Consider the following 57,369-nt stretch of genomic DNA (forward strand, 5'->3'; position numbering starts at 1 on the left):
GCTGTGAGACCAATCGGATTATGCCGACTCTAACGCAGCAATCGCCGCCGCCAGAGCCCGTTCAGAGCCAATGGTCGGCATAATCCCGAGGTCGGCATAGTAGACGTTATGCCGACGTCGGCATAATCTCTACTCGATCACGACCAACCAAGCCGCGATCAGCGCGTTGTTCCGCGTCGTGAACCGATACGTCGGCAATCTGGCGCCGATGCCCGGGGTTTTTCCCGATTACAAGGCACCGATCGCGCGCAACGGGGCCGAGGGCCGCGAACTCACCACTGCGCGGTGGGGCATGCCATCGTCATCGAAGGCGTTGATGGACGCCACCAAGAAAAGAGCCGAAAAGCAGCAGGCCAAGGGCAAGCCAGTCGACTTCAAGGAATTGCTCAGAATGGAGCCGGATGGCGGGACGACCAATATCCGGAATGTCAAAAGCAAACACTGGACGAGATGGCTGGGACCCGAAAACCGATGTGTGGTGCCGTTCAACTCCTTCAGCGAGTTCAACAAGGCAGAGGGCGGCGATATCTGGTTCGCGCTTGATGAGAGCCGTCCCCTCGCCTGCTTCGCCGGCATCTGGACCAACTGGACGTCTGTCCGGAAGGTCAAGGAGGGCGAGACCACCAACGACCTCTACGCGTTCCTCACGACCGAGCCAAACGCCGAGGTCCACGCCATCCACCCCAAGGCGATGCCTGTGATCCTGACGACGCCGGAAGAAGTCGATACCTGGATGACAGCCCCTCTGGACGAGGCGCTGAAGCTGCAGCGGCCGCTTGCCGACGGAACGCTCCGGATCGTCGCCCGCGGCGTCAAGGAAGACACGGCCGGGCTACCGACGTGACCATCGAGGACGATGACCACCAGGCAGCTTCCCCGGCCGCCAGCGTAAGATCATCCACATCGACATGGACGCCTTCTATGCGTCCGTCGAGCAGCGGGACAATCCGGATCTCCGCGGGAAGCCGGTCGCCGTCGGATGATCCCGCGAGCACGGCGTTGATGTTGCGCGCCTCGCGCGGTCAGTTCAGCAAAGAGTCTCGCTCGGGGCCACGCCGATCCAAATCTAGGCGTTTCAGTCTTCTTCGCTTCCATCCTCCCTGTAGAGCTCTAGATTGTTTCTCCATTCAGCACCCGACGCCCCCTGCGATAGATTGAAGGACTTCTTTATATTCGCGATGTCCTTGAGAATGATCTTCCGTCCCGCCTGCGTGTCGAGGCCCTTGAGGGCCCATTCGGCCTTCCAGAACTCTTCGGGAATCTTAGCGATGTAGCCTTTCGTCACCTCTTCGATGAACGTGGAATTGCTGATGTCGATCTGCTCGGAGGTGTTCACCACCCGCTGTTCGATCGAGTTGGCGATGTGCTCCGTGATCGCCTGTATCGTCGGTTTCTTGAACAAATTCTTGAACTGATCAATGCTGGCGAGGGTTATCCCGTATTGCTTTTTGATGGTTGTCCAGATCGTGAACATTATGTCCACGACGGTGTCGTCATCTTGATCCGGATAGTCCCTAAAGGTCTTTTCGAGCACCTTCACGGAATTTTCGATCGCCTGTGGCGCCACGATCCTCAGAGCATCCTTGGAGCGATTGTTGACCCAGTCCACGCATTTGTAGAACGGACTATCCTTGTTCTCGTTGAAGACGTCGATCGTAGAAGCGAATTGACCTACCCTGATCGAGGCGGTCGTGAGGCGCGATTTGAGATCGGCTTCGATCGCATCGAAATTCGCGATGCAAGCCTTAATGTTGTCGGTGGGGACCTTGTTGGCCTTATTGTTGATTGTGATGAACTGGAAGGCTCTTTCGAGCGCCGGCGCGCTCACGAACAGGGAGACCGGCACGTCGACGTCGAAGTCGAGTTCGGACATGCCCTTGAGGCGGTGCTGCCCGTCGATGGTGTACGAGCTTTCCAGCACGCCCTTTCCGAAGCTGATGCGGACAAGACCCTTGTCGTCTAGATGCTCCAGACAGTATGCCTTTTGATCTTCCTTGAGGTCGGCCAGCGATTGCACCGACTGGACCTCGGGATCGAAAGCGATAATGACGCTGCTCGGAATCACGTTTTCGTCTTTAGCCGTGAAGAACTTGCGGATTTGTTTCCACCGCGCCTGCGTCAATTCGCGCTGAATCCCGCCCCGATCTATCTCGATGCTGTCGGCATGCGTCCACTGGACGATCTCTTTGGCCGGCCCGACAAGACACACGAATTGCAGAGGCGTCTTGGGAGTCTGGCGTACGAGAAAGCCCCGATATTGAAACATAGATCAATTCCTTGCTGGAAGTGGAACGCCGATCTCTATTCCGTCGATCCCGATGCGTTCCGCGCACGGCTCGCACGCTACGTAGCAATTCCGGAAGTGGTAGTAGTCGTCTTCCTCGCGACGGGTCAGCACGATCTTATCGGGCGCGATCAAGTAGAAGTACCTGTCGCAATGGAAGCACTTTCCATCCTGCTTCATGAGAAGCGCGAAGACGATGTGGGGTCCGAGCTTCTGAGAAACTTTCTCCTTGTTGTCGCTCACCACGCAGAAGTGTTCATGGTAGACGTCGACGAAGGATAGTCGATCCTCCTTGATCTTGTTGCAACGGTTGCAGGCGACGGTGATGTTACTGCGATGACTCGAACCGCCGAACGCCTGGGCGATCAGATGCTCGATCTCGAGGGCGTTTTCGGCCGCATCGTCCCGCGTGAGCGAGGTACCGCAGAAGCGGCAATTGTGCGAATGCGTCCTCGCCATTTTAAGGATGCGCGTCCGATTGCCTTTGCTGACCTTGCCCTTTTTCTTGGCGACGAATTCCGAGACTCGTCGACCCAATCTGAATATCCGTTCGAAAAGCCCTGCGTCGACGTCGAGAAGATTCTCCAATTGGCGCCTGTACTCGTCCTCGAACTCACCGACGGCTTCGTTCCGTTTTGCCAAGAAGACGCCGAGTCTAATGATCCGACCGACGATATGATGCGTCGTGCGTAACCTAACGTCGCGCTCGACCTCCGCATCCTTCAGGATGGACGTCTCTACGCTCACGTTATCATAGATCAGACCGATCAGCAGCCCGACGTCCGCGACCTGGTCGGCCGCTGCCTCGTCTTGCACCGGATACCGTCGATCGAGGGTGGGATAGAACTTCCGCCGGATGGCGGTCCATTCTTCGCTCATGCGGCGAGCTCTACTGAATTTCCGGACGACAAGATTGGCCGTTTGGTCTGCGACGTCAATTGGTCCTCCATCTCCAGCGAGGGCGCAAATTGAGTAAGACTCGATCCGGCTGCCGCCCCTGGAGCGCGACGTGCGGAATTGACCGTCCGTTCGTTCCGCTCGAACGGACGGCCCGGACTGGACGACCTCGTTGCTGTCGAGAGTCCCGAAACCTTGTTCTGGCGCGGGGCGCTAAACGTCATCGTCGTCACCGGCGGCTTCGGCCGTTGCGAGTTGCTCCCGCGTTCCCGCCGGATTCGGACAGAAATGTCTGAAGTCGCAGGCGATGCAGGTCTCGGGCTCGTTGCAATTCGGCGGCCAAGTGTTCCGGATGCTTCCCCTGATCTCCTCGTCCCGGACGCGCCCCTCGATTTCGGCGACGATTCGGTCGAACTGCGTTGTGGCGTTGTCGATGCTCTGTTGGGTGACGGGGATGATCCTAATAGCGCGCCTGTAACGGAAGGCGGCGCTCAGGCGGGGGGCAGGCCCTCCCGTCCACGTATTCAATGCATAGTAGTCAGGATCGCCGCGTGTCGGAGCGACATCCGTCTTTCCATTCTGGATCGCCGCCTTCATCTTTCGGATGTCGTCCGAGCCGGGCGCAAGCTCGTTGACGTAGATGAGTATCCCGGCAGCGACCGGATAGCCCAACTGCTGCCGTTGGCGCAGCCAGGCGTAAGTCTGGACCTGCCATTCGCCGAGTTGCCAATAGTCTTTGTCCGTTTCAGGCCTGTGGGACCCTTTGTAGTCGACAATGACTTCGAACGTCCCCTGCAGATCGGGACACGCCGCCCTTACGGCTTCCCGGATGATGTTTCCTGCGCCGACATTCGCCAATTCAACGTTCGTCAGCACGTCGATGACGCCGTGGAGTGCGTATCGCTCGGATCTGAGCATCGTCCCCTCTACTGGGCGAGGAAGCGGGCGCGTGCCGATCACCTTCTGCTCGGCATCGGCGATCAGCGGGAACAGGTGCGGCCCCAGCATATTGACCGCTGCTTCGGCGCGGCGATAGGCGGAGACGCGCGCGCGGCGGCTTCGCGCCCGCTTGCCTTCGTAGGCCAATGCCTGCTCGATCGGCCAACCGATCACGCGAAGATCGTTCGCAGCCAGTCCGGCTGGCGGCGGCGCGGGCGCACCAGCCTCCGGAATCGGAGTAGACGGCCAGGGAAAGGGATAGCGGCCCGGGTCCGCCCGCCACATCCCGAACGCACCTTCCAGGACGCCGTGGATGAACTCGCCGTACCACATCTGGACCGGGCGGGACGGTGGCAGCGCACTGCCGTTGTAGTAGCGATACTGCATGGCACAGCGCCGGTAGGAGAGAAGGTCTCCGGTCAGGCTGTACTCCGGCACGACGCGGTCCGGCGGCTTGATTGGAAGCTCCATGCTCGCCTCAAATCAACGTGAGAGGAATGTTGTTCGCCATTGGCGGTGCGTTACCGCGCACGGGCCGACGCCACGCCCAGTCGCCGTCACGCGGCCAGAAAGTAGCGACGTTCTTGATCGTCGTATTGTAGCGGAGGCACGGCAGACATCCCACCAGCAGAAGAACGCTTTGCGGCCTGCTGTATGCCACATAGTACAGGCGTATCAGATCTTCGAAGCTGCGCTGGATGGCGGTCCTCGCCGTGCGCAGGCCGCCGATCGGGGTGCAGCGCGCCAGATCGTCTTCCATCTCCGTGACCGAGGAGGGAGAATCCGGAAACCTGCGGAAGCGCTGGGTGCGGTGATTGGTCTTGAAGTCGGACGCGACGTCGACGATGACCAGCGGATATTCGAGTCCTTTCGCCTGATGGATCGTCATGATGTTCAGGCGATCCCGCGGAACGCTTGCCATGATGTCTTCGTCCACCTCCACCAGATCGTCGGCGATCGGAACGAGGATGTCGCGGATGGTGGACTCGATGCTGCGCGTCCGATGAGGCTCAGCGATCAAGACGAGCGAACGGTAGGGGGAGAACGTGGCGGCCTGGGCCGCGGCCCGAGAGACGGCTTCCAGATAGACCTGATGCTCGGGATCGTCCTGAAACGAGGGCATCCAAGGCAGGAAGCTGTAGAGAATGTCGAGCACCGGCCATTCCGTGGCTTCACGCGTGCCGGTCGAAAACCGCTCTTGCCAACGCTGCATCACGCGACGCAGGCTGTCGCCGCCCTGGATCGCGGCGCGCGGATTCGTGGCGAAGAACGCCCGTGCGGCGTTGCGCCAGCTGAGCATCACGCCCTTCGCGGAATTCGTGATCAGCATCGCGCCGACGATTCGGCCGTTGGGGTTCGCTTGATCGGACGGGTCGATCGCTTCGAGGGAGAGGCCGAGCATTCGCTGGACTTCGTCAATGTCTTTCAACGCCCGCCCGCGCGGGTTGAAACAGAACATCCCGCGGCTCTCCAGTTCACCGCGAAGGCGGAACGGTAACCGCTCCGATGCCGGATTTCCCATGAACGCGCGCCGATACTCGTTCACGGTGTGGGCGATGAAGACCGCGTCTCCCAGGTCGCCCCCGTTCGGCGCGGCCCTGATCGCCTCGGCCAACTGCGCGTCCGCGGGCCGACCGCCGCCGCGGAAGATCGCCTGCAAAAGATCGGCCAGGTCCGTGGCGAGCGTAGCCGCGTCGTCGCGGAACATGCCCAGGACCGGCACATTCTCTGACGGCCTGTTGGCGACGATACGGGGCTTGGGCGGCTGAATCCTGGCGCCGGCAAAATCCGGATCGTTCTGGACGAAGCTGTTGAAGAAGGCGACGATCTCGGGCGTCGAGCGGTAGTTCTGGATCAGATAGAGCATGCGAGGCGTAGTATTCGGAATGGCCTGCCCGGCGCGTGTGCAGAAGTCCCTGAACAGCTCGATAGTCGCTCCCCGGAAGCGATACAACGACTGATCGTCGTCGCCGACGACCGTAAGGGAGGAGCCTGATCGGGCCGCAAGCTCGAGATAGATCCGCTCCTGCAGGGGATTCGTGTCCTGGTATTCGTCCACCAGCATGGCCCGGAGACTGCCGACGAGGCCAGGCGGGTTGGCGCCCCGGATCCGTTCGAGGAAGACGCGTTCGAGCGTCGGGAAGTCCATCTGATTGGTCGACTGCAGGTATTCGCGGTATTTCCGGAATATCTCGGCGACGGCGCGCCGGGCATTCAGGTCCGGCCCTCGCGCCACGTAACCGCGCGCGTCCACCTCGTCCTGCACGAAGCGATCGACGAGCGTCCTGACGACGCGCGTCATGTCCCCGATCGTGTTCGGCGGGTCGCCCGAACTAGAGTATTTCCCGAGATAATCCTGAAACTCGGACTGCATGGTCCGGAACGCCTCGTAGACCTCACCGCGCCGTGCGAGAATCTGATTGGCGACGAAGGCTTCGACGACGACGGGTGGCCGCTCCGCCGGCCCTCGCGCCTCCGACAACGCCTCCTCGCAGATGCTGTCGAGCGTGCCCGTCACGAACCTGTTGATATCGACCTCGCGCAGGAAGTCCCGCAGGCCGGTATCGGCGCGGGGATCCCCGGCCGCGGCTTCAAGGAGCGGGATACCCCACTCGATCAGGCGGGTGCGGATCTCCTTCGCGGCCTTCCTCGTGAAGGTCGTGATCATGATGTTCTCGGGAGCGATCCTGTCGACCACGACGTGGCGAAGGGCCCGCAGCACCAGCACGGTGGTCTTTCCCGAACCGGGACCAGCCACGATCAGCAGCGGAGACGTCCCGTCGTCCACTATGCAGGCTCGCTGCTCCTGGTTCGGGCGCCGCCGCTCTCCCAGAACACGCGCGATCAGTTCGACGAAATCCCCGACTTCCAAGTGCAATTTCCCCCGATTCTTGGAACCGAGAATATAGCCGAATCAATCCGAAGTTGTCCTTGTCCGTCAGGTATTTATGCGCTCGGAAAACTGCAGGAGAACTCGAAAAATTGCGGGGGGAAACTGCAAACGGAAAATTGCCGATGGACGCGCGTACCACAATTAGCTAAGCAAGGCATCGACAGCAAACCCAAGGATTCGTGGGACTTACGTTCCTGCGGGCGACCGCAGTAAGGAGTGGGCATTGGGCGCGAAGGGGGCGACAGTTTCGAAGAGGTCCGCCGCGAAATCCCCGCGGAAACCCACACTGGTGGTCACTACGTGTTCGGCCGGCAAGCGCTGTCGTCGGCCATTGTCGGCCGAAACGCTCCGTCGCGGGAAGCTTTCCGACACCGCAGCGGCGTGGATTGCGAAATTGCGGCGCGAGACGGCTCTGATGCCAGCTTCTTCGCTCTACAAGGGGCGGGCGTTCCGTATAGCCGTCGAGGCGTCGACCGCGGGCTGCGCCGACTTGGCCATACTTTCCGCCGGCCTGGGTTACGTCGCGGGCGGAACGCCGATACCGGGGTACGACCTCACGATAAGGCCGACCGGACCGGGTTCGATCGTGTCCAAGATCACCGACGGCGTCGATGCGGCCCGGTGGTGGAGCGCCGTGAAGAAGGGACCGTTCTCTTCGGACCCTCTCCGGGACGCTCGAGGACGCGCCAGTATTCTGGTGTGTCTTTCGAGGGGTTACGCCGACATGGTCGAACGCGATCTCATCGCTATCTCGCGCATCGACGGACTCGAACTCAGGATCTTCGGACTATCGCTCGCGGGGCACCTCGACGAAGCGCTGCGACCATTCGTATTGCCCTACGACAAGCGGCTCGATCTGCTTGGCCGGCCCGGCACCCGCGTCGATTTTCCGCAGCGCGCTCTGCTCGATTACGTCACTCATATCGTGCCAGCGAGCGCCGGAACCCTGGAGGCAGACAGGCAGGCGGTCGCAGACAGGCTGGCTCCCGTCGTGACGCAGCGCCCGTCGCGGAAGCAGCGCCGGCTTCCGGACGACGAGATCCGGGCGCTCGTCGCCGATCTCATTCCGAAGCTTGGCGGCGCGTCGACGCGCGTACTCCGTCATCTGAGAGACGTCGCGCAAGTGTCCTGCGAGCAATCGCGCTTCGCCAAGATATTCAACGACGTAAAACGGGGGGTCACATGAGACCCGTTCCATCGGTCAACGTCCATGCCGTGAAGATGCGTCAGAGCGACAAGGAGCTATTCTCCTTCTTCATTCGCGGAGCGCATATCCTAGAGTTGGCTGATATCGCCCGCCTCAAGCATTCCGCCGGTTCTGAGATCGAAGGATTCCAGCGTCCGGAAATCAAGGCGCACGTAAAGGCGATCGCGGACTATCTGTCCGGCGGCGACGTTCTATTTCCGAATGCCATCATCCTCGCCATCGCGGCCGATGCGAAGTTCTTGCAGAAGCGGGGCACCAAGAACGCATCCGTTGACAGTGCGAGCGAGGTAGGGGTCCTCTCTATTCCGGTTCGCGCCGGACGGAAATCGGCCTGGATCGTCGATGGTCAGCAGCGGGCGCTCGCCTTGGCGGGATCCGGCGTTCCCGACCTGTACGTGCCCGTCGTCGCCTTTGTCTCCAGCGACATCACGGTCCATCGCGAGCAGTTCATTCTCGTAAACAAAGCTCGTCCGCTCGACAAGCGCCTGATCGACGAACTCCTGCCGACCGTCGGCACCGTGCTTCCCCGCGACTTGTCCACCCGTCGCCTTCCGAGCCTCCTTTGTGCGGCGCTCGCGGACACCCCCGGTTCGCCCTTCCATCAACTGGTGAAGAGGCCGTCGCACGCATACCACTCGGCCGTCGTCAACGACTCGACGCTTATCAATCTCATAAGAAGGAGCTTGCAGGATCCACGCGGAGCTCTCGCCGCGCATGTCGACACGGACGGCACGGCCGACACCGATTCGATGTATAGGCTGCTCGTTTCATTCTGGGCCGCGGTGAAGGACGTCTTCCCCCAGGCTTGGGCGTTGCCGCCCGATCGGAGCCGCCTGATGCACTCCGTCGGATTGACGGCCATGGGAATCCTCATGGATCAGGTCATGACGCGACCCGGAAACTTCGGTGGAGATTACGTCGCCGCCAAGTCCATCCTGACGCGCATCGCACCCTACTGCAGGTGGACGGAAGGGCGATGGGAAGCGTTGGACCGGGATTGGAACGACCTTCAATCGACGAACAAGGATCAACGTCTACTCTCGAACTACCTCATCCAACTCGAGCGCGACGTCTCCAGGGCTTCTGCCGCATGAAGTTCCTGTATTCCGATAGTCTCGATTTCGTGGATCCCGGGTTCGACTTCGTCGCCGACCGTGGGGCCAAACGTCGTCGCGCGCACGCCGACGACGACTTTCCTCACGAACATCTCGATCAGCCACCCTACGACGGCCTGCTGGTGTCTCGCGCGATCGTGGGCGGTGCCACCGTCACGGGCAAGTATTCGGAGGCACAGGCGATGCGCTTCCGAAGGGAGGGAGCACGGGAATTTCTCCGTTATCCGCTCTCGAAATATCCCGGAAGCATGGTTATGGGGGACAACGGCGCATTCACCTATCGAGACCGGAAGGATCCGCCCTACACGATCGACGATACCCTCGAATTCTATGAGGACGGCGGCTTCACGCACGGCTGCTCGATCGATCATCTCGTGTTCGATTTTCTCGAGGATGGTGCCAAGCCTTCGGGCGAGGCGAAGAGGCGCGTTGACATCACGATAGAGAATGCGCGCGGCTTCCTGCCGGCATCCAAGGCGCTCGGCAGGAAGTTCACTCCGGTTGGCGTCATCCAAGGTTGGTCGGCGCGAAGCATGGCCGACTGCGCGACCGCGCTCGCCGGGATGGGATACGCTTATCTCGCCGTCGGCGGCATGGTGCCGTTGCGCATCGAACAGATCGAGAAGGCGCTGGCGACGATCCGGGAATCGCTGCCGAAAAGAGTCAAACTGCACCTTCTCGGCTTCGGAAAGACCGAGCATCTCGGAGCGATCAGGAAATACGGCGTCGCGAGTTTCGACACGACCTCGCCATTGCTGCGCGCCTTCAAGGACGGCAAGCGCAACTACTACTCAATGGGGAAGGGCGGTGAACTTTCCTACTACACCGCGGTTCGAATTCCGCAGGCTATCGACAACGACAAGCTCCTCAGAAATGCCCGCAGAGGCCGTCTGGACCAGGAAAACCTTCTCCGGCTCGAAAGCCGAGCGCTCGAGAGCGTCCGCAAGTTCGCATCGAGAAGGATGAAGGTCGAGCCAGCGGTGGACGCCGTCATCGAATACGGCCGATATGCCCTTTGGGACGAGCGCGCGACGGACGCCCGCAACGAGGCGAGGCTCACCGAATTGCGAACGGCGTATCTGAAGACCTTGGGCGACCGGCCCTGGGAAAGTTGCCGATGTCGCGTGTGCCGCGACGCCGGAGTGGAAGCGCTGATTTTCCGTTCGTCCAACCGAAATAAACGACGTGGTATCCACAACCTGCATGTCTTCTACGCGCACCTGACGGCGGACAGCCAACGAGTTGAAAAAGAACGATGACGAAAGTACGATTTGAGCCGACAATTTCTCCGCGCCAAGGCAAAGGCCCCAGGGTAATCTGCTTTTCCGCGACTCCGCAGGAGATAATGCAGATCGCCCGCATCGAGCGGATTGGCCGCGACGCGAAGGGCCGACTCAGCGGTTTCCAGCGACCGCAGATCGCTGCCCACATCCGGGAGATCAGCGACTATCTCGGGCAGGATGATGCAATGCTGCCAAACGCGATCGTCCTCGCTTTCGCCAAAGGAGCTTTGGCCACCCGCGACGGCGGCTTCGTGGTCGACATCTCCGACGGTCCACCAGGTTGGGTAGTCGACGGCCAACAGCGCCTGTGCGCGGCGCTAAGTCTGCCGGAACGGAAGTTCGAGTTTCTCATCTCGTCGTTCCTCTGCGACGACATGGCCGAACTCAACCGTCAGTTCATCCTGGTCAACAACACCCGACCGATCGCGAAACCGCTGATCTATGAACTGCTGCCTGGATTGGACGGTCTGCCCCACCGTCTATCCGATCGCTCCGGAGCCGCCTTGCTGACCGAACGTCTCAACTACGATCCGGATTCGTCGCTTCGAGGTCAGATCAACCAGCAGACCCATCCCGAAGGCATCATCAAGGACACGCTACTGCAGAGAGTCCTGATGAACTCTCTTCAGCAAGGCGCACTTCGCAACTTTGAAAGCAACGGAGATTTGATGTCGCAAGGCGTGGAACTCGTCAGCAACTTCTTCGGGGCCGTGCAACACGCATTTGCGAAGGACTGGAAGGATCACACGCCGAAGACGTCGCGTCTGGTGCATGGCGTCGGGCTGATCTCCCTAGGTTATGTATTGGACGAACTCGCCATCAACAAGAAGGCGAAGTCGCAACGACAGTTCGAAAACGGACTGAAGTGTCTGGTCGGCAAGACGCACTGGTCCAGCGGCGAGTGGAATTTCGGTGCCGAAAAACGCCCTTGGCACGCACTTCAGAACACCAAGGCCGATTATCGCTTAGTGTCGCACCATCTCGTGCGGCTCATCCGACGCGCCAATTGAGGACGATCTGGATATGGCCTCGTACGCGGTAAAGGAAATCTTCCTGACGTTGCAGGGCGAGGGAATGCAGGCCGGACGTCCCGCGATATTCTGCCGTTTCGCCGGCTGCAATCTCTGGTCGGGGCGCGAGCAGGACAGGCACCAAGCGGTCTGTCGCTTCTGCGATACAGATTTCGCGGGCACGGACGGCACCAAGGGTGGGCGGTACCGCGATGCGCGAAGCCTTGCCGACGCGATCTCGTCCGAATGGGCGGGCGGCGAGACAAACCGTCTATGCGTATTGACGGGCGGAGAACCGCTACTGCAAGTCGACGACGATCTCGTACGTGCACTCCACGATCTCGGCTTCCGCATCGCGATCGAGACGAACGGCACCTTGGCCGCACCGGCAGGCATCGATTGGATCTGCGTCAGCCCCAAGTCGATCGCCGAACTGGCGATCACGCGCGGCCACGAACTCAAACTCGTCTATCCGCAGCCGGAAGCCCCGCCGGAGAGGTTCGATTGTTTGGACTTCGACCATTTCCTGCTTCAGCCAATGGACGGTGCCGACGTGGTCGACCACACGCGGCAAGCCGTTGCCTATTGCCTTGCTCATCCGCAATGGCGCCTCAGCGTCCAGACCCACAAACATCTCGGCATCAGATGAAGATATCCCAGGCATTCAGGTTCGAGGCCGCGCACCGGCTTCCAAACGTCCCACAGACCCATCGCTGCCATCGGATGCATGGTCATTCCTACCGCATCGAGGTCGTTTTGAACGGGCCGGTCGATCCGCATACCGGATTCGTGGTCGACTTCTTCGACATCGAGGAAGCGTTCGGTGCGCTCCTCAAGTCGCTCGATCACCATTGCCTTAACGAAGTCCCGGGACTGGAAAATCCCACGGCGGAAAACATCGCCATCTGGATCTGGGACAGAACGAAACCCCGCTTGGCGCAACTCTCCAGCGTGAGAGTCTACGAAACGACCGATTGTTGGGCGGAATACGACGGACCCGATCGCTGACTTCGACACCCGTAATGGAGATCGAGATGAGCCAATCCGCAATCGTCCTCTTCTCAGGGGGCCAGGATTCCACGACCTGCCTCGCATGGGCGCTGTCGCACTACGATCACGTTGAGACGATTGGATTTGGGTACGGCCAGCGCCACGCGATCGAGATGGATTGCCGCGAGGCGGTCCGGTCCGGCGTCGCGGGCATCGACGGACGCTGGGAGGCGGGGCTCGGGCGCGATCACGTCATCGACCTGACAGTCCTCGGTCAGGTGAGCACCAGCGCCTTGACCGCGGATCTGCCGCTTTCGAAGAGACCCGACGGCCTCCCAGCCACGTTCGTCCCAGGCCGCAATCTGGTCTTCCTGACCTTCGCGTCGATCGTTGCGCATCAGCGCGGCATCAAACACGTGGTGACGGGCGTCTGCGAGACCGATTTCTCGGGTTATCCCGATTGCAGGGACGATACGGTGAAGGCGCTCCAGGTCGCCATCAACTTAGGAATGGAGGCGCGTCTGGTGCTCGAGACGCCGCTCATGTGGATCGACAAGGCAGCGACGTGGAAGCTTGCGGAGGCGCTGGGAGGTCGGGCATTCGTCGATCTGATCGTCGATGCCACTCACACCTGCTACCTGGGGGATCGAAGCAAGCGCCACGAATGGGGCTTCGGCTGCGATAAATGCGACGCCTGCGGGTTGCGGCGTGACGGATGGCGACGATATATGAGCGAGGCAGTTGAGCCGTACAGCAGGTGATTCGACATGTTCGGCAAGGGCAAACGTCCCAGCGACACTGGCTTCGGAGAACTCCTGGTCAAGCTCGACGGGTGGTCGATTCCGACGGACGCGCTCGATCGCGTGCACGATGGTGCGAAAGCCAGTCTCGCCGAGGTGAAGGCGCTAACCGAATACGAGGACGGCAAGGCTTCGCGCCTTCTGACGATCGCAGCGTTCTTGAGCGCCGCGGTCGCCGCCGTCTTCACCAGGTTCGCGACCGACTATCCTTGGCCGGGGTTTGGCGCGTTCGACACGGATCGTCTTTCGGCACTGACCATAACGACCTATGCCGCGTTCTTCGCCTACGTCCTACTGGTAACCATTTCCGTGTTGATCATCCTCAGCGCGGTCAAGCCGCGATTCAACATACCTAAGTCTTGGACATCCGGGTCGAAGGCCGATCGGCCGACGTCGATGCTCTTCTATAAAGGTATCCTGGACGTCACCGCTCCGACCTGGGGAGAAGCGTTCATCGGTCTCGGCACCAACAAGGGAGACGATCTGAAGGCATACTACGCTAAGTGCTATATCGCAGAATCCTACCTCATCGCGGAAAAAGTGGCGGACAAGCTCCGCCTGCTAAGTCCGGGTGTCGCCGCGCTGCAGGCCGCGATGTGGGTGCTTGTGGTCTTCTTCACCCTGACCGGCGCCAACGTAGTCCTGGTGAAAACTTCGAACGCCACCGCTGCGGCCCGTGTGTCGGCGCCCGTCACCTCACCCGCCGCACCCGTGGTGAACCCACCGGCCACCAAATCGAAAGGATGAGCGTTGAAGGCCCATCTCTTCACGGACGCCGACAATACGCTCTGGGACACGGATACCGTGTTCGCAGCGGCTCAATTGGAGATGCTGCGCGAAGTCGAAAAACTCACTGGCCGCACTGCGCCGGAAGACGAAGACCAGGGGTTGGCTTTCCTGCGCACCATCGATCAGAGAATTGCGACAGAGCACCCGGATCACCTGAGGTATCCGCCCGCATTGCTTGCGCAGGGACTGGCACTGGTGCTTGAGGGAGAGAGGGTCGAAGGTGCAGTCGCGCGAGTCACCGCACCAAACCTCGCGCCCACGAACGCGTTCGAACCCGCTCAGTCGCGGTTTTTGGACGCCATACGTCGGCTTCCGCCTCTGCGGAAAGGCGTTCGCGAAGGTCTCCTCGCCGTAACGCGGGCGCGGATTCCGGTCATGATCGTGACTGAGGAACGAGCCGAGCGTTGCCGAAAGTTCGCGACCGAACATCAGCTCGACGGTCTGATCGACGAGATCATTTCGGTCCGGAAGACGCATGAGGCCTACGCCAATCTCAAGCGGAAGGCCGGTCCCGGACGATGCTTCATGGTCGGCGACCAGATGGACCGCGATATCGTGGTGGCGGTCGCCGCGGGCTTCTCGACATTCTATTTTCCCGGCGGGTTTGCTCCGTACTGGGCTTCAGAACTCGATTCGAGCGAAACGACCCGGATTGACCGTTTCGATGCGATCGTGCCAGAAATCTTGGCCGCGGCGCGGATCAGGCACTCGACTTGACCGTCGTGACGGGTGACGGCCACAATTTTCCGACGCCGAGCATCGTTATGATCTGCGCAACCTTCTGACACCAAGTAGTGGTCGGCGCCGCTTAGGAAGCCACCATGGTTGCGCCACCGCCCGCGCTCTTCACTGGTGGCACCTTGAAAGTCACATTCATGGAACCGTCCGGGCTTACGTAAGTGCCCGAAGCAAGTATCGCGCGCTCGGTAGGGGTAAGCGGCCCCAATACGGGCCGGCGAGTCACAATTTCAACAATGCGGACAGCTTGGGCCTCATCGCTAAGGCCAGCCTCAGGCGGGATGCACTCGCTCATCGCCTGCCCGTCGACCACTCGGCAAATGGCAATGTGATCGTCGGGGCAGTTGACAACGCCGCCTGGCGGGTTGGGGCAATTACAGCTCGTCATGCTAGAAGGTCCTCCGCGCGCAATATGAATTTGTCGTCTCTCTCTTCGATGGCGAACGGGCGCAAGCTGTTCCCGACGGCAATACCGCGGAGCATCTGCAAGCCCTCAGCCGCATTCTGAAACGTCATCCGGGTCTCGCCCACCTTGGCGGTCAACTCCCCACGCGTCCACCCCTCGAACTCCACGGGCTTGCCGCCAATCTTGCTGATGGCGTTCGCGACGTGCCTGAAACTGGCGGACTTCGGCGTGGCAATCGAAGCAAGGCCCTGCGCCTGCTTCAGCTTGTTCTCCTCCGCCTGCAGGGCGGCCAGATATCCGTCCAGAGCGCCTTTCAGCTTCGTGCTGACCGTCCTTGCCGAACTGATGACGACGTAAAGCGACGTGTGGTCCTCGCGGTCCAGCAACTCCAGCCGCTGGTTGAGATCGTTGAGACACTCCAGCAATCGGGCAGACTCGGTCGATGCATTCGGCAACTCGGCGTGAATTTCGACTGGCAGTGCGCCAAACAGCGTCTTGATCTCGATCTTCGAGCCGAACCCCGCTCCCACCATCAGCGCGTGGATCTCGTTGATCTGCACCGCCTTCAGGAGATAGGCGTGTTTCTTCTTCGGCGGAGCTTGGGCCGCGCCGGGCTGTTCGGCTTGGGCGGCCTCGACGTCGACATGCAGGATCGTCACCTTCTCCTTCCAGAGCGGCATCCAATACGGGTTCGTCTCGGCGCCGACGAACCGAAGCCCGCTCAACAGCATGAGCGGATCGCGCGCCAGTTCCCACGCCGGGATCGCAAAATTTTGCTGCAGAAACCAACCGGCATAATGAACGCCGACAACGAGGCCGGTCGACAATTGGACAACCGGAGCTCCAGAGGTTCCACTAACACACGAGGCGTCATGCGGAAGCGCCGGGACATCGATGCCGGCGGTTTTTGCCGTCATGGGCCCGTCCACAATACAGCCGGGCATCAGGAGCTTCTTTCCGAAATTATTGCCAAACACCGCGGCGAGGGACTCCGGATCACTACGCGGATCCTTCGCGGGATAGCCGATCAGCGCAATCTTCTCCTTTACGCCTGGCATCCTTGCCGAAAAGGACAGGATATTGTCCTCGGCGACGGGGCGTTCCATTTCCAGCAGGGCAAAGTCGAAATAGGGATGGATAAGTCTTACTTTGACGCCAACTGCCGGATCTCCGTGCGCGCCGTCGGACGCGAAGTTCAACCAATAGGACGTTTCCTTCTTCTGCAGCATCAGCTGCGCAATGTGGCCCGTCACCGCTGCGAGCCTTGGCGCGACGGCAAACGCGGTTCCGATGAACTCCAGGTCCTTGTCTGAGCTTTCCAGCCGGGCTGTGGCTCGCACAGCACGCGCCAAAACGTCCGCGGCCCCAGCGAGCGGCTCGGACCAAATCGGGTTGTCGAGGCCCGGCTTGATCATCTCACCCTCGATCGGAAACGCGGGACGCAGGCTCGCCAGAACGATGGTCTCGAGCTCGGAGATTGCCCCAGGCCCGGCTTCGGCGGCACGGGGCGGAGGTAGGATGATCGCCATAGCTTATTGTGCCCCTCGCCTCATTTCTTCCTGGCCTTCTCGATTTCCGCCCAGCACTCCGCGTGGTTCTGCTTCAGATCGTCGATGATGAGATCGATGCGCGTCCCCGTATTGACCCAGGATGTCTTCTTTCCCTGATACTCGAATGTGCCCAGGCTGGGATCGCTCGACTTGTGAAGCGCTAGCACTTCCCAGCCATCATTGCACACGGCCGACCCCGACGACCCGCCGTCCGTGTCGGTAAAGTAGGCGAGATCGCGATCGTTCAAGAGCACGGCGAGGTTGTTGCGCATCGCCATCTGTTTTACGCCGCCGTTGGGATGCTGAATGATATTGACCGCCAGACGGCCGTTTTCAGGAAGCGCCAGCGGCCCGGCCCACAACGGCAGAGGTCGGCGCTTGGAATCTTCCTTCAACTCGAGGATCGCGTAGTCGAGCTTCTCGTCGACCGCACCAAGTGAGCCGACCGCGGCGACCGATCCGTCCAGCCCCTCGGCATCATAGTCGAACAGGACGGTCGCCCGTCGCGCCTGCAGGTCAATATCCTTCGCTTCGGGCTTTGGTGCCCCCTTGGCTCGCGCGCGGATGACGTGACAGTTGGTGATCACGTGCCGCGAGCTGATCAGCCAGCCGGTCCCGAACGCCTCCATAGGCTTGCCCGACAAATACATCTTCGGCTCGCCGTCCTCATGCAGCGGGACCTTCAGGCGCGCCGTCCCCTGTCCGACATGCATGGCACCGCTGAGAAAGCCGAAGCCAACCATGTCGCTCGTGAACAGGATGCGTTCGGGGATCGCTTCCTTTAACGTTTGTACCGGATCCGAGAGCGTCCGCCTTGCTGCGACCTGATCGGCGAGATCGCGAAAATAGGCCTTCCTAGCCGGCTGAAGCACCATAAATTCCGCGTTTCGCAACCATCGTTCGAACGGAATCTCCTCATCGAGGGGATCGGTGACGTTCAACTCGGTCAAATCCTTGAACAGTTGCTCGCTGGGGGCCCCGGCTTCGTCGAGCTCGGCGATGAATGCCAGGCTCAAGCCGGCCAGCAGATCGTCTCGTCGACCGGAAAGACCAAACTTGATGACCGACCCATGAATCTCGTAAATCTTGTCCATTGTGAAATAGGGCATCTCGATCTTCCGCGCTTGCGTGTTGACGGCAAGATCAGATCACCATCCGAATGGATCCGATCCAGCCTCCTCTTCTCGGCAGATCCCGGATTACGTGAATCTGATCTGATCGAATGACAGCAGGGGTTTGTGAGCTTCGCCTTCGCCGACGGTCTCCTCCGTATTGGCCAGTGGATCCAAAGCAGCCAGGGATCCGAAGCTGATCCCGCTACGCGCCTCGATCGATCGAATGGGCACTTGCGTTGCGACATTCAACTGAGGCGACACGAACTGCCCAAAGACAAACTCCTCCTCCGGCGGCAGATTCTGCTGCTGGCTCATCTCGTAACCGGTCGCGCATAGCCTGCCGGTTTGATCATGAATGAAGGCAATGACCTTCCAAAAGGCCACGGGAATGCGAACGCCGTCCCTTTCGGGATCGTCGGACGCGAAGTACGGGCCGGTAAAGACAGAAATCTTCATCGCGTCTTCGCGCGCGTGCTGCAGGGCGAAATCCTCAAGCGCCAGCCATATCGGAGCGTTGAAGGCCTGCATCTGCGGCGTCGCGTTCGTCACATGCATCGAATCGCTGTTGCCACGGCTGGCGGTGGCCGGCGTGCCCCATGCCGGGTCTTCACGCCGGGTCATGTGGCCACGACTGAATTTGGGCGGATCTCCGTAGCACTCATTCTTAATCTGTTGCGGCTTCGGAATGCGCGGGTCAAATTTCCAACTGCCTCGTCCGGTTCGCCTGGACTGATTTCCGTCGATGTTGCAGGCACTGACAATGCACATGCGCCGGCTCTTGCTCATCAACACGGAGAAATGCTCGTAGCGCAGCTCGGTCTCGGTCTTTCCGTCAAACTCAAATCGCAGAACATCTGCGGCATTCCGGACCACGGCCGGAAGCGCGACGTCGAACTCGCCATCGCCGAGGAAATCCGGTTCATAACCAGCTCGGTCGCGGAAGTCTTCGGCAGTCGCCTCGAACTCGTCGGCCTCGTCATCAGACGCATCCGGCACGCTTGATGGCGCAAAGCTCGGCCTTGGCTGCGCCGACCGCGTGTGGTCAAGCTCGATCGAAACCTTGACGGTGAGCGGAATGCTCAAGGTCGTCGAAAATGGCCGCAGCGGCACGGCGTTTGCCGGGCTGAGCTTGGACGTCGCCGTCACCCCGCTTTCGGGAGTCGCGGGGCGCCGCCGCCTCGCCGCGCGGCCGGACAGCACATCCTCGAGCAGCTGCTTCACCACGTCCGCCCGCACCGCATAGTTCGAACTCAGAAAGGCGCCGCCGAAATGAAGTCCGAGTGCCTCGCCCTCCTGTTCATTGGCGATCACGACGGAACCGGAATTTCCTCCGAGTGTCGTACAATTGTGCCAAATCCGGTTGGTCTCGACACGCGTGACCGCGCCAGGTGCCAGCCGCTTCTTGTTATAGACGTCGCCGTAGATCCGCTGCATCAACTCGGGTTCGGGAATCCGGCTATCAAAGGCCGGATAGCCGATCGTGGAGACATTAGCGCTCGGAGCGATATGCGATGCGAGCACGATCGGCTTTGCGAGCTTCGAATTCCCCGAGACCAACGCGACTTCGAAAAACGCAACGTCCGGGCCGGACGTATCCGCGATATGAAGAGGCCTCACGAGGTTGAAGATCAGCTCATTGTTGCTGTCGACTTCCTCCAGAAAATCCACCGCCCCGGCCATGGGACCGCCCAGCCCCATTCTGAACGAAAACCCCTCCCCACGCCGTAGCGCGAACTTCAATGCCACATGACGATTTGTCACGATGACACCGTCTCTGACCAGCCACCCCGTACCAACCCAGCTCATTTCGCCGCGGATCAGGTTGATCCGGCCCACCGCAGGGATCGCGGCGTCAAGCAAGGGCTTGGCCGCGCGCAAGCGCTCGAACCACGTCTCGCGCTCGGCCGGATCGCGAATGTCCAGGTCCGTCGTGTTGTTCTTGATTGCCAGGACCGGTCGATCTTGACGCATCGCTATGCTTTCCGCCTCGACCGCGAGCCTGACCTCTTCCTCCGGCAGCTCTAGAGCAAGCTCCTGCTCCGGCATCTTGTCCATGCTTTCCGCAGCGAGCTTGGGATCGTTCTCCCGTATCGACTGGTTAAAGCGGCGTAGACGTTCAAGTAACTGCTTGGTGTCGGTCCTTTTGAAGTCAGTCATAGTCCCGCTTCCAATGATTAAAGCATCGACAACCGCGCCTTGCGTTTATTTTATCGATCATCTATCTTAGCTAGAATATTGTCCAGCGTTCGGAATGCTCCATATTCATTTCATGCGGTCTGAGCTCATTTGTCGAAGCGAGGCTGTTCAAGTGTCTGGGGATCAGGCTCGCAAGAGTTGCCGTGCCGATTCGAGATTGCAGAAAAGTCCGACGTGGCGCTCCCTAGCGGAACGTGGCGCTCCCTAGCGGAACGGTGATAACTCCCAAAAAACAATGGGTTTGCCAGTTTACTTGCCGCCAAATCCGCCATTGAACCACAATGGATATTTCCACGATTGGGAACTCTCCGGATTGGTCTGTGGCCAAGAGAAACTGAAACTGCAGTGGATCTGCGCGCTCAAGGTCATGGGTCTTCATGTATCTGGCGGCAGCATCGTCCCGTTTTTTTGAGCCTTGAGCGAGATGGGAAACAGTCCGGACGCATCAACCCCGGAGACGCCGATTGAACACCCGGCTCGACTGAGGAATCCACGGTAAAGTTGCATCAATCAAGCGGGATTGAGGGGCACAGATGAGGAAGCAGGAAGCCGACGGGCCGTTGCGCGTGAGCGTTATTGCCGGCACGCGCGTGGTGCTAATGGCGATCGACATCGCCCCCGCGGATCGTGACGGCCTCAGGGGGTTTGCGTTTCAGGTCTCAAGCGGGGGACAGACCCATTGGCTGACCGGCACCAAGTATTTCGAGATTCTCGTTCCAAATCCCGTGCAGGGAGCCAAATACTCGACGCTTCAACATCCGATCCAGAGCTTTCTCTGGTCCGACTACGAAGCCAAGCCCGATACCGAATACGAATATACGATCATGGCGATGTACGGCGAGCCCGGGGCGCTCGATCCAAGACACAAAGTCACCGTCCAGGTTACAACCGAAAAAGAAAACGACGGCAAGCACGGCATCTGGTTCAATCGCGGCGTGGTTGCAAGCCGCGCCTACTCGGTCCAATTCCAAAACCGCGAACTGACCGAGGAAATGTATAACCAGGTCGACGACAAAAACCGGGTGACCGAAGAAACGTCGCAATGGCTCTCGCGGGGACTTGAGGAAGCCTGCGTCGATTATATCAACGGCGTCCCGCGCGGAGAGATGCTTCGCGTCGTCGCTTACGAGTTCACATACCTACCTTTGCTGAACGCGCTCAAGGCGGCCATCGGCCGCGGCGTAGACGCTAAAATTATCTACCACAAGACCAGCGCGAATGACGGCGCGATCGACGAAGTCGATCTTCCGCGCTCAAATTTGATCGAACGGACACGGCCGCAAACGCCGCATAACAAGTTCATGGTTTGGCTGGATAAAAACGAGCGTCCAAAAGCGGTCTGGACGGGGTCAGTAAACTTCACCCCCTCCGGCTTTCTCGGGCAGACCAATGTCGGGCACGTCGTCACCGACGGCAGCAGCGACGCCTCTGCGATTCCGAACAAATATTTTGAATACTGGAAGGACTTGTCGGAGAATCCGGCCGGAATACCGGCGCGTGAAGCCGCGATACGCCTCACGCCAAATCCGCCGAATGTCGTGCCGGAGGAGCCCGTGACGGCATTCTTCTCTCCGCGTATCGCCGACAATCTTCTCGACTGGTACGGGAAGCGGATCGAGGACGCGCGGACCTCATCGATGTTCACCGCGGCCTTTACCGTCGATCCCATCCTTCTTCGCTCGCTTGGCAAACAGCAGGATTCCATGCGTTTCGTGCTGCTCGAAAAGCCCGCGACAGCGGACGCGCGCAAGGCCGAGCGGGACAGCCGCGGCCGTCTCATCATGTCGAACGGATCGGTGCTCGGGAAGGTCACGAAGACTTCATTTAAAAAAGAGAAGGGCGCGGGCGGAACGAAACTCGTTCCCATTCCGAATTTCCCGCTCGAAAAATGGTTCGTCGACGAGGAATTGGCGCGCAAGGACGGCAAAGGGTTCGTATTCTTCGTTCACACGAAATTCCTCCTGATCGATCCGCTGTCGGATGACCCGCTCGTATGCACGGGCTCGGCCAATTTTTCAGGCGCTTCACTCACAGCGAACGACGAGAACATGCTCTTCATACGGGGCGACACCCGCGTCGCCGATATCTACATGACGGAGTTCGACCGCATCTTCCGTCACTTCTTTTTCCGGATGACAGCCAACCGCGCGGCGATGAATCATGAGGATGAGGAGGAAGCGAAGAGAAAAGCGGCCATCCTGGACACCGGCGCGCTGTGGATTGCGCCTTTCTTTCAGGATGAAAATTTCAAGTGCATCCGCAGGCTCATTTTTTTTCGCGGACCGCAATCTGACCTGGGCGCCCCAGGCGGCGCGCGACCCCGATGTATTCGACAATGAAGAGCAGCGCGCCAAGGACAAGCGCGCCGCGGCAAAGGCGCGCAGGGACGCCAAGAAGGCGGCGGAGGTAGAAGGCGTCCCCAAGAAGAAAAAAACGGTCGCTAAAGCGGTGGAGAAAAAAGCCGTGAAGAAAAAATCGAAGAAGGCTGTGAAGAAGAAGACCGTAAAAAAGAAGAAGGCGGTCAAAAAGAAGAAAGCCGTAAAAAAGAAGAAAACCGCCAACAAGAAAGCGGCCAGCAAGAAGCGAGGGTGACGGCGAAAGCAAAGGGTAGACCCTGTACGCAGGATTGACGGAGTCCACCAACGGAAAGTGGTCTCTTCTCAGCATTAATGGCAACCACCGTCTGTGTTTCTGCGTGAGCCGCCGCCAGTCGAGAACAACGCGCTGATGACCTTTGCCAGAATGAACAGGACCTGCGCTTTGCTTCTCGGCCTTGTCGCGGCCGGGTGGATGCTGCCTGCTTTCAGCGACAGCGGAGACGCCTGGCCGGTCAAACACAAGCTGCTCGGAAAGGACGGCGGCAAGGCCAAGGATGTCAGCGGCATCGCCTGCGCGGCCGCGCAGGGGTTTCCGCGTTCTTGCCTTGTCATCGATGATAACGTGCAGGACGCGCAATTCGTCACCGTTACCGACGGAGAACTCGTTGCGGGCAGCACGGTCAATCTGATTGGCGACAAATTCGAGGGCGAGGCGCTTGAGCTTGACGGCGAAGGCGTTGCCTTTGCCGGCGGCCGCTATTACGTGATGGGCTCGCACGGGCATCCGCGGGACAAGAAGGGCAAGCTAAGCGCTGAAGAAATCAAGGCGCGTATCTCCGCAAGCAGCCAGATCGTCCGCTTCCGCGCCACGGGCGAAGACGGCACTGCTTCGGAGATCGAGCGCACGCCGAGGCTGAGAGATATCATCACGGCGGAGCCTCTGCTTGCTCCTTTCATGGACCAGCGGCTAGAAAACAATGGTCTGACGATCGAAGGCGTCGCGATCAAGGATGATCTCGTGCTGCTGGCCGGATTTCGCGGCCCGGTTCTGGACGGCAACCGCGCCGTCGTTCTGTCGGTCCGTATCGATACCCTGTTCGGCGGATCAGGAACGACCCACCAGGTTTTCCGGCTGCCTTTGGGAGACGGCCGCGGCGTGCGCGACCTCGCGGCGTTTGAGAGTGGCATTCTTATTCTCGCGGGGCCTGTCGAGAACGGACCCGGGGCGTACGCGGTCTACGCCTGGGACGGAGAAAGCGAGAATGTCCGGATGCTCGCCGAACTGTCTTCCTTCGATCCCGAGCGGAAGCCCGAGGGTCTCCTGCCGCTGGACCGAACCCCATCCGGACTGCGCGTCCTGATCCTCTTCGACAGTGAAAAGGAGGGCGCGCCGACGCCGGTTGAGATCGAGGCCCCGTAATGCCGCCGCTTCACAGTGAAACTTTTCGGATGTCACGCCCCGGAGGAGCCATGAAAACGATCTGGTTACCAATCCTGGCGCTCGCGCTGCCCTGCGAACAGGCCTTCGCCTGGGGCCAGGAGGGTCATTCCATCGTCGCCGAGCTTGCGGAGCATCGGCTCGACCCGCCGAGCCTTGAAAAAATCCGGTTATTGCTCAAGTCGGAGATTCCGGGAGCAACGCAGGATACAAGCGTATCGCTGGGGTCAATCGCCAGCTGGGCCGACGACTACCGGGCGGAGCATGATGAGACCCGCAACTGGCATTTCGTCAACATTCCACTGGAACGGGGCACCTACGATCCGCAGGTCGACTGCAAGCCGGACCCTAGAAACGGCGAATGCATCATCAGCGCGATCGAGCGGAACCGGGTTCTTCTCGCCGATTGCGCGAAAACGCCGACCGAGCGCGCACAGGCGCTCAAATTCCTCGTTCATCTCATCGGCGACATTCACCAGCCGCTGCACGATACCGATCACAACGACCATGGCGGAAACGATGTCGTCGTGACGTTTTTCGGCAAGAGCGTGAAGTTGCATGCGATCTGGGATACCGACATCATCATGCACACGGTCTTCGCCTGGGGCGCGTATGTCACCCGGCTTGAAACGACGTGGTTTCCCGGACGCGACGTGACGGGCCTCGACGCCGGGTCCCCGGTCGACTGGGCGCTTGAGGCGCACCAGTTTGCGCGGGAAACCGCTTACCGGATTCCTGACGGCGGCGCGCTGGAGATGAATTACTACACTGCAGCGCTGCCGGTTGTGGACCGTCAGCTTGCGGTCGCCAGCATGCGGCTCGCGAAGTATTTGAAGGATACGCTTAAACCGACAACCACTTGTCCCTGATTTTTGGACCCGGCATGCATGGGAGGCCCGGAATGAAGCGTTGCAGCATGATCGCAGTCGCGGCTCTGACCGCATATGCGACCGCCACCACCGCTCGCGCCGAAACCTCCACCGAATGCACACCAAACGCGCTCTGCTACTGCGTTCAGAATGACCTCAAGGGCGTGATCGCTATCCGCGTCGACGAAATCCGCACCCGCATCTCCGCGCAGCGTCAGCAGGGGAAAGCCATCGGATATCTCAGCATTCCGATTTCAACCATTCAAGGCAGCTATCTTCCCGTCAACGTCAAGATAGCGGCGCAGACGAAAGAGCGGGTTGAGGAGCGTTTCGGTCCCCGGTCCCTGTGGCTCCTGAACACCGCCGCGAAGGAGTTTTCGCTGCCCGGGACCGCGAAAGGCGAGGACTACATGCTGATGTGGACGCGCGTCCTCGAAGGCAGTGACGGCTTCGGCCGCGATTTCGATTTCATATACTTCGCGGGACCTTCCGATTTCGCGCAGTATTTTTCCTTTGACGGCCGGACCGATCTGGAAAAATTGGAACGCTTTTACGATGGTCTCGCCAAGACCGACAGCAAGCTTGCTGAAATCAAGAAAACGGACTTCCGAAACTATTACGGGCTGCGCGCGTCCGTAGCTTTCAGCTTCGGATCTCACGACGAATGGAACATTGTGCGGACGATCAATGCCAAGCGGACGGCGAAGAAAGACGGCGAGGATGCCTTTGGCATCGCAAAGCAGATCGCCGTCATGTTCAACGGCACGAGCGTGGCCCCCGGCCTGTTCGATGCGCCCAGCGCAACAGGCAACGAAGGACAGTGCCCTTTACCGAAGAAATGAAGCCTCCCCGGTCAGATCAGATCCGGATCGGAAATTAGAGAGAGAGGCAAGGCCTGGCCGGGAACGTCTTCCTCTGACGGTGGTCATTTCCTCAGGAGCCTTTCGGAAAGACTTTGAATGGCTCCCACTGAATTTCCGCAACTGCCGCAATTTGCGGGTATGTTGACCCGTCTCGGCGCTCACCAAGACCATGCATGGGAGCCCCTCCCATGGAAGGGCGTCTTCAACAAAGTATTACTATTCGATCGTTGTACCGGCCTAACGCTGGAAGGCGCGTATTCCGTGTAATGAGAACAGAAATCCTCTAGAAAAAGAGTATTAAATTTCTCCATCTGGCTGGTTCGTCATGGCATCGCCTTGGACGCCGTATGCATGCATAGTGCCTGGTAAGGGAAAGACCGGCACCTGCGCTGCTATGAAAGTCGCTCATCACGTTACTCATACGCAACCGGCGTTGCGTATCCTAGAAGACAATAAGATCACCCGTGGTTTGATCTACGACGAGTGCGCACTCAATGACTCGCGGACGACTGTAGTCTGGCTCTCGCCTAATGAGTGGTACTGGGGCTCCCGATACGGGAGTGTACAGTTCACTTACGATTTCGAGCATTTGATCAAGGGGCGAAAGATATATTGGGTGGAAGTCCAAACGGGCTATAAGCCGCATGCCTGCCGATTTCTCATTACAGACCAGAACGTCAAACACCTTCCTGTCCAGCCCTACGACGCAACCCGGGAGGAAGGACCGCTACGGCATGTTGATGGGGTCTGGTACTGGAATCATACTTACACCGGTGAATTCCTCTTGGAGGCTAGCCTACTTCTGAATGATTGCGGCAAAGTCGACTTTATTAGACATCATGCGCAGCTATGTTCAATTGGAGGATGCTATGAGCAAGGAAAGGAAGGCGATGGAGCCGCAGGCCGAGTTATCGCGTACATTTTGTCTCGTGACACACAGGCAAGCGATAAGCCGCTTATCATAACCGATCCCAAGAAAGCACTTTCGACGGCTATCGAGCGCGGGTTGTCGCAAATCTGCATGGCGCTTGAAGCGATCTCAGGCAAACTGAATGGACCTTTGAAACTCGATGGAAGCGTCGACTCTGCTTTGCGGGCGGCGTTACTCCAATACGCCGAGGGCGAACGCAAGGCAGCCACCGAAACAGCAAAACTGATCGGCTCGGACAAGCTGTTCCGGGAAAGGCTTGGCGCCATGGTCGAAGGGCACTTTGGCTTAAAAAGCGATGTTCTGGCAGCCGAGTTGAAGAAGGCGAAATGAAGCAATTATCCATCGATGAGCTGCATTCGCTCCGGCTTCGCATTTTCGACAACGCGGAGAGCTTACACGTTCCCAACTTCACAGATTGACGACAAACAACATGCCGGTCGCATCACCACTCTTCACCAGTGTTCCAATTCCCGCTGGCGCCACCTGGACGCTCACGACGCTAACGGGTTTGATGCTCGATGAGGCAGAGACACTTTATGGCCGCCGCGACATGGACTGGACTCTTCTGGGCGTCGAATTCTACGAAAGTGCCACGAAACCTCAAATTTCGTTTCCCGGAAGCCGAAAGCACGTTGTTATTCGCCTCACGTCAGACACTGCTAACGATTACGACCATGCCGTATGGCAGCTAGCTCAGGAAATTGTGCATCTCTTAGCTCCAGTCGGATATGGCGAGGCTAATAATCTCGAAGAGGGGCTCGCGACCCATTTTGCGATCAATACCGTCCATCACAACGATAAGACACGATGGCAGTCGTTCTGTTCTGGTATGCGAGACCCAGTATGTGCTTACGCGCAGCCGCTTGCCGATTGCGAAGCGCTACTCCAGCTGGACTCAGATATCATCAAGAAATTGCGGAGGTCGCAGTCATACCTGAGTCGGGTCACAGCCGGGCAAATCCTCCAACTGGCGCCCGCCTGTGACCCTTTGCTTGCGGCGCGCTTAACTTCGAATTTCTGACAACGAGCCCGACTTTTCCCTCTGATAACCAGACGAAAGCAGGACTGCTGCAAAGCAGCGGTCTATATCCGCATCCCAGCTGCTCTCTTTCCGATGCTGCTCAGATGGCAGGGCAAGAGTGGTCAACTTGCTTTCCCTGCTTTCGCAACAGAACCTGAGAGAGCTTTAGTAGCGTCGGCGAACAATTGCTGATGGGGAAGCGGAGCTTGCGCGCTCTCCGCTCCCTGTTCGGGCCACGCCTATGCGAGTTCGACTGCCGGTCTCTCGCAGGAGAGCTGTCTCTCCCCCACCAACAAATTTTCAACGAGCTACCAGTTTACGCGCTATCTATTTTACATCCGTTGAGCGGAGCGGATGGCCTGGGATGGCAGGATTGGCGGACACAGTTCGCCCCCGAACCTCTTGCGAGATGCGGGGGTCTACTGTGTATGATTGGCCGCCTAGAATGGCGCGATTGAATCCTACCACGAAGTAAGATGCTGGCGCGCGATCGTCATTCTATTGATCCGATTCATACCCTCTAACTGTAGCATCGATGAAAGCGGCGCCAGGGCGTGGTTGTGGATAATAAATTCAGCACGCCCGGCCGGTCGCCTTCAGCGCCGCGATGACGGCGGGCAGCAGGTCGAGCTTATGCGAAGGTTCTCCCACACGACATGCCCGTTTCGTTCGCGCAACGTCAGCGTATTTCCCTGAATCTGAAAGTCCTTCGCGGGATCGTCTAACGTCACCGGCTCGACCGTCGTTGACGGCCGTCGGGCGCCGAACATCGGCATGTGCTGAGCAATCCAGATACAATACCAGATGAGAATCGTCTCCGGCGACGCTTCGTCCATTTCAGCGAACGATGCAGCCGGATCATTACGGGTCAGGCTGTATGCGCGCCGCGCCGCGTCGAGCAGTCCGATTTCCGGGCCGTCGTCATGTGCCGCGCCCGGCTCCGGCCAAATCTTCATCGCCTCCGCTCGATTTACCTGCAGGTCCGCGTAATCGAGCAATCCAGTCTCACCTGGCGCCGTTGTGTGGCTGTTCAAGCGCCCATCGTCTTTCAAGAACCAGTACGTAAACTGCGCATGCGTCCAGTAGCCCGGCTCGTCGACCGGCTTCAGCGGCCCGCGGCGACGCGGCCTCATTATCGGCCGGCCCCACACCTTCAGCCGGCCGGTCGAGAAGTAGTCCATCACTTGTTTGGCGACGTGCTCCCATGCCTTCTCCTCGTTGTCACCGACATGACTTTCGAGAAGGTCCGGACGGATATGGAAAAACAGCTCGCGTATGGTCCAGTCGGGATAGGTCTGGCGAGCATCTCGTTCGGCCTCAGCTGTCAAAAGATCACCAATACGCTGCACCAGTTCGTCGCTGATAATAAAGCGACGTGTATCGCTCTCTTCGTGCTGGCGCTTCATCTCAACGAGACGCTCGACGGGATAAGAGCCTTCGTCTGAGTCAATGATCTTATGATGTTTGCGGCACATGCCGATCAGGTTTCCATAAGCGTGCCGCTCCTCGTCGGTTTGGTGGTCGTCAAACCGCGCGGCAGTCCGCTTCTCTCCCTTGATGTGACACACTTCTCCGACGACGACGCCGTCTACGACCAACTCCTGACCACAGTCGGCGTGGGCGCACAGGTTGTGCGACAGCGCGAAGACGCGCTTGATCGTTGGTAACGAAGGTCCGGCCACTCAGTCTCCCATCCCCACTCGGCGGCCCGCCAGTAATTAGGCCGCCTCTGCCGAAATGCGAGTTTAGAACGCCTCTTCTTCCTCCACAATATCCTCATCCGCCGCCAGCTCCGCGCCCACACGCTCCGGGCGGTTGGCACGGGCGCCGCGTCAGTCCTCGTCGCCGAGCACATGCTGCAAGCGGGCGTACTCAGTCATTACCGTGAGCTTGTCCATGGGTATCACGACCCCAACGTGCGTCACAGCATTTCGCGCGGGCGACACGCGAATGAATAATTCCTGCAGATATTCTCTGCGCACAAACTTGGACACGAAGTGCTTAAAATGATCTCTACGGTTCATGACCTCAAGCAGGTCGCCGAGTTCTGCGTAGTAGATCAAATCGGGCAACTCACGCCGACCCTCATTGATCCTCTTTTGCTTCGTCTCTTGCCACCGCAACACGGTATCCCTATGGAGTCTGCTTTCCCAGCCGGAGCCATACTCTTTCGTCATGACTTTCTTCACGAGGCGCCGCAGGCGGCTCTCGATGCGGGCGACATACGGGGAAGCGCGTCCCGCCTCTTCAAATTTCTTCCTCATCAGGATCTAGAGCCCTGCCTCTTCCATCATCTCGTCGAGAGCATCGGGCGGAAAGTCGACCAGCTCGGCCCTAAAGCCTCGGTCCAGGTGGAACTTTGTCCGCGCTGTGGGGTCGGCGCAGTAAGCGCGGAGAGATTAATCAGGTCCTTAAACGCTGCAGATGCTATGGAAGCGGCAGACGCAATAGAGGTAGCAGAACCGTAGTGAAAAGGGGGCGTCATGCCGTCGCGCGGTCGATTGGATACGCGAGCCGTTACCACGACCGAGATTGAGGCGGCGCTCCCTAGGGGAATCGAACCCCTGTTTCAGCCTTGAGAGGGAGCCAAATCGATCCGCTTGATGATCGTCCTGAAGAGAGTTCGGCGATAGAGAGCCATCGATGTCAATCCCGACTCATCTGCACGAGCCGGTGACCGCACCAGTTTCGCACCAGAAACGATCCAACCGCAGCGGAACGAACGCGATCGGATTGAAACAAAAGACAGCAACATCAACGAATCCGATCGTTTATCCCGCCGCTCATAACGGTCTGGTTGCTGGTTGAAGGCGTGCCGCACACATCAGGAAATCGTTCGCCCTTGATTTTCGACTCGGCCAGCCTTTTTTACCCCGCGGCTTGGAAGGCGCCATTACGTCGCACGCTTGAACGCCGCGTAATAGCTCGCCACTAGATGGTCTTCTTTTCTGCTCAGTCTTCAAGGATATTCCTCTGGTCAACCGCCAATTGCGGTTGCCCAGCTGAAGTCGTAGTGAGCGCTCAACAACTTCATTGCGACAACAGCGACGAGAACGCAGATGATTTGCAACAGCGTTCTGGTCGAGAACGCTCTATTGAAGAGTGTCATCATGCCGCCTCTAGCGCTGGTGACCGAGCCGGATTCCGAGCTTGAGGGCCTTTTGGCGGAGTGAGCCTTCGGAGCGCTTTGTGAGCTTCGCGATTTTTGCAACGGGCGTCTTTGCTTTCGAATGAGCGCGCAGCTCTTTCACGTCAGCCTTTGTGTATTCACGACGCACAGTTTTCTTCTTTGTAGCCGACTTCTTTGCGTTCTTCGCCACTTTTAGCTCCTCGACTCGAGAGTGGGCGTACTAGCACAGCCGCATTGAGGCGCAACTCTCGATCAGTTGACTCTCTATCCTGGTCCGGGCGCGCTCTACGCAAGTGGGCCAGCTCACAGTTGGGCTAACGCAACCTGTGATATAGATTGGCTTTTGGTGCACTTTTGGGGATGGTGTGAATGCCGAAGAATATTGTGATCTTTTCCGACGGCACAGGTCAGGCCGGCGGCATCAATTTCGACGAAGCACGGACGAACGTTTACAAGCTCTACCGCGCCTGCCGCGTCGGCCCGGACACGAAGGTCGAACCATCCGAACAGGTCGCCTTCTACGATGCCGGTCTCGGTTCTGCGTCCGATGGCGGTCATTTCAAGATTGGCTGGATGCGGTGGCTTTACAATCTCGCCAGCATGGCGACGGGCCTCGGGATCACTCGGAACATTGTCGATTGCTACGCCGCGATCATCGCCCTGTATGAGGAAGGCGATCGGATCTTCCTGATCGGTTTCAGCCGGGGTGCCTACACGGTCCGATCGGTTGCAGGGGTCATGACCCATTGCGGCGTCCCGCGCCATATGCCCGATGGCTCGCCCTTGCGCCGCGACCCAAAGAGCATCCACAAGCTGGCCGAGCATGCGGTCAAGGATGTCTATCAATTCTGTCCATCCTACTCGCGCAAGATTCTTGGATACCGGCGGTTCCTGCTGGAGACTCGAGATGCAATCGCCGCACAATTTAGACAGCAGTACGGCAGTACAACCACCGTCAACGGCGCCGAGCACGCGAACGTCTTTCCCTACTTCATCGGCGTGTTCGATACTGTCGCCGCCCTCGGCCACAAATATCTGGGCGCGGCGCTCGTGACCTCCGGCATTGCGCTACTGATCGGGTTGCACTGGCTCGGTGGCTTCCTTCAGCCGGTCTTTCCATGGGCCGGATGGGTGGCCTGGATTCTGAGCTACCTCGGCATCGCCACAGCGCTGATTGCTTTTTTCATGAACTATCTGAAGATCGCGCCATCCTTGCCCGGCTATGGATTCTGGAAGCGCCTCCAGACGGTGCATCTCGCTCCGCCGAAGCACAAATTCTACGACACGACCCTCAATCCGAGGGTGGGCTACGCTAAACATGCGATCTCGATCGACGAGAACCGCGCCGATTTCAAGCGCGTCACCTGGTCGCCGACGGCCGAGAAGCAGGACAAACGAGACGTGCACGACAATCTTTTCTTCGAACAGGTCTGGTTTTCGGGCGTGCACGCCGATGTCGGCGGCGGCTATCTCGAGAACGAGGCTCGGCTCTCAGACGTCGCGCTCAACTGGTTGCTCGCCGGAGCTTCGCTCATCCCTGGCGGCCTGAAACACGACGGCAGTGTGCTACGGCTGTCGCCCAATCCCGCGGGTCCCCAGCACAATGAGCAGGCGGGAGGCTTCCTCAAGGCTGGGGTTCGTGACCTGCCGATCGACCCCGAGACGGAAGAATCGAGATCACCGATGCACAAATCGGTCTGTCGGCGTTTCGAAGCAGCGTCCGTTCTTCTCTACGATCGCATGGCGGCCTACCGCCCGGACAACATGAGGGTCCACGTCGACTTCAAGCATTATTTCGATGGGAGCGCGGCGCAGCTGCCCCAATGCGTCGCCGATGACATTGAAAAGAAGTGGGAAGATGCCGGCCATGTCGGGCGGCTCTGACCCAGATACAACAGTGAGGAAGCGGTTCTGTCGGGCAGCCTTCGAGACGCCTTTGGCCTCCGCGGAGACGAGGAGAGCACATCACAATGCCGAGAGTGCGCTCGCCGCCCGGCCGTCAAAAACACCGTTTGAATAACCGTTTTAGTTCGGTCCTCTCAAACGGTTTCTCTCGCTAAGGTCTTGATTTGTATGGTGGGCGCACCAGGGCTCGAACCTGGGACCCGCTGATTAAGAGTCAGCTGCTTCATGAGGAGAGTCAGCGAGACCTTCGGGGATGACATTTCCGGCTCGTTAAGCGAGCGAGCCGCTTCGGCACCAGTGTGGTCCGACTGAATCGTGACGGACGGTCGATTCAATCACGAGGACGGCAAGCGAGCTTATCGATGGTCAGCCGTTCATAGCGAACTGGTGCCAAGCGTGTATCGACCAAAAAGAGAGTGCTTGTGACGGTGCCGGCGTTTCCCTGGGTTTGCAAGATCGCCCGAGAGCTGCCTGTAGGGATCTCGCCACCGGCTTCTCCGGCCCTCGACGCTCTTACGAGCTCATCCCTTTTACTTCGCTCCAGCATCCGATTCCGCGCCGAATGCATAGTCGCCTTTCCGCTCAAGGGGCGCCCGAGCATGATGCTCGAGATGACTGCCGATGTGAATCGAAAATTGCCCTTGCAGACAAATCCAGACGAGGCGATCTTACGCCTCGCGCGCGTACTTGCCCGCCTGGCCGCGAGGGAAGATCATGAAAGAGAACTCGCCAATCGAAACGAAGGGGAAAAGGGCAACGATTTATGCTCGGTTTTCGACGGATCTTCAGAACGAGCGTTCGATTGAAGATCAGCTTTCACTTTGTCGAACCTACGCTGAGCGCGAGGGCTTAACTGTTATCCGCACCTACGAAGATCGTGCACGTTCGGGCGGGTCGATCATGGGACGCGAAGGCCTTCTGCGGATGTTGGATCACGCGCGAGAGGAATCCTTTGACGTAGTGGTCGTCGAGGCGCTCGATCGCCTTTCTCGCGACATGGAAGACCTCGCCGGTATCCATAAACGGCTCTCTTTTCTCGGAATCGAGATCCGAGCGGTACACGAAGGCGTCGTTAACACCGTACTGGTTGGCCTTCGCGGTCTGGTCGGGCAACTCTATCGTGAGGACAACGCGCACAAAGTGCGTCGCGGTCTAGCGGGACGGGTCAAGCAAGGTTTGGCCGGCGGCGGCCTCACGTACGGATACGCCGCAGTCGCGGGAAGAAGCGGTGAACGTGTGATCCTCGAGGCCGAAGCACAAGTCATCCGACGCATCTTCCAGGAATACGTGAGTGGGCGAACGCCTCGCGAAATTGCCCACGATTTGAATAAGGAAAGGGTTTCTGCTCCGCGAGGAGGCGCATGGAATGCATCAACCATCAACGGCAATCGTGAGAGAGCTGCCGGAATTTTGCAGAACGAGCTCTATGTCGGCCGTCTCGTCTGGAACAAAGTTAGGATGGTGAAAGACCCTGACACGGGAAAGCGACTGTCGCGACCAAATGCAAGGAGTGATTGGCAGGTAGCCGAAGTGCCCCATCTTGCAATTATCGATTCAGAATTGTTCAGGGCTGCTCAGCAGCGCAAACAGGAGCGCAGTTGCACGCATCCGAGTCATCAACGTCGTCCCCGTCGAATGCTGTCTGGCTTGCTCCGCTGCGGTTCATGCGGCTCGGGCATGGCAACGAATGGGCGGGACAAATCGGGGCGTGTTCGCATTCGCTGCTCGGCTGCGACGGAGAGCGGCATGTGTCCTGATGCCAAGACTTTCTATTTGGACACCGTCGAAAGTGCGGTTCTCAGCGGACTGAAGGCCGAATTGCGCGCGCCGAAGGTTATTGCGGAGTACGTAAGGACATATCTCGAGGAGCGGAAGCGCCTCACGGCAACATCAAATGCAAAACGGCAACGCCTTGAGCAGCAGCTTGGTCAAATCAACAGAGAAATCGAACGACTGGTAGATGCGATCGCAAAAGGGCACGGCGATCCCTCTGTTCTCGGACCACGGTCGACTGCTTTGGATGCCGAACGAAAGCGGATAATCCAAGCGCTGCAGAACGAACCAACTATCCCAAAAGAAGTCGCGCTGCATCCGGCTGTCCTGAACCGGTATGAGGAACAGCTCAATCGGCTGGAAGACGCATTGGGGAAAAGTGTCGCAACCGGCGACGCGGAGGCCGCAGAAGCCATTCGAGACCTTGTCGATACCGTCACGGTGTTTCGGGATCCAGCCAGATCAGGCGGAGTAGCGGTCGAGATAGCCGGGCGCCTAAATGCCCTGCTCGGAGAAGCCGCCTACCCCAACCGAGTAACGGGAGTGTGGGGAAAGGTGGTAGCGGGAGAGGGACTCGAACCCCCGACCCCAGGATTATGATTCCCGTGCTCTAACCAGCTGAGCTACCCCGCCACAGGGGTCGCGAGGGCCTGATAAGGCCGAACTCGCGAACGCGCGGCATATAATGAAGGGGGCGGCGGGAAGTCAATCCGCCTTCGCTTCCGCTTTCGCGAAAGCTTCGGCGGGACAGGTCCGCGTGGGGACAGATCAGCCTGTTTTGGGCCGAACTCTCCGCCGAATCCGTCATGGCCGGGCTTGTCCCGGCCATCCACGCCTTAATCTGCGGTCCCAAGAACGTGGATGCCCGGGACAAGCCCGGGCATGATGACAGCTGGGTAGGAGCTACGCCCTACTTCGGCTTGACCGTGGGGTCGCCGCCGGGGCTGCCGGGGGGCGGGATGACGGGCATTTTGCCATCCGTACTCGGCGCGGGGGCGTGCATTTCGGGATCGACGCCAGCGGGCGGGCAGAGCACGCCGTCGGATTTTGCCAGCTTGTCGCCGAGTGGTTCCCGGGCCTGGCCGGTGGTGGTGCCGTCGGGCGTGGTGGCGCGGTTCGGGCGGTCCTGCGGCGTGCAGTCGGCCGCGCGTTGCGGGGATGGCGGCGCGGTCTGTTGCGGCGGCGTCGCCGGGGCGGGCGGCGCCTGCGCGATCGCGGCGCCGGAGGCTGCGATCACAAGGCTAGCCAGGATGATGTTTGATGTCGTGCGCATGGACAGGAAACGCGCGAAGCGCGCGCTCTGTTCCAGCCTCTGAACATTACGATTTGTGGTAGCGGATCAGCGAAAAATGGCCCATCGGCGGCATGGGACGGCGCTCGGCGAGCGTGATGCCGCCGTGCTTTGCAGCCCAGTCGACCAGGCGCTGCCACGGAAATTCCGGACGCCAGCCGAGGCGGCGGGCGAACGGCGCAAACGCGAGCTCGGAGAGCTTGCGAAACCCCTTTTCGGCGCCGATGTGGTTAACCAGGATCAGCTCGCCGCCGGGCTTGAGCACGCGCACGAACTCGTCGAGCGTGCCTTCGGGATCGGGCACGGCGGTGATGACATATTGCGCGACCACCGCGTCGAAGTAGCCATCGTGGAAGGCGAGGTTCTTCGCGTCCATCACCGAGAGCACTTCGACATTGCTCAAGCGAAGCGCGCGCACGCGCGCCTGCGCCTTGCGCAGCATCGGCTCGGAAATGTCGACGCCGCAGATCTTTGTGGTGCGCGAATAATCGGACAGCGAGAGACCGGTGCCGACGCCGACGTCGAGGATGCGGCCGCCGATGCGGTCGGCCTCGGCGATGGTCGACTGCCGGCCGGCGTCGAACACCTTGCCGAACACGAGATCATAGACCGGCGCCCAGCGGCCATAGGCCTTCTCGACCCCGGCCCGCGAGATGTCTGCTGCCATGCCCCTGCCCCGGATATCTTTTAGCCGCGCACCGCTTCCACGAGCGGCCGCGCCGTGTTGCTCGCGACCTTCGCGGCAGCGCTCTGGATGAAGCCGCCGCCGAGCACGCGGGCCTGGCCACTGGGCGCGTCGTAGAACACGCAGGCCTGGCCGGGCGAAACACCCTCTTCGCCGGCGACGAGCTCGACCTCGTAATGGCCATCAGCGCCGCGCAGCCACGCCGGCTGGGGGCTGCGGGTCGAGCGGACGCGGACGAACAGCTCGAGGCCAGAACCGATCGCGCGGTCGATGTCGCCGCCGCCGATCCAGTTGACGTCGCGCAAGGCGATGCGGTGCATCCTCAGCGCATCGCGCGGGCCGACCACGACGCGGCGGTTGGCCGCCTCCAGCCGCACCACGAACAGCGGCGCGGCGGCGGCGATGCCGAGGCCGCGGCGCTGGCCGATGGTGAAATTGGCGATGCCGTGATGCCGGCCGAGCACGCGGCCGTCGAGATCGACGATGTCGCCGGGGTCCATCGCGTTCGGACGCAGGCGGGTGATGATGTCGGTGTAGCGGCCGGTCGGCACGAAGCAGATGTCCTGGCTGTCGTGCTTGTCAGCGACGGAGAGACCGAAGCGGCGCGCAAGCTCGCGCGTCTCGGGCTTGGTCATGTCGCCGAGCGGGAAGCGCAGGAAGTCGAGCTGCTCCTGCGTGGTCGCGAACAGGAAATAGCTCTGGTCGCGATCGCCGTCGGCGGCGCACACCAGCGCGCGCGACCCGTCGTCGCGGCGGCGCGAGGCGACGTAATGGCCGGTGGCGAGCGCCTGCGCGCCCAGCTCGCGCGCGGTCTTCAGCAGGTCGCGAAACTTGACCGAGCGGTTGCACTCGATGCACGGCACCGGCGTCTCGCCAAGCGCATAAGAGTCGGCGAAATTGTCGATGACGGACTCGCGGAAGCGGTCCTCGTAGTCGAGCACGTAATGGGGAATGCCGAGCTTGGCGGCGACATCGCGGGCGTCATGAATGTCCTGGCCGGCGCAGCAGGCGCCCTTGCGGTGGGTCGCCGCGCCATGGTCGTAGAGCTGCAGCGTGATGCCGACGACGTCATAGCCTTCCGCCTTCAACAGCGCAGCCGTCGTCGAGGAATCGACGCCGCCCGACATGGCAACGACGACCCTGGTGTCCTCAGGACGGCCTTCGAGATCCAGACTGTTGAGCATGGGCCTAGCAGTTGTGACGGCGGCGTTCGGCGATCCGCGATTTCTGTGCCTTTGGCCGGGACACCGGCGGTCCCCGGGAACCAAGAGTTCCCGAAGGGCACGGCCTGCCCGGTCGAAAGCGGCTGAGAGCACCCTTTAATATAGGCCGCATTCCGGTGAAGCAATCGCGCCGCCCCAAGCTTACGGCAATTCTTGCCGGGGCGGCAGAAATGACGGGGTTTTCGCGCAGCTGGCGGGGGTACTGCCGATTCACCAAGATATTGATCTCGCTACATAAAATGACAATTTGGAGAATTGGCCCGCTCCTTGCTGACCTTCTAGCCCGAAGATGTTTTCGAGGGGTCGCCTGTGGTCGGTGTCACGTCAGACGTAGCGGCAAACGCGCAGGTTTCCAGCGCGCAGCAGAAGCCTGCCCGGTCGCAGAGCACCAAGGACTCGACGCCGAGTGACTCCTTCGGCGCGCTGGTCGACAGCAACACCCAGGCCATCAGCAACAGCGCCTCGTCCGCGAGCCAGGACAGCACACCGAGACGGACCGATTCGTCGTCCTCGTCGTCGTCGTCCTCCTCGTCCGACCGGAGCACGCGCGACTCTTCCTCGACTGATCAGTCCTCGCAGAGCGCCGCGAGCGACAGCACGGATTCCTCGACGCAAACCGCGAGCGATACGCCGGCCGATCCGACCAAGGCGACGGCCAAGATCAAGGACAAGAGCGATGCGTCCAAGTCGGGCGACAAGTCGCAGGAGACCAAGGACGCCAAGGACGACAAGACCGACGGCACCACCGACGGCCTCGCCGCCGCGGTCGACGCCTCTGCCGCAGCACAGGCCGCCGCGACGCCGGCGGCGACGCCCGATCCGGCCACTATCCCCGTCGCGGCGCCCGTGGTTCCGGTCGATCCGAATGCGACAGCCGGCCAGGCCGCCAACACCGCCTCCTCGCCGCTGACGATCGCAGCCGCCGGCATCGCCGCCAGCGCCTCGACCGCGGCGCAGATCGCCGGCGCCAAGACCGATGCGACCGGCAAGACGGCCAAGACCGACGGCAAGACCGACGGCAAGACCGCCGATGCGAAGGCCGCGCTCGCCGATGCGGCTGCTACAACGACCGACGGCACCGCGACGGATGCGACGGCGAACGCCGCGCAGCTCACCGCGGTCGACCAGGGCACGCCCAAAACGTCGTTCAAGGCTGCAGCGACCGCGCAAGGACAGACCGACGTCTCCAATATCGGCCAGGATACCGGCAAGACCGCGCAGGCCGCGACCGCTGCGCAAAATGCCGCGACGGCGACGGCGACCAACGCCGCCGCGCATCCCGAAGCCGCCAAGCCGCAGGCCGACAGCGCCGCGACCGACGCCAAGGCCGATGCTGCCAATCGCACGGCCGATGCGACGCCGGCCGCGCCGACCACGCACGCACATGCCGGTACGCAAGCCGTTGCTGCTGCGACGACCGACGCCAGCGCGCAAGCCGCCTCCGCCGTGCAGGCGCCGCTGACCAATACGACATCGACGGCCACCGCCTCCACCGCGACGCTGACAGCGACCGCGGCGACATCGAACGCCGTGCCGATCAGCGGCATCCCGGTCGAGATCGCGGCCGCCGCGCGCTCCGGCAAGACGCGCTTCGACATCAGCCTCGATCCGATCGATCTCGGCCGCATCGACGTCCGCATCAATGTCGACCGCAACGGCCAGGTCACCTCGCATCTCACCGTCGAGAAGCCGGAGACACTGCAGATGCTGCGGCAGGACGCGCCACAATTGCAGCGCGCGCTCGACGATGCCGGCCTCAAGACCGGCAGCAACGGGCTCTCCTTCAGCCTGCGCGACCAGAATTCGTCGGGACAGAACTCCGGCCAGAACAACGACAATTCCGGAAATTCCCGCCGGCTGATCATCAGTGAAGACGATTCTGCCGCGGCCGCACCCGTGAGCCGCAGCTATGGCCGCATGCTCGGATCGAGCAGCGGCGTCGACATCAGAGTGTGAGGAGTATTCGCAAATGACCACCACGAATTCCGCCACCGCACCTGCCGTCGTCTCCGGCACGACGCAAACGTCGTCGTCCTCCTCGTCGAGCTCGAGCCTGGGCTCGTCCACGGGCGCGACGCTCGCCGGCAACTTCCAGACCTTCTTGACGCTGCTGACGACGCAGCTGCAGAACCAGAACCCGCTCGATCCGCTCGACACCAACCAGTTCACCCAGCAGCTGGTGCAGTTCGCCGGCGTCGAGCAGCAGCTCAAGACCAACGACTCGCTGTCGCAGCTCGTCACCTTGCAGCAGACCACGCAGGCGACCCAGGCGCTGGATTTCGTCGGCAAGACCGCGGTGGTCGACGGCACCACCGCGACCATGAAGAGCTCGTCGGCGACCTGGCATCTCAACGTGCCCTCCAGCGCCACGGTCAACATCTCCATCGCCAACTCCAGCGGCCAGACCGTGTTCACCGGCCAATATTCCGCGGGTGCCGGCAGCGACATTCCCTTCACCTGGAACGGCCAGGGCAATGACGGCACGCAATGGCCCGACGGCAAGTACACGATCTCGGCGACCGGCAAGGACGCCTCGAACAACAATGTCGGCATTTCGGCGCAGGTGCAGGGCACGGTGTCGTCAGTCGACCTGACCCAGTCGCCGCCGCTGCTCACCATCGACGGCCAGAGCTACACGCTGAACCAGGTGAAGAGCGTCGTCGCCACCAGCAGCAGCTCCGGCAGCTAGACCTCGCGCTTTGGGCTGATACGCGCGGTTTGCGCGCCCTGTTCTTAGTAAAGTATTTACGAAGACCCCGCTCGGCCGGCTGAAATTGCGTTTTCTGCCCGCCGGGCCGGTCGTGTTCCCGCAAGTTTCAACGAGAATTGTATTGAAGCCTTAGGCTTAGCGGATTTTTAAGCCCGCATGCGTACGGTTGCGAAGTGAGTTCAGTGGTTGAGAGTTTGTGAGTACGCCATGACAGAACCCCATCGCCCGAGGGTAAAATACGTCATCGGGCCGGACGGCAGTCCGCTGACGATTGCAGATCTGCCCGCCCCCGGCACCAAACGCTGGGTCATCCGCCGCAAGGCTGAAGTCGTTGCCGCAGTTCGTGGCGGACTTCTCTCGCTCGAAGAGGCCTGCAGCCGGTACACCCTGACGGTCGACGAATTCCTCTCCTGGCAGTTTTCCATCGACCAGCACGGTCTGGCGGGCCTTCGCACCACCCGCATCCAGCAATATCGCCAGTAAGCAACCCGGAAATCTGCTGCTTTTGACGAAAATCGGCCCCGCTGTGCGAGGCCGATTTTTTTCATGTTTCGTTTTGGCGCTACTTTTGTCCGAGCTCTTAACCTTCGTTAACCATATCGAAACCATCACCTAGGCAATAATTGCCCACTCGGCCGCTCAGTTGCGGGTCGAAGCTTCGGGGCGGTTGCTTGCAAGGTCTTGCGGACTTTTTAAAAGGTATCGGCGCCGCCCGCTTTGGGGCGATGATCGCGGTCACCGCCGCGCTCATCGGCTTCTTTGCCTTCGTCATCATGCGCGTCACCACGCCGCAGATGACGACGCTGTTCACCGACCTCAGCGTCGAGGATTCCTCCGGCATTATCAAGGACCTGGAGCGCCAGGGCATCCAGTTCGAGCTGCGCAATGAAGGCAGCGTCATCATGGTGCCGAAGGACAAGGTGACGCGGCTGCGGATGAAGCTCGCCGAGGGCGGCCTGCCCAAGGGCGGCGGGGTCGGCTACGAAGTGTTCGACAAGTCCGACGCGCTCGGCACCACCTCGTTCGTCCAGAACATCAATCATTTGCGCGCGCTGGAGGGCGAGCTCGCCCGCACCATCCGCGCCATCGACCGGATCCAGGCCGCCCGCGTCCACCTCGTGCTGCCCGAACGTCCGCTGTTCTCGCGCGAGGCGCCGGAGCCGTCGGCCTCGATCGTGGTCCGGGTCCGTGGCTCGCTCGAAGCACAGCAGATCCGCGCCATCCGCCACCTCGTCGCCTCCGCCGTCAACGGCTTGAAGCCGCAGCGGGTCTCGATCGTGGACGAAGCCGGCTCGTTGCTTGCCGATGGTGCCCAGACCGATCCGGAGCAGGCGGTCGGCGACGAGCGCCGCACCGCCTACGAGAAGCGGATGCGCAAGCAGGTCGAGGATATCGTCTCCTCCGTGGTCGGTTCGGGGCGCGCCCGCGTCCAGCTCTCCGCCGATTTCGACTTCAACAAGGTCACCCAGACCTCGGACAAGTTCGATCCCGAAGGCCGCGTGCTGCGCTCGAGCCAGACCCGCGAAGAGCAGAGCATGACCGCCGACAATAACGGCCAGGTCACGGTCAACAACGAGCTCCCCGGCCAGCAGCAGAACAGCGGCCCGGCGGCGAAGGACCAGAGCAAGAAGACCGAAGAGACCAACAATTACGAGATCTCCCGCACCACCAAGACCGAAGTGACCGAGGCCGGCCGGGTCAACCGCATCTCGGTCGCGGTGCTGGTCGACGGCATCTACACCAAGAACGACAAGGGCGAGCTCGCCTACACCGACCGCACCAAGGAGCAGCTCGACCGCATCGCCACCCTGGTGCGCTCGGCGATCGGCTTCGACCAGAAGCGCGGCGACCAGGTCGAGGTCGTCAATCTGCGCTTTGCCGATGCCCCCTCCACCGCCCCGATCGCCGAGCCAAGCGGCTTCCTCGGCATGCTGCAGTTCACCAAGGACGACGTCATGTACTTCGTCGAGCTCGGCGTGATGATGCTGCTCGGCCTGATCGTGATGTTCATGGTGATCCGCCCGCTGGTGAAGCGCATCCTCGCCTCCGAGGAGGTTGCCGCCGCCATCTCCGGTGCCCTCACCGGCCCCGCCGCCCTGGACGAGGCCGCACCGGCCGGCGGCCAGGCGCTGCTGCCGAGCGGCGCCGCGAGCGCGATCGACGTCGCCACCGTCCAAGGCCAAGTCCACGCCCAGTCCGTTCATCGCGTCGGCGAGCTCGCCGAGCGCAACCCTAACGAAACCGTCGCCATCATCCGTCAATGGCTGACCGAACCCGCGAAATGATTCGAGAAGTGAACTGACATGGCCGGCAACCGGCAAAACGCCAACTCGAACGACATCACCAGCGTGATCTCCACGCTCGGTCAGCGTGCCGGCAGCCGCGCGGGCGCCAAGACCGAAGCGGTGGCGGGGCCGAAACGCGCGGCGATCCTGATGCTGGCGCTCGGCGAGCAATATGGCGGCAAGATCTGGGGTCTGCTCGACGATGACGAGGTGCGCCAGCTCTCGCTGGAAATGTCGACTCTCGGCACCGTCGAGGTCGATACGGTCGAGGACATGCTGCTCGAATTCGTCTCACGCATGTCGGCGTCCGGCGCGCTGATGGGCAATTTCGACGCCACCGAGCGGCTGCTCCAGCAATATCTGGCGCCCGAGCGCGTCAACGGCATCATGGACGAGATCCGCGGCCCCGCGGGGCGCAACATGTGGGAGAAGCTTTCCAACGTGCAGGAAGAGGTTCTCGCCAACTATCTCAAGAACGAATATCCGCAGACCATCGCGGTGGTGCTGTCGAAGCTGAAGCCGGAGCATGCCGCGCGCGTGCTCGGCATCTTCCCCGAGGACCTCGCCCTCGACGTCGTCAACCGCATGCTGAAGATGGAGGCGGTGCAGAAGGAGGTAATCGAGAGCGTGGAGAAGACGCTGCGTACCGAATTCATGTCCAACCTCTCGCAGACCCGTCGCCGCGACGCCCACGAGGTGATGGCGGAGATCTTCAACAATTTCGACCGCCAGACCGAAACCCGCTTCATCACCTCGCTGGAAGAGGACAACCGGGAATCGGCCGAGCGCATCAAGGCGCTGATGTTCACCTTCGACGACCTCGTGAAGCTCGATTCCGGCTCGGCCCAGACGCTGATGCGCAACGTCGACAAGGACAAGCTCGGCGTGGCGCTGAAGAGCGCCAACGAGGACGTCCGCAGCTTCTTCTTCGGCAACATGTCCTCGCGCGCGGCCAAGATGCTCCAGGACGACATGGCGGCGATGGGCCCGGTTCGCCTGCGCGACGTCGACGAGGCCCAGGCACTGCTGGTCAACCTCGCCAAGGACCTCGCTGCCAAGGGCGAGATCATGCTGACCAAGAACCGCGCCGACGACGAGCTGGTGTATTGATGGGCGCTCCGGCCAAATTCCTGTTCGACACCGACTTCGCCGCACCCGACCGGACGCGCGAGAAGGCCGCGACCGCGGCCGAGATCGCGCAGAAGCTCGCGGAAGCCGAAGCGCGCGCCTATCAGGACGGCTTTGACGCAGGCCAGCGCGAGGCCAAGGCCGAGAGCGACCGCCGCGTCGCGCTCGCCATGGAAGAGATCAACATCGGCATCCGGGGCATCGCGTCGGGCATCGGCAATATCGAGAGCAAGATGGAGACCGAGGCGGTTGACGTCGCGGTCGCCGTGGCCCGCAAGCTGTGCGCCGACCTGGTCGCCGCCGAGCCGCTCGGCGAGATCATGGCGCTGGTCAAGGACTGCTTCTCGCATCTGGTCGCCACCCCGCATCTCGTGGTCCGCATCAACGACGCGCTCTACGACAGCGCGCGCGAGAAGATCGAGCGGCTCGCCAAGCAGAGCGGATTCGAAGGACGGCTGGTGATCCTGGCCGAGCCCGACATTGCCACCGGCGACTGCCGGATCGAATGGGCCGATGGCGGCGTCGTGCTGGAGCGCAGCGCCATCGCGGCCAAGATCGACGACATGGTCGGACGCTATATCGCGTCCCGCAGGGGGAATTAAGCCATGAGCGACAACGACGGACAGGTCCCGCTGCCCGACCTCAACGGCCCATTGCCGCCGACCGGCACCGATGTGAGCTACAGCGAGGACGAATATGCCTCGCGCGTCGCCGCCGACCTCGAGGCCGTCTTCGACGTGCCGGTGCAGGTCTCGGCGGTGCTCGGCCGCTCCAAGATGGATGTCGGCGAGCTGTTGAAGCTCGGGCCCGGCACCGTGCTGGAGCTCGACCGCCGCGTCGGCGAGGCCATCGACATCTACGTCAACAACAAGCTCGTCGCCCGCGGCGAGGTGGTGCTGGTCGAGGACAAGCTCGGCGTCACCATGACTGAAATCATCAGGACCGAACGCAGCTAGCGCTTGCAAAGGAATGACGCGCGATAGCGCGAACAGACGGACAGGAGACTGACATGCGGCTTCTCATCGTTGGCACATTGAAGGGCCAGCTCACCACCGCCACCAAGATCGCGATGGAGAACGGCGCCACCGTGACCCACGCCGAGGATCACGAGCAGGCGATGCGCGTGCTGCGCGGCGGTAAGGGCGCCGACCTGCTGCTGGTCGACGTCGCCCTCGACATCCGCGACCTCGTGATGCGGCTCGAGGCCGAGCACATCCACGCCCCGATCGTCGCCTGCGGCATCACCAACGACGCCCGCGCCGCGGTCGCCGCGATCCACGCCGGCGCCAAGGAATACATCCCGCTGCCGCCGGATCCGGAGCTGATCGCGGCGGTGCTGGCCGCTGTGGCCAATGATTCCCGCGAGCTGATCTATCGCGACGAAGCCATGGCGCGCGTCGTCAAGCTTGCCCAGCAGATCGCGGGCTCCGACGCCTCGGTGATGATCACCGGCGAATCCGGCACCGGCAAGGAAGTGCTGGCCCGCTACGTCCATACCCGCTCGGCCCGCGCCAAGCGGCCCTTCATCTCGATCAACTGCGCCGCGATCCCCGAGCATCTCCTGGAGTCCGAGCTGTTCGGCCACGAGAAGGGTGCCTTCACCGGCGCGATCGCCCGCCGAATCGGCAAATTCGAGGAAGCCACCGGCGGCACGCTGCTGCTCGACGAAATCTCCGAGATGGACGTTCGCCTGCAATCAAAACTGCTCCGCGCCATCCAGGAGCGCGTGATCGACCGCGTCGGCGGCACCAAGCCTGTTGCGGTCGACATCCGCATCATCGCGACCTCGAACCGCAATCTGGTGGAAGCCGTGCGCGAAGGCACGTTCCGCGAGGACCTTCTGTTCCGCCTCAACGTCGTGAACCTGAAGATCCCGCCGCTGCGCGAGCGTCCCGCCGACATTCTCGAGCTCGCCCAGCATTTCGTGAAGAAATATGCCGAAGCCAACGGCGTGCCGGTGCGGCCGATCTCGGCGGAAGCGCGCCGCGTGCTCTCCACCAACCGCTGGCAGGGCAACGTCCGCGAGCTCGAGAACACCATGCACCGCTCGGTGCTGATGGCGCAGGGCGACGAGATCGGACCCGATGCGATCCTCACCCCGGACGGCGATCGCCTCGATCTCGCCAAGACAGTGCCGGCGGTGGCGCACGCGACCATGGCCGCCGAGCAGGTGACGCGGGCGCTGGTGGGGCGCACCGTCGCCGACGTCGAACGCGATCTGATCCTGGAGACGCTGAAACACTGCCTCGGCAACCGGACCCATGCCGCGAACATCCTGGGCATCTCGATCCGCACGCTGCGCAACAAGCTCAATGAATATTCCGACGGCGGCATCCCGATCACCCCGGCGGGCACGCCAGGTGAGTATCCGCGGATGCCGATGGTGGGAGCGTAGGGCTCCAGTCGATAGCGAGAGAATGCAAATGCCCGGGCTGGTCCCGGGCGTCTTTGCTTCTAGGGCAGGCTGCCAACCTCAACAGCATCCTTCGCATGACCGGGCCGCGCCACGCGACTAGGCCATGACGACGCGAGGCCCTATAACCCCGCACGTGACCCACGCGAGGAACCAGATGTCTGAAGCTCAAATCACGGATTGGTTGGCGTCGCAGCGGCAGGCGATGATCGATCTGCTGCGCGATGTCGTGAACATCGATTCCGGATCCTATGACAAGGAAGGCGTCGATGCGGTCGGTGCGCGGTTCGAGCGACATTTTGCCGAGCACGGCATTCCCTCGCGCAGGGAGAGCCACGGCACGTTTGGCGATGCGATCCATGCCGAGGTGGCAAAGCCCGGCAGCAACGAGAAGCCGGTGCTGTTGATGGGGCATCGCGACACCGTGTTCGGCAAGGGCGAGGCCGGACGTCGTCCGTTCACCATCAAGGACAAGCGCGCTTATGGACCCGGCGTCGCCGACATGAAGGCCGGCGTCGTGATGAACATCTTCGTCGCCACCGCCTTCCACAAATTCGGCGGCAACCCGCATCCGATCAAGCTGCTGATCACCTCGGACGAGGAGATCGGCTCGCCCTCGTCGCGGCCGGTGATCGAACGCGAGGGGCGCTCTGCGCGCGCCGTTTTCAATTCCGAGCCGGGCCGGCCAACAGGCAATATCGTCACCAGCCGTAAGGGCGGCATCTTCATGCATATGGCCGTCACCGGCAAGGCAGCGCATTCCGGCGCCAATTTCGCTGCGGGTATCAGTGCGGTCGGCGAGCTCGCGCACAAGATCATCCAGATCCATGCGTTGACCGACCTCACCAAGGGCATCACGCTCAATGTCGGGCTGGTCGCGGGCGGCCAGTCGGTCAACACCACGGCGCCTTACGCCGAGGGCCAGATCGACATGCGTTACGTCGATCCGAAGGACCGCGCCACTGTCATGGCCGAGATCGAACGAATCGTCGCGACGCCTTACGTGCCCGGCACGAGTGCCGTGCTGACGATCAAGGGCGAGTTCGTGCCGGTGGTGCAGAGCGAGAGCTCGAAGGCGCTGTTCGAAAACTATCAGGCCGCCGCAAAGCAGGCCGGCCTCACCACGCTGCAAGGCGAGTTCTCCGGCGGCTGCGCCGATTCCGGCTTCACCGCCGCGGTGGGGACGCCGACCATTTGCGGCGTCGGGCCAGTGGGCGGGCTCGCCCATTCGCCGGAGGAATATCTCGAGCTCGACAGCATCGTGCCGCGCGCTCAGGCGCTGGCGCTGGCGATTTTGCGGGGGTGAATGTTGGTGCGGTAGGTGGGTTAGACAAATCCGTCACGAATAACTCGGCGCGTCGGGCTTGCGAAAAATGTGGATGGGATCGCCCGGCACGAACGACTGACCGCGGAACATCGCATAGGCGTAAAGCGCGAGATAGACGATCGCCAGCGCGCCGACGGCGTAGAAGGCCCAGGTCCCGACGCGCTTCATCGTTCCGCTCCATCGCCGTCCCGGATAGGAGGCTCAAGGCGCTTCTAGAGCGATGAGGGAGAAAAGGCCAGCCTGCGCAGCCTAATGCCTGCGGCGATCAAACGCCGCGGCGGCCGCGCGCGGGAACGCTGACGTCGGCGAGCCTTGCGGCATCCTCGTCCTGATCCACCGCCACATACTGGCCGTGCCAATAGGCGAGCGCCGCGGTCCGGGCCGAATTCTTGATGTCCCTGACGCGGCCAATGACGATGCCGTGCGAATGGCGCTCGACGATCTCCTCGACCTCGCAATCGACGGCGGACAAGGCACCGACCAGCAGCGGAACGCCGGAGACAGCCGTGACCCACTGGGCGCCGGCGAAACGGTCGGCACCCTTCAGGCTACCCTTGCCGGCAAAGCGTTCCGCGACGTGGAGCTGATCGGCCGCGAGGATGTTCACGCCGAAGGCACCGTAGCGACGGATCAGCGGAAAAGACGAGGCATCGCGGTTGATGCTGACCAGCAGCGTCGGCGGATCGACCGACAGCGAGGTTACGGACGTGACCGTCATGCCGGTGATGTCCTTGCCCCGTCCGGCGGTGATGACGCTGACGCCGCCGGTGAGATGGCGCATGGCGCCGCGGAAATCGGCGGACGAGACGGGAATTTCGGTCATGAGCTCGCGGGGGACTACATTCATGGCATGCTCCCCGAAGCGGGGTCCTCTCTATTTAGGTACGATCGTCCGCCGACAAAAGGTGGCTCAGGATCGAGCCCTCGAGGCTCGCCAGTTCGGCGGATCCGCGCTCGCGGGGACGAGCGACGTTAACCATGACATCATGGGCAATGCGGCCCTCGTCGATCACCAGCACCCGGTCGGCCAGCGCGACCGCTTCGGCGACATCGTGGGTCACCAGGATCGCGGTAAAGCCCTGGTCGCGCCAGACACGCTCTAGCAGCCGCTGCATCGAGATCCGGGTCAGTGCATCGAGCGCGCCGAGCGGCTCGTCGAAGGCCAGCACGCGCGGGCGCGAGACCAGCGCGCGGGCGAGCGCGACGCGCTGCTTCTGGCCGCCTGACAGCACCGACGGCCACTGGTCGCGCTTGTCGACGAGCCCGACCTCGGTGAGCGCCTTCTCGGCACGCGCGTGCACATCGCCGGATGAACGATCGCGGCCGAGGCCGACCTCGACATTGGAGAGCACTCGCGCCCAGGGCAGCAAGCGCGGCTCCTGGAACATCACGCGGATATCCTCGGGCTGGATCGCCGCATCGCCGAAGCTGATGCTGCCGGCGTCGATCTTTTCCAGGCCCGCGATGAGACGCAACAGCGTGCTCTTGCCGCAGCCGCTCTTTCCGACGATGGCAACGAACTGGCCTGCGGGGATGTGCAAATCGATCCCGCGCAGCACCTCATTGTCACCGAAGGACTTGCGCAAGCCGCGGATGCTGAGCGGCAGGCCGCTGGTATGCACTTGGCGTTCTTGGCGGTCCTCGCGCGCCACACGGGCCGCCGGCGCGAAATTGGCGCGGCTGGCGAGCTCGGTTTCCGGAAGGGAGGTCCGAAGGGCTGTCTGCATGTCACTCTCAGCGTTTCTGGAAAGCGGGGTGCCAGGAGAGCGTCAGGCGCTCCAGCACGCGGGAGGCACTGTCGGCGAGCTTGCCGAGCAGGGCGTAGATCAGGATCGAGAGCACGACGACGTCGATCAGCATGAACTCGCGCGCCTGCATCGCCATGTAGCCGAGGCCCGAGGACGCCGCGATGGTCTCGGCGACGATCAACGTCAGCCACATGATGCCCAACGCGAAGCGGATGCCGACGAAGATCGACGGCAGCGCGCCGGGGAAGATGACGCGGCGGAACAGCTCGCCGTCGCTCATGCCGTAGATGCGGCCCATCTCGATCAGCTGCGGATCGACGGTGCGGATGCCGTGCAGCGTGTTGAGGTAGATCGGGAAGAACACGCCGAGCGCGACGAGAAACAGCTTGGCGCTCTCGTCGATCCCGAACCAGAGGATAACCAGCGGGATCAGCGCCAGATGCGGCACGTTGCGCACCATCTGGAGCGTGGTGTCGGTGAGCTTGGCGGAGAGCTGCGACAGGCCGTTCGCTAGCCCGAAGGCAAAACCGATGCTGCCGCCGATCAGGAAGCCGATCGAGGCACGCCAGAACGAGACCCAGATGTTGCGGATCAGCTCGCCGGACAGCAGCAGCTTCCAGCCGGCGAGCGCGACATCGCTCGGCGCCGGCAGCACGCGCACTGGCACGAAGCCGGTAACGCTCGCCACTTGCCAGATCGCGATAATGGCGAGCGGCACGATCCATTGGACCAGTCCGTCGACACGCGGCAGGCGAAAATTGCGCGGGAGAGAGACGCTGTCGATGAGACTCATGATTGCGACACCCGATGCTGCGGACGATAATCGCTGCCGACCGTCTCGCCAAAGGGACCGCCATTGAAGTGCAGCTTGGTCACGTTGCCCGGCTGCTCCAGCGAAAGCAGCGGGAAGACCAGCTCGGCGAAGCGATAGGCTTCTTCCAGATGCGGGTAGCCCGACATGATGAAGGTATCGATGCCGATATCCTGATACTCCCTGATGCGCGCGGCGACGGTCTGGGCGTCGCCGACCAGCGCCGTGCCGGCGCCGCCGCGCACCAGGCCGACGCCGGCCCAGAGATTTGGCGCGATCTCGAGCTTGTCGCGCTTGCCGCCATGGAGCTGCGCCATGCGCTGCTGGCCGACCGAGTCCATCCGCGCAAAGTTTTTCTGCGCGGTCGCGATGGTGTCGTCGCTGACATGCTTGATCAGCTCGTCGGCGGCGCTCCAGGCTTCCTCGTTGGTCTCGCGGACGATCACGTGAAGGCGGATGCCGAAGGACAGCTTGCGACCACGCGCGGCGGCGATGTCCCTTACTTTCGCGACCTTCTCGGCGACCAGCGCCGGCGGTTCGCCCCAGGTGAGATACTTGTCGACGGCGTCGACCGCGACGTCGATGCCGGCATCCGACGAGCCGCCGAAATAGAGCGGCGGCCGCGGAGACTGCACCGGATGGAACAGCAGCTTGCCGTCCTCGATCTGGATGTGCTTGCCCTCGACATTGACGGTCTTGCCGGCGAGCAGGTCGCTATAGACGTTGAGGAACTCGCGCGTGACCTCGTAGCGCTCGTCATGGCCGAGGAAAATGCCGTCGCCCTTGTTCTCGACGGGATCGCCGCCGGTGACGACGTTGACGAGCAGCCGGCCATTGGTGATGCGGTCGAGCGTCGCGGTCATCCGCGCCGCCACGGTCGGCGATTGCAGGCCGGGACGGACAGCGACGAGATAACGCAGCCGCTCCGTGAATGGCGCGACCGAGGACGCGACCACCCAGGAATCCTCGCACGACCTGCCCGTCGGCAACAGCACGCCGAAATAGCCGAGCTGGTCGGCGGCCTGTGCGACCTGGCGCAGATAGTTGAAGTTGACCTCGCGGCCGCCGATGCCGGTGCCGAGATAGCGGCCGTCACCGTGGGTCGGCAGGAACCAGAGGATGTTGGCGTTACTTTGTTTGCTCATGACCTTGCTCATGTTCCTGGTCTCCGCGCCACGTCGGAAATCTTGATGGATTTGGGAATCAGGTTGAGCGCGAAGAACGCGTCGGCAACCTGCTGCTGATCGGCGATGACGGCATCGGTGAGCGGCTTGATGCCATAGGACTGCCGCCTCAACGCGACCTCGACCACCGGGACGGACAGGCCGATCGCCGGCGCCAGCTGTTCGGCCACCGCGTGGATGTCGCCCTTGGCCCAATCGTCGACCGAGCTCAGCTCGGCGAGCACGGCATCGACGATCTTCGGGTTGGCGTCGAGGAATTTCTTCGAGGAGAAATAGAACTGGTAGTTGGCGACGATGTCGGTGCCGTCAGCCAGCGTGCGTGCACCGGTCGCCGCTTCGGCTGCGGCCTGGAACGGATCCCAGATCACCCAGGCATCGACCGCGCCGCGCTCGAAGGCGGCGCGCGCATCGGCAGGTGCCAGGAACACGGGCTCAACTTCCGAATATTTGACGCCCGCCTTCTCCAGCGCCTTGAGCAGGAGATAGTGCACGTTGGAGCCCTTGTTGAGCGCGACCTTCTTGCCCTTGAGATCGGCGACCGATCTCAGCGGGCTGTCCTTCGGCACCAGGATCGCCTCGCCCTTCGGCGCCGGCGGCTCATAGGCGACATACTGGATCGGCGCGCCGGCGGCCTGCGCGAAGATCGGCGGGGCTTCGCCGGTGTTGCCGAAATCGATCGCGCCGACATTGAGCGCTTCGAGCAGCGGCGGGCCGGACGGGAACTCGGTCCACACCACCTTGTAGCCGTCAGCCGCGAGCTTCGGCTCCAGCGTGCCCTTGCTCTTGAGCAGCACCAGCTTGCCGTATTTCTGGTAGCCGATGCGAACCACCTTGTCCTGACCATAGGACGTGCCGACGGCAGCCGCGACGATGCCGACCGAGAGCAGGATGGCCGCGATCAGACGCTGAATGATACGCCTCATGTTCAACCCTTTTGAAATGGGGAGATTGGTTGGCACGATCAGGTCGCCGTGCTGCGCCAGACGATGTCGCGGATGACGATCGGCCTCGGGATCAGGCCGAGCTTGTAGAAGCGGTCGGCGACGCCCTGCTGGGTCGCGACGATGTCATCGGTAACGGGGCCGATCACGAAATTGGCGCGATCGGCCGCGACGGCCTGGATATCCAGCGGGACGCCGGTGATCGCGGCCAGTGACTTGGCAACCTCGTCCCGGTGCTGTTCGGCCCATTGACCGGTCGCGGTGGTGACGTCGACGATCTGTTGCAGGATCGCGCCGTGGTTCTTCGCGAACTCGCGGTTGGCGATGTAGAAGGAGTTGGTCTTGGTGACCTCGCGCGCATTGATCAGGATGCGGCCGTTCTGCCTGGTCTCGCCGATCGCGAAATAAGGATCCCAGATTGCCCAGGCCTCGATGCTGCCATTGGCAAAGGCGGGACCGGCATCCGGCGGCGTCAGATAGACCGGGGTGATGTCCGCGTAGGTCAGGCCCGCCTTCTCCAGCGTCTGCACCACGACATTGTGCGCGCTCGAGCCCTTGGTGAAGCCGACGCGCTTGCCCTTCAAGTCGGCAATGGAGCGGATCGGCGAGTCCTTGGGCACCAGAATGCCCTGGCCGTTGGTGATCGGCTGGCCGGCGGCATAGACGATCGCCGCGCCCGCGGCCTGCGCGAACACCGGCGGGGAATCGCCGACCGCACCGTAATCGACGCTGCCGACATTCATCGCCTCCATCATCGGCGGGCCGGAGGAGAATTCGATCCATTTCACGTCGATGCCCTGCGGCGCGAAATGTTTTTCTAGAGTAGCCCGCTGGCGCGTGATGACCAGCACGCCGGTCTTCTGGTAGCCGATACGAATTTCCTTCACAGCGCCTTGCGCATTCGCACGCTGCGCGAACGCTGCCGCGGCCGCCGTTCCAACGGACAGTTTCAGAAAGTCACGACGCTGCATTCCAGGCTCCCGGCCGCGTACGGCCGCCATCATTCATGTCGGGGGATGATGGTGCGGGGCGGGAAAGGTGTCGAGACGTGCGGGAAAATAGCGATGCATGCACTGCCCCTGGGGCAGAGCGCATGATTAATCTTTCAAACGGCGGAGCGAAGGAAGATGGAATTTTTCTGCACGCGGACGTGAAGGCCGCGCATGGTCGACCTCGGACGCGCAGCCGGAACAAAAAAGCGAAAACAACCCCATGCACAGTAGCCGAGGCGCGCGAAAACAATCAATTGCGCTTTATCCGAAATAAAATTTGACACGTCGGGCAAAACAGGTGCAAGATGACATCATGGGCGCTCGTGATGGACAGACCCTTGCCGGGCTATTACAGCCATCTCACCGGCAAATTCTGCAAGCCCCGGAACGCCCAGCCGCCGATCCGCACCGGCTCGTCATCTGCGATCTCGATGCGTTTGGCACGCGCGAACAATGTCGGCAGCGCGACGTCGGCGATCATGGCGCGCGAGGCCCAGGCGCCGGCGCAGAAATGCGGACCGGCACCGAAGGCGACGCTCTTGGACGTATCACGCCGCACGTCGAACTGGTCGGCGCGCTCAAAATGCTTCTCGTCGCGGTTGGCCGAGCCGAACATCAGGAACACGCGCTCATCAAGCTCGAAGGCGACGTCGCGGATCGACCACGGCTTGGCGATGCGCCGCGGCGACATGCCGATCGGCGAGATCCAGCGCGCGTATTCCTCGAAGGCCTCGAGCCAGGTCACCTCGCCCTTGCGCACGAGATCGAGCTGATCGGGATGCGTCAGCAGCGCCCACACCGTGCCGGCGATCGCCTTGCGCGGCTCGTTCTGGCCGCCTGAGATCGCAAGCTTGACGTTTGCGCGCACGCTCTCCATCGGCATGCCGGATGCGAGCAGCACACCGAGAATGCTCTGATCGGGATTCTTCGTCATGAGCGGCAGGATGTCGTCGATCGCGGCATCGATGCCCGACGTCGCCGCGTGACAGCGCGCCTCGATCGCAGGATCGCCGCCGTAATTGGCGATGCCCTCGATCATGCCTTGCGACCAGGCGTCCATGTCGGCGAAGCCGATATTGGTGAGGCCGGTGATCGACTTCAGGCACTCGCCGGAGAACGGCAGCGCGAAGTCGCGCATGAAATCGATCCGGCCGCCGGGCGCGATGGCCTCGATGATGCGATCGGCATGGGCCTGGAACAGCGCGGTCCAGTGCGCCTTCACCGTCCTCGGCGAGATCGTCGGAAACATCGCGCGCCGCTCGACCTGATGCGCCTCGCCGTCCTTGCGCATCATGTTGTGGCCCATCAGCCGGTTCATCAGGCCCGCGGGCTGGTGCGAGGAGAACACGTCAATCTGCTTCTCCGAGATCGAGATGTCGTCGCGGCAGGTCAGCAGCGTCGAGCCGAGCTGCGGCACGAAGGCGATCGGCGCCTCCTTGCGCATGCTTGCGAGCGTCGGATAAGGGTCGGCCCAGAACGCGGGGAGATCGATGTCGATGCGCGGCGCGGTGCTCAAGGCGGTCTTCCCTGGATGCTCGTGTGATCCGGGCCAGACTAGCGAACTCAGGCGCCGACGTCTGTCCCTAGCGATAGGGACAGACAATATCAGGGGTGCCCTTGTAGATCGGGGTGCGCGTGGGCACGATAGGGGCGGGCCATCTGCTTGCGTCTGCAGATTGCTCGTGGACGAAGACAATTGCGCCAAGCCAGTTTCTGCAAAGGGTCAAATCCGAAGAATTCAACCTGAGCAAATCTCGTCCGCCATGCTTCGATGAGCGGAACTTCTGGAGAAGGCCGCCACTTCGCTGATGTGGCACAATCGGAAGTTGCGGCGATAGATTTGCTACATTACCGTTCGCGCTTAGACCTTGAGGCCACGTGCGAGGAGGCGACGGTGGGGCTGGTCATTCTTACAGGGGCGTCGATTGAAGACAGCGTTGAATACGTTTGCGAGCGTCTCGGAATCGGGCGATCTCGCGGATAGTCCGCTCGGGTCAATCGCCTCAGTTTGGTGACCGGTTGTAACTTGCGGTCTGTCCCGACGCCCTCAAGCCGTTTGTTGATCCTTCAAACCTATCTGTGCTAGGCTAGAACATCATGATGATCCGCACATCCGATATCGTCTCGGTCTTCTTCCTCAGCCGCTAACAGCGGCGCCTGCTTCGAGCGGGTGGAAGACAAGAGCGTGCTGGGCAACCGCCTGGCCACCCATCCCACATTCCTGGACCAATGAGCCGCACCCAACGTCGCATCACGCGACGACAGGTGACCGGCCTATGACGATGCGAGGATATTCATGCCTGCTGATGAACATGAGTCGATGCGCGCACTCAGCGATGATCAGGTACAGCAATTCATTCGCGACGGATTCGTCCGCATCGACCGGGCGTTTCCGCGCGAGCTTGCCGACGAGGCCCGCACCATCCTATGGCGCGATACCGGCTGCGATCCCCACAATCAGGCGACCTGGACAAAACCGGTCATCCGGCTTTCCGGCTACAAGGACGCGCCGTTCCTGAAGGCGGAGCGCACGCCGGTGCTGCACGCCGCGTTCGATCAGATCGTCGGCGAGGGCCGCTGGCGCCTGGGCTCGTTGGGCTTCGGGGGCACGTTTGTCATACGCTTCCCCCATCCGGATGAGCCCGGAGACGACGGTTGGCACATCGATACAAGCTTTTCCCTCGATGGCGGCGATCCGAATGAGCGGCGTGCGAATGTGAGGTCGCGCGGCCGCGCCTTGTTGATGCTGTTCCTGTTCTCCGACGTCGGCCCACGCGACGCCCCAACGCGGATAAGGGTGGGATCACACATCGACATGGCACGCTTCCTCGCGCCAGCAGGCGAGACTGGGATGTCACAAACGGAAATGGTGCAGGGTTGGATGGGAGCCGAGCGGCCCGAGGCGCTGGCGACGGGTGAAGCCGGCACTGTCTACCTGTGCCATCCATTCCTCGTGCACGCCGGGCAGCGCCACCAAGGGACGGCGCCGCGGTTCATGGCCCAGCCGCCGCTGCATCCCTCGGAGCCCCTCCGGCTTGAGCGGGTGGACGGCAATTATTCACCAGTTGAGATCGCGATTCGGCAAGCTCTTCAGGGAGGTGGCTTCGCGAAATAACTCCGACCGGCCCCGAGGAATCGGGCCAGCGGCCAAAAACTCCAATAGATCGTCTAAAGGCGATTCGCCACTGGTGCGAACTTCTTGAGGTTCGCACCAGTACGCGAGCAAAGGGTATGGGCCAAGTGCGGACGTAAGCGCTCGTCGTTTTCACTACGCTTGATACCACTCTAATGCGGTGGCCCTATCATGTCGCGCGTGGAATGACGTACAGCAGGGAAGGCAGTATGGTTTCGGGCGAGAAGTAAAACGGTCCTTCGCCGATCCTGATGGCCCCCATCCGACTATAGAATCCTTCCGCCGAGGGTTCGGCCGTGATGATGAGGGCTCCGGCCTTTATCCCTTTTGCGCGAGCTACGGCCGCCCCGAACAGAACTCGACCGATCCCTCGCTTCCAATGTGCTGGATCAACATAAAGGCCGTAAAGCTGCGCAATTCCTTGAAGCGCCGTCGGCGTCACCACAACGACACCGACAACTCCGCTGGTGCGATCTTCTACCACTTGAACCCAATTCGCACTGATCAATGGTACAGTTATCGTAAGCGCGGGCATGGTTCGATCGATGAACGCTTCGTCGTGTCCCGCGTGCATCGTCGCACGCACAGAGGCGCGTTAGCTCGCGTTGCTCCTCGGGCTTGGCCTCTCGAACCGTATAAGCATCCATTGCACAACCTCCCGCTTTTCAACCGCAGTTCTGTTCAGATTTGGCGTTGCTAGCGGAGGTTGGCAACGGGTCAAGAGCGCCGCGCGCACGCGCACTATGGCGGGTCCCCATGGCCCATAACAGGAATACCGACAAACGGATCAGCGACGTTGGTTAGGGGGCGCGGCTTGGTCCATATCAGGACATAGCCCGCACTAGGGCTGCAGTCTTGATGGTCGCGAAGTTCGAGTAGGTGTCGGACACGGCATAAGGCAAAATGATCTGATCATTGTGCCGTATCGCCCCGCAGGTATAAACCACGTTAGGAACGTAGCCTTCGCGTTCCGACGGCTCGGGATGCAGCAGCGGTTCGACCGAACGCGCCAGGACCTTGGATGGATCGTTCTTGTCG

Annotated in this window: 53 protein-coding genes, 1 tRNA gene and 2 pseudogenes (1 of these 56 only partly in view); 31 read left to right on the plus strand and 25 right to left on the minus strand. The window is 61.4% G+C overall.

What is annotated here, in order from left to right; translation table 11 throughout:
- Window positions 1–136 precede the first annotated feature (136 nt).
- Together ABID58_RS07755 and ABID58_RS07760 are read left to right on the plus strand one after the other, a co-directional pair.
- Complete coding sequence (locus tag ABID58_RS07755) at window positions 137–844, plus strand: SOS response-associated peptidase (RefSeq protein WP_354032548.1); 708 nt, start codon at window positions 137–139, stop codon at window positions 842–844.
- A 49-nt stretch (window positions 845–893) separates the two neighbouring features.
- Window positions 894–980 (plus strand): annotated as a pseudogene (locus ABID58_RS07760) (Y-family DNA polymerase); the annotation flags it as partial.
- Window positions 981–1,075: 95 nt separating this feature from the next.
- Here the strand turns inward: ABID58_RS07760 and ABID58_RS07765 are convergent.
- The 4 genes from ABID58_RS07765 to ABID58_RS07780 all read right to left on the minus strand — a co-directional run bounded on the left by ABID58_RS07765 (window position 1,076) and on the right by ABID58_RS07780 (window position 6,992).
- Window positions 1,076–2,266, minus strand: coding sequence for a DGQHR domain-containing protein (locus ABID58_RS07765; RefSeq protein WP_354032196.1), 1,191 nt, complete (start codon window positions 2,264–2,266; stop codon window positions 1,076–1,078).
- A 3-nt stretch (window positions 2,267–2,269) separates the two neighbouring features.
- On the minus strand, window positions 2,270–3,163 hold the full coding sequence (locus tag ABID58_RS07770; protein WP_354032197.1) for an HNH endonuclease: 894 nt from the start codon (window positions 3,161–3,163) through the stop codon (window positions 2,270–2,272).
- A gap of 231 nt (window positions 3,164–3,394) precedes the next feature.
- Complete coding sequence (locus ABID58_RS07775; protein WP_354032198.1) at window positions 3,395–4,591, minus strand: PD-(D/E)XK nuclease family protein; 1,197 nt, start codon at window positions 4,589–4,591, stop codon at window positions 3,395–3,397.
- Between the two features lie 7 nt (window positions 4,592–4,598).
- Window positions 4,599–6,992, minus strand: coding sequence for a UvrD-helicase domain-containing protein (locus tag ABID58_RS07780; RefSeq protein ID WP_354032199.1), 2,394 nt, complete (start codon window positions 6,990–6,992; stop codon window positions 4,599–4,601).
- Between the two features lie 415 nt (window positions 6,993–7,407).
- Between ABID58_RS07780 and ABID58_RS07785 the strand changes: the two genes are divergently transcribed.
- From ABID58_RS07785 to ABID58_RS07825, 9 genes are read left to right on the plus strand one after another with little or no spacing between them, the layout of a single operon-like run.
- A complete protein-coding gene (locus ABID58_RS07785) occupies window positions 7,408–8,199 on the plus strand; it encodes a hypothetical protein (protein ID WP_354032200.1) in 792 nt (263 codons plus the stop codon).
- Window positions 8,196–9,314: a DGQHR domain-containing protein DpdB gene (dbpB, locus tag ABID58_RS07790; protein ID WP_354032201.1), complete on the plus strand. Its 1,119-nt coding sequence runs from the start codon at window positions 8,196–8,198 to the stop codon at window positions 9,312–9,314. The genes ABID58_RS07785 and dbpB (ABID58_RS07790) overlap by 4 nt, the downstream gene beginning before the upstream one ends.
- Complete coding sequence (gene dpdA / locus ABID58_RS07795) at window positions 9,311–10,594, plus strand: tRNA-guanine transglycosylase DpdA (protein WP_354032202.1); 1,284 nt, start codon at window positions 9,311–9,313, stop codon at window positions 10,592–10,594. Before dbpB (ABID58_RS07790) ends, dpdA begins: the two co-directional genes overlap by 4 nt.
- Window positions 10,591–11,628, plus strand: coding sequence for a DGQHR domain-containing protein DpdB (dbpB, locus tag ABID58_RS07800; protein WP_354032203.1), 1,038 nt, complete (start codon window positions 10,591–10,593; stop codon window positions 11,626–11,628). The genes dpdA and dbpB (ABID58_RS07800) overlap by 4 nt, the downstream gene beginning before the upstream one ends.
- Before the next feature lie 13 nt (window positions 11,629–11,641).
- Window positions 11,642–12,277, plus strand: a complete 636-nt coding sequence (queE, locus tag ABID58_RS07805) for a 7-carboxy-7-deazaguanine synthase (protein WP_354032204.1) — start codon at window positions 11,642–11,644, stop codon at window positions 12,275–12,277.
- Window positions 12,274–12,636 (plus strand): 6-carboxytetrahydropterin synthase QueD, encoded by a 363-nt coding sequence (queD, locus tag ABID58_RS07810; protein WP_354032205.1) that lies wholly within the window; start codon window positions 12,274–12,276, stop codon window positions 12,634–12,636. Before queE ends, queD begins: the two co-directional genes overlap by 4 nt.
- 14 nt (window positions 12,637–12,650) lie before the next feature.
- On the plus strand, window positions 12,651–13,379 hold the full coding sequence (gene queC, locus ABID58_RS07815) for a 7-cyano-7-deazaguanine synthase QueC (protein ID WP_354032206.1): 729 nt from the start codon (window positions 12,651–12,653) through the stop codon (window positions 13,377–13,379).
- 6 nt (window positions 13,380–13,385) lie between these two features.
- The gene (locus ABID58_RS07820) at window positions 13,386–14,165 is read left to right on the plus strand and encodes a Pycsar system effector family protein (protein ID WP_354032207.1); all 780 of its coding nucleotides are present in this window, start codon (window positions 13,386–13,388) and stop codon (window positions 14,163–14,165) included.
- Window positions 14,166–14,168: 3 nt separating this feature from the next.
- The gene (locus ABID58_RS07825) at window positions 14,169–14,924 is read left to right on the plus strand and encodes an HAD family hydrolase (protein ID WP_354032208.1); all 756 of its coding nucleotides are present in this window, start codon (window positions 14,169–14,171) and stop codon (window positions 14,922–14,924) included.
- Window positions 14,925–15,329: 405 nt separating this feature from the next.
- Here ABID58_RS07825 and ABID58_RS07830 read toward each other — a convergent pair whose 3' ends face one another.
- The 3 genes from ABID58_RS07830 to ABID58_RS07840 form a co-directional block, all read right to left on the minus strand.
- Entirely contained in the window at window positions 15,330–16,880 is a 1,551-nt protein-coding gene (locus ABID58_RS07830) for a trypsin-like serine peptidase (protein WP_354032209.1), read from the minus strand.
- Window positions 16,881–16,900: 20 nt separating this feature from the next.
- On the minus strand, window positions 16,901–17,995 hold the full coding sequence (locus tag ABID58_RS07835) for a trypsin-like peptidase domain-containing protein (protein WP_354032210.1): 1,095 nt from the start codon (window positions 17,993–17,995) through the stop codon (window positions 16,901–16,903).
- A 105-nt stretch (window positions 17,996–18,100) separates the two neighbouring features.
- Window positions 18,101–20,173: a DNA/RNA non-specific endonuclease gene (locus tag ABID58_RS07840; RefSeq protein ID WP_354032211.1), complete on the minus strand. Its 2,073-nt coding sequence runs from the start codon at window positions 20,171–20,173 to the stop codon at window positions 18,101–18,103.
- 572 nt (window positions 20,174–20,745) lie between these two features.
- On the opposite strand from ABID58_RS07840, the gene ABID58_RS07845 reads away from it, so the two are divergent.
- From ABID58_RS07845 to ABID58_RS07875, 7 genes are all read left to right on the plus strand, one after another.
- Entirely contained in the window at window positions 20,746–22,551 is a 1,806-nt protein-coding gene (locus tag ABID58_RS07845) for a phospholipase D-like domain-containing protein (protein WP_354032212.1), read from the plus strand.
- Window positions 22,451–22,804, plus strand: coding sequence for a hypothetical protein (locus ABID58_RS07850; RefSeq protein ID WP_354032213.1), 354 nt, complete (start codon window positions 22,451–22,453; stop codon window positions 22,802–22,804). Before ABID58_RS07845 ends, ABID58_RS07850 begins: the two co-directional genes overlap by 101 nt.
- A gap of 135 nt (window positions 22,805–22,939) precedes the next feature.
- Window positions 22,940–23,950, plus strand: a complete 1,011-nt coding sequence (locus ABID58_RS07855; RefSeq protein WP_354032214.1) for a DUF3616 domain-containing protein — start codon at window positions 22,940–22,942, stop codon at window positions 23,948–23,950.
- A 50-nt stretch (window positions 23,951–24,000) separates the two neighbouring features.
- Window positions 24,001–24,837, plus strand: coding sequence for a S1/P1 nuclease (locus ABID58_RS07860; RefSeq protein WP_354032215.1), 837 nt, complete (start codon window positions 24,001–24,003; stop codon window positions 24,835–24,837).
- 32 nt (window positions 24,838–24,869) lie between these two features.
- Window positions 24,870–25,679 (plus strand): hypothetical protein, encoded by an 810-nt coding sequence (locus ABID58_RS07865; protein ID WP_354032216.1) that lies wholly within the window; start codon window positions 24,870–24,872, stop codon window positions 25,677–25,679.
- A gap of 637 nt (window positions 25,680–26,316) precedes the next feature.
- On the plus strand, window positions 26,317–26,961 hold the full coding sequence (locus tag ABID58_RS07870; protein ID WP_354032217.1) for a hypothetical protein: 645 nt from the start codon (window positions 26,317–26,319) through the stop codon (window positions 26,959–26,961).
- 100 nt (window positions 26,962–27,061) lie between these two features.
- On the plus strand, window positions 27,062–27,652 hold the full coding sequence (locus ABID58_RS07875) for a hypothetical protein (protein WP_354032218.1): 591 nt from the start codon (window positions 27,062–27,064) through the stop codon (window positions 27,650–27,652).
- A gap of 596 nt (window positions 27,653–28,248) precedes the next feature.
- Here ABID58_RS07875 and ABID58_RS07880 read toward each other — a convergent pair.
- The 3 genes from ABID58_RS07880 to ABID58_RS07890 form a co-directional block, all read right to left on the minus strand.
- Window positions 28,249–29,334 carry a hypothetical protein gene (locus ABID58_RS07880; protein WP_354032219.1) on the minus strand — a complete coding sequence of 362 codons (1,086 nt, stop codon included), beginning with the start codon at window positions 29,332–29,334 and terminating at the stop codon, window positions 28,249–28,251.
- Between the two features lie 150 nt (window positions 29,335–29,484).
- On the minus strand, window positions 29,485–29,916 hold the full coding sequence (locus ABID58_RS07885; RefSeq protein ID WP_354032220.1) for a hypothetical protein: 432 nt from the start codon (window positions 29,914–29,916) through the stop codon (window positions 29,485–29,487).
- 855 nt (window positions 29,917–30,771) lie between these two features.
- Window positions 30,772–30,972 (minus strand): hypothetical protein, encoded by a 201-nt coding sequence (locus tag ABID58_RS07890; protein WP_354032221.1) that lies wholly within the window; start codon window positions 30,970–30,972, stop codon window positions 30,772–30,774.
- A gap of 179 nt (window positions 30,973–31,151) precedes the next feature.
- On the opposite strand from ABID58_RS07890, the gene ABID58_RS07895 reads away from it, so the two are divergent.
- From ABID58_RS07895 to ABID58_RS07905, 3 genes and pseudogenes are all read left to right on the plus strand, one after another.
- Window positions 31,152–32,666 carry a T6SS phospholipase effector Tle1-like catalytic domain-containing protein gene (locus ABID58_RS07895; RefSeq protein WP_354032222.1) on the plus strand — a complete coding sequence of 505 codons (1,515 nt, stop codon included), beginning with the start codon at window positions 31,152–31,154 and terminating at the stop codon, window positions 32,664–32,666.
- A gap of 620 nt (window positions 32,667–33,286) precedes the next feature.
- A complete protein-coding gene (locus ABID58_RS07900) occupies window positions 33,287–33,493 on the plus strand; it encodes a hypothetical protein (RefSeq protein ID WP_354032223.1) in 207 nt (68 codons plus the stop codon).
- Window positions 33,402–34,484: pseudogene (locus tag ABID58_RS07905) on the plus strand (recombinase family protein); the annotation flags it as partial. The gene ABID58_RS07900 and the pseudogene ABID58_RS07905, both read left to right, overlap by 92 nt.
- A gap of 93 nt (window positions 34,485–34,577) precedes the next feature.
- Here the strand turns inward: ABID58_RS07905 and ABID58_RS37370 are convergent.
- The 5 genes from ABID58_RS37370 to mnmA all read right to left on the minus strand — a co-directional run bounded on the left by ABID58_RS37370 (window position 34,578) and on the right by mnmA (window position 37,620).
- Entirely contained in the window at window positions 34,578–34,778 is a 201-nt protein-coding gene (locus tag ABID58_RS37370; protein ID WP_502916389.1) for a hypothetical protein, read from the minus strand.
- Between the two features lie 238 nt (window positions 34,779–35,016).
- Window positions 35,017–35,093, minus strand: a tRNA-Met gene (locus ABID58_RS07910).
- A 277-nt stretch (window positions 35,094–35,370) separates the two neighbouring features.
- Window positions 35,371–35,733, minus strand: a complete 363-nt coding sequence (locus ABID58_RS07915) for a hypothetical protein (protein WP_354032224.1) — start codon at window positions 35,731–35,733, stop codon at window positions 35,371–35,373.
- 46 nt (window positions 35,734–35,779) lie between these two features.
- Window positions 35,780–36,418 (minus strand): class I SAM-dependent methyltransferase, encoded by a 639-nt coding sequence (locus tag ABID58_RS07920; RefSeq protein WP_148755373.1) that lies wholly within the window; start codon window positions 36,416–36,418, stop codon window positions 35,780–35,782.
- Between the two features lie 20 nt (window positions 36,419–36,438).
- Window positions 36,439–37,620, minus strand: coding sequence for a tRNA 2-thiouridine(34) synthase MnmA (gene mnmA / locus ABID58_RS07925; RefSeq protein WP_354032225.1), 1,182 nt, complete (start codon window positions 37,618–37,620; stop codon window positions 36,439–36,441).
- A 348-nt stretch (window positions 37,621–37,968) separates the two neighbouring features.
- On the opposite strand from mnmA, the gene ABID58_RS07930 reads away from it, so the two are divergent.
- The 9 genes from ABID58_RS07930 (at window position 37,969) to ABID58_RS07970 (ending at window position 47,501) form a co-directional block, all read left to right on the plus strand.
- Entirely contained in the window at window positions 37,969–39,615 is a 1,647-nt protein-coding gene (locus ABID58_RS07930; protein WP_354032226.1) for a flagellar hook-length control protein FliK, read from the plus strand.
- 13 nt (window positions 39,616–39,628) lie between these two features.
- The gene (locus ABID58_RS07935; protein WP_148755370.1) at window positions 39,629–40,348 is read left to right on the plus strand and encodes a flagellar hook assembly protein FlgD; all 720 of its coding nucleotides are present in this window, start codon (window positions 39,629–39,631) and stop codon (window positions 40,346–40,348) included.
- A 228-nt stretch (window positions 40,349–40,576) separates the two neighbouring features.
- Entirely contained in the window at window positions 40,577–40,852 is a 276-nt protein-coding gene (gene sciP, locus ABID58_RS07940; RefSeq protein ID WP_002714638.1) for a CtrA inhibitor SciP, read from the plus strand.
- Window positions 40,853–41,040: 188 nt separating this feature from the next.
- Complete coding sequence (gene fliF / locus ABID58_RS07945; protein WP_148755369.1) at window positions 41,041–42,654, plus strand: flagellar basal-body MS-ring/collar protein FliF; 1,614 nt, start codon at window positions 41,041–41,043, stop codon at window positions 42,652–42,654.
- 18 nt (window positions 42,655–42,672) lie between these two features.
- Entirely contained in the window at window positions 42,673–43,764 is a 1,092-nt protein-coding gene (gene fliG / locus ABID58_RS07950; RefSeq protein ID WP_148755368.1) for a flagellar motor switch protein FliG, read from the plus strand.
- Complete coding sequence (locus ABID58_RS07955) at window positions 43,764–44,384, plus strand: FliH/SctL family protein (protein ID WP_354032227.1); 621 nt, start codon at window positions 43,764–43,766, stop codon at window positions 44,382–44,384. The genes fliG and ABID58_RS07955 overlap by 1 nt, the downstream gene beginning before the upstream one ends.
- Before the next feature lie 3 nt (window positions 44,385–44,387).
- Window positions 44,388–44,738, plus strand: coding sequence for a flagellar motor switch protein FliN (gene fliN, locus ABID58_RS07960; RefSeq protein ID WP_148755366.1), 351 nt, complete (start codon window positions 44,388–44,390; stop codon window positions 44,736–44,738).
- A gap of 53 nt (window positions 44,739–44,791) precedes the next feature.
- The gene (gene flbD, locus ABID58_RS07965) at window positions 44,792–46,177 is read left to right on the plus strand and encodes a sigma-54-dependent transcriptional regulator FlbD (RefSeq protein WP_148755365.1); all 1,386 of its coding nucleotides are present in this window, start codon (window positions 44,792–44,794) and stop codon (window positions 46,175–46,177) included.
- Window positions 46,178–46,352: 175 nt separating this feature from the next.
- A complete protein-coding gene (locus ABID58_RS07970) occupies window positions 46,353–47,501 on the plus strand; it encodes a M20 family metallopeptidase (protein WP_354032228.1) in 1,149 nt (382 codons plus the stop codon).
- 33 nt (window positions 47,502–47,534) lie between these two features.
- On the opposite strand, the gene ABID58_RS07975 is transcribed toward ABID58_RS07970, so the two are convergent.
- From ABID58_RS07975 to ABID58_RS08010, 8 genes are all read right to left on the minus strand, one after another.
- Window positions 47,535–47,690, minus strand: a complete 156-nt coding sequence (locus tag ABID58_RS07975) for a hypothetical protein (protein WP_354032229.1) — start codon at window positions 47,688–47,690, stop codon at window positions 47,535–47,537.
- 97 nt (window positions 47,691–47,787) lie between these two features.
- Window positions 47,788–48,369 (minus strand): flavin reductase family protein, encoded by a 582-nt coding sequence (locus tag ABID58_RS07980; RefSeq protein ID WP_148755363.1) that lies wholly within the window; start codon window positions 48,367–48,369, stop codon window positions 47,788–47,790.
- Between the two features lie 31 nt (window positions 48,370–48,400).
- Window positions 48,401–49,249: an ATP-binding cassette domain-containing protein gene (locus ABID58_RS07985; RefSeq protein WP_354032230.1), complete on the minus strand. Its 849-nt coding sequence runs from the start codon at window positions 49,247–49,249 to the stop codon at window positions 48,401–48,403.
- 7 nt (window positions 49,250–49,256) lie between these two features.
- Window positions 49,257–50,063 (minus strand): aliphatic sulfonate ABC transporter permease SsuC, encoded by an 807-nt coding sequence (gene ssuC / locus ABID58_RS07990; protein ID WP_148755361.1) that lies wholly within the window; start codon window positions 50,061–50,063, stop codon window positions 49,257–49,259.
- On the minus strand, window positions 50,060–51,238 hold the full coding sequence (ssuD, locus tag ABID58_RS07995) for an FMNH2-dependent alkanesulfonate monooxygenase (RefSeq protein ID WP_354032231.1): 1,179 nt from the start codon (window positions 51,236–51,238) through the stop codon (window positions 50,060–50,062). The genes ssuC and ssuD overlap by 4 nt, the downstream gene beginning before the upstream one ends.
- The gene (locus tag ABID58_RS08000) at window positions 51,235–52,188 is read right to left on the minus strand and encodes a sulfonate ABC transporter substrate-binding protein (RefSeq protein WP_354032232.1); all 954 of its coding nucleotides are present in this window, start codon (window positions 52,186–52,188) and stop codon (window positions 51,235–51,237) included. The genes ssuD and ABID58_RS08000 overlap by 4 nt, the downstream gene beginning before the upstream one ends.
- Window positions 52,189–52,226: 38 nt before the next feature.
- Window positions 52,227–53,177 (minus strand): sulfonate ABC transporter substrate-binding protein, encoded by a 951-nt coding sequence (locus tag ABID58_RS08005; protein WP_354032233.1) that lies wholly within the window; start codon window positions 53,175–53,177, stop codon window positions 52,227–52,229.
- Between the two features lie 370 nt (window positions 53,178–53,547).
- The gene (locus tag ABID58_RS08010) at window positions 53,548–54,714 is read right to left on the minus strand and encodes a cytochrome P450 (RefSeq protein WP_354032234.1); all 1,167 of its coding nucleotides are present in this window, start codon (window positions 54,712–54,714) and stop codon (window positions 53,548–53,550) included.
- 780 nt (window positions 54,715–55,494) lie between these two features.
- On the opposite strand from ABID58_RS08010, the gene ABID58_RS08015 reads away from it, so the two are divergent.
- Window positions 55,495–56,313 (plus strand): phytanoyl-CoA dioxygenase family protein, encoded by an 819-nt coding sequence (locus ABID58_RS08015; protein ID WP_354032235.1) that lies wholly within the window; start codon window positions 55,495–55,497, stop codon window positions 56,311–56,313.
- Between the two features lie 187 nt (window positions 56,314–56,500).
- On the opposite strand, the gene ABID58_RS08020 is transcribed toward ABID58_RS08015, so the two are convergent.
- Both ABID58_RS08020 and ABID58_RS08025 read right to left on the minus strand, forming a co-directional pair.
- Complete coding sequence (locus ABID58_RS08020) at window positions 56,501–56,839, minus strand: GNAT family N-acetyltransferase (protein ID WP_354032236.1); 339 nt, start codon at window positions 56,837–56,839, stop codon at window positions 56,501–56,503.
- 316 nt (window positions 56,840–57,155) lie between these two features.
- A protein-coding gene (locus ABID58_RS08025) for a glycoside hydrolase family 130 protein (RefSeq protein ID WP_354032237.1) crosses the window boundary here: on the minus strand, window positions 57,156–57,369 show its 3' portion. The gene runs 1,082 nt beyond the window's last position; 214 of the gene's 1,296 nt are visible here — the last part of the coding sequence; its start codon lies beyond the right edge, outside the window; it ends in the stop codon at window positions 57,156–57,158.

Source organism: Bradyrhizobium sp. S3.2.6 (assembly GCF_040546885.1).
GTDB classification, from domain to species: Bacteria; Pseudomonadota; Alphaproteobacteria; order Rhizobiales; family Xanthobacteraceae; genus Bradyrhizobium; species Bradyrhizobium cytisi.

Coding starts and splice junctions, on each gene's coding strand:
- ABID58_RS07850 (WP_354032213.1), top strand. CDS start 22,451: ATGAAAATTTCAAGTGCATCCGCAGGCTCATTTTTTTTCGCGGACCGC.
- ABID58_RS07985 (WP_354032230.1), bottom strand. CDS start 49,249: ATGCAGACAGCCCTTCGGACCTCCCTTCCGGAAACCGAGCTCGCCAGC.
- ABID58_RS08000 (WP_354032232.1), bottom strand. CDS start 52,188: ATGAGGCGTATCATTCAGCGTCTGATCGCGGCCATCCTGCTCTCGGTC.
- flbD (WP_148755365.1), top strand. CDS start 44,792: ATGCGGCTTCTCATCGTTGGCACATTGAAGGGCCAGCTCACCACCGCC.
- ABID58_RS07895 (WP_354032222.1), top strand. CDS start 31,152: ATGCCGAAGAATATTGTGATCTTTTCCGACGGCACAGGTCAGGCCGGC.
- ABID58_RS07860 (WP_354032215.1), top strand. CDS start 24,001: ATGAAAACGATCTGGTTACCAATCCTGGCGCTCGCGCTGCCCTGCGAA.
- dpdA (WP_354032202.1), top strand. CDS start 9,311: ATGAAGTTCCTGTATTCCGATAGTCTCGATTTCGTGGATCCCGGGTTC.
- ssuD (WP_354032231.1), bottom strand. CDS start 51,238: ATGAGCAAGGTCATGAGCAAACAAAGTAACGCCAACATCCTCTGGTTC.
- ABID58_RS07845 (WP_354032212.1), top strand. CDS start 20,746: ATGAGGAAGCAGGAAGCCGACGGGCCGTTGCGCGTGAGCGTTATTGCC.
- queE (WP_354032204.1), top strand. CDS start 11,642: ATGGCCTCGTACGCGGTAAAGGAAATCTTCCTGACGTTGCAGGGCGAG.
- ABID58_RS07885 (WP_354032220.1), bottom strand. CDS start 29,916: ATGAGGAAGAAATTTGAAGAGGCGGGACGCGCTTCCCCGTATGTCGCC.
- ABID58_RS07900 (WP_354032223.1), top strand. CDS start 33,287: ATGATGCTCGAGATGACTGCCGATGTGAATCGAAAATTGCCCTTGCAG.
- ABID58_RS07775 (WP_354032198.1), bottom strand. CDS start 4,591: ATGGAGCTTCCAATCAAGCCGCCGGACCGCGTCGTGCCGGAGTACAGC.
- fliG (WP_148755368.1), top strand. CDS start 42,673: ATGGCCGGCAACCGGCAAAACGCCAACTCGAACGACATCACCAGCGTG.
- ABID58_RS07770 (WP_354032197.1), bottom strand. CDS start 3,163: ATGAGCGAAGAATGGACCGCCATCCGGCGGAAGTTCTATCCCACCCTC.
- ABID58_RS08015 (WP_354032235.1), top strand. CDS start 55,495: ATGCCTGCTGATGAACATGAGTCGATGCGCGCACTCAGCGATGATCAG.
- ABID58_RS07915 (WP_354032224.1), bottom strand. CDS start 35,733: ATGCGCACGACATCAAACATCATCCTGGCTAGCCTTGTGATCGCAGCC.
- mnmA (WP_354032225.1), bottom strand. CDS start 37,620: ATGCTCAACAGTCTGGATCTCGAAGGCCGTCCTGAGGACACCAGGGTC.
- ABID58_RS08005 (WP_354032233.1), bottom strand. CDS start 53,177: ATGCAGCGTCGTGACTTTCTGAAACTGTCCGTTGGAACGGCGGCCGCG.
- ABID58_RS07855 (WP_354032214.1), top strand. CDS start 22,940: ATGACCTTTGCCAGAATGAACAGGACCTGCGCTTTGCTTCTCGGCCTT.
- ABID58_RS07835 (WP_354032210.1), bottom strand. CDS start 17,995: ATGGACAAGATTTACGAGATTCATGGGTCGGTCATCAAGTTTGGTCTT.
- ABID58_RS07970 (WP_354032228.1), top strand. CDS start 46,353: ATGTCTGAAGCTCAAATCACGGATTGGTTGGCGTCGCAGCGGCAGGCG.
- queC (WP_354032206.1), top strand. CDS start 12,651: ATGGAGATCGAGATGAGCCAATCCGCAATCGTCCTCTTCTCAGGGGGC.
- ABID58_RS37370 (WP_502916389.1), bottom strand. CDS start 34,778: ATGCAGCGCGACTTCTTTTGGGATAGTTGGTTCGTTCTGCAGCGCTTG.
- queD (WP_354032205.1), top strand. CDS start 12,274: ATGAAGATATCCCAGGCATTCAGGTTCGAGGCCGCGCACCGGCTTCCA.
- fliN (WP_148755366.1), top strand. CDS start 44,388: ATGAGCGACAACGACGGACAGGTCCCGCTGCCCGACCTCAACGGCCCA.
- ABID58_RS07975 (WP_354032229.1), bottom strand. CDS start 47,690: ATGAAGCGCGTCGGGACCTGGGCCTTCTACGCCGTCGGCGCGCTGGCG.
- ABID58_RS07865 (WP_354032216.1), top strand. CDS start 24,870: ATGAAGCGTTGCAGCATGATCGCAGTCGCGGCTCTGACCGCATATGCG.
- dbpB (WP_354032203.1), top strand. CDS start 10,591: ATGACGAAAGTACGATTTGAGCCGACAATTTCTCCGCGCCAAGGCAAA.
- ABID58_RS07830 (WP_354032209.1), bottom strand. CDS start 16,880: ATGGCGATCATCCTACCTCCGCCCCGTGCCGCCGAAGCCGGGCCTGGG.
- ABID58_RS07840 (WP_354032211.1), bottom strand. CDS start 20,173: ATGACTGACTTCAAAAGGACCGACACCAAGCAGTTACTTGAACGTCTA.
- ABID58_RS07955 (WP_354032227.1), top strand. CDS start 43,764: ATGGGCGCTCCGGCCAAATTCCTGTTCGACACCGACTTCGCCGCACCC.
- dbpB (WP_354032201.1), top strand. CDS start 8,196: ATGAGACCCGTTCCATCGGTCAACGTCCATGCCGTGAAGATGCGTCAG.
- ABID58_RS07920 (WP_148755373.1), bottom strand. CDS start 36,418: ATGGCAGCAGACATCTCGCGGGCCGGGGTCGAGAAGGCCTATGGCCGC.
- ABID58_RS07765 (WP_354032196.1), bottom strand. CDS start 2,266: ATGTTTCAATATCGGGGCTTTCTCGTACGCCAGACTCCCAAGACGCCT.
- ABID58_RS07980 (WP_148755363.1), bottom strand. CDS start 48,369: ATGAATGTAGTCCCCCGCGAGCTCATGACCGAAATTCCCGTCTCGTCC.
- sciP (WP_002714638.1), top strand. CDS start 40,577: ATGACAGAACCCCATCGCCCGAGGGTAAAATACGTCATCGGGCCGGAC.
- ssuC (WP_148755361.1), bottom strand. CDS start 50,063: ATGAGTCTCATCGACAGCGTCTCTCTCCCGCGCAATTTTCGCCTGCCG.
- ABID58_RS07875 (WP_354032218.1), top strand. CDS start 27,062: ATGCCGGTCGCATCACCACTCTTCACCAGTGTTCCAATTCCCGCTGGC.
- ABID58_RS07820 (WP_354032207.1), top strand. CDS start 13,386: ATGTTCGGCAAGGGCAAACGTCCCAGCGACACTGGCTTCGGAGAACTC.
- ABID58_RS07935 (WP_148755370.1), top strand. CDS start 39,629: ATGACCACCACGAATTCCGCCACCGCACCTGCCGTCGTCTCCGGCACG.